The following is a 54,539-nucleotide window of genomic DNA, read 5'->3' as shown; positions in this document are numbered from 1 at the left end:
GCGAGACGAGCACGATCGCTGCGGCTATACCGAGCCTGCGGCTGATGTCGGATGTGCCTTGAAGATGCGCCTCGATATGGAAAACGCCGTTAGCGCACGCCAGGACGGCAAGCGGCAGCAGCACCTTGAGATTGCGCCAGTTCCGTCCCGCGACGATCTCGCGGGCCGCCGCAGCAGCGACAGCAAGCAGAAAGCAGCCATCGATCACGGCCGCTGCTTCCCAGCCAATATCCGCCGAGAAGAAAACAGCGGCACGGCCGGCAAGCCACAGGACCACCAGCGCCAGCAGCGGCAGGCCTTGCACGGGCAGCCGGCCGGTCCAGTTCGGGATGGCGGTCAGCAAGAACCCGGTAACGATCGCCGGCAGATAGCCGAACAACATTTCATGGATGTGCCAGTCGACGGCAACGAACGCACTGTGAGCATCGAGCTCGCCGGCATACATGGGCAGCCAAAGCAGAATGGACAGCGCGGCATACAGCGACCCGAGGAAGAAGAAGGGCCTGAATCCGTAGGAAAGAAATGCTGGCCCGGTGTAAGCCCGCAGGCGTGGAATCCCCATGATCTGCGTCTCCAAATGAACAGGGCCGGATGAACCGCCGCCCTCGGTCCGTCCGGCCCCGCCTGCCCTTCATGCGGCAGGCATGGCTGTATCGATTCCCGGTCAGTTGGCCGGGACCTGGCTGAACAGGTCGGCAAACACCGTCTTTGCCTTCCCCGCATGTTTCACCGTCTTGGCTATGTCGAGGTTGACCGCCTTGCCGACAACGATCAGGGCGACCATGCCCATGCCGTAGTGAGGCGCGCATTTGACGCCGTACACACCTTCCTGGGTCAGTGTGACGGTGATCTCCTCGTTGGGCTTCCCCTTGAAAGGTTCGGCGCCATCCGGGATCATACCCTTGATCGACTCCGCATCGTGGCCCTTATCGGTCGGCACGAACTTGACTGTGTCGCCGGGTGCCGCCTTGACGAAGGCCGGCTGGAAAACCATGGCGCCTTTTTCGCCCTTATTGAGCATTTGCACCACGTGCTCTTCCCCGCTTGCGCCGCTGGCGAGCGCGAGGATGGAGATTGCGGCAGCGAGGATGGAGAGTTTCATCGATTTGTCCTTTGTTTCGTCTTCGCGGCATTGCGCCGTTCCATGCGATTTAGCTTGATGCGGCCGGGGATAATTTGCGCTGGCGCAAACTCGGGATAAGAAAGGTCTCCCGCACGACTGATGCGGAACCGTAGGGCTGTGAGGGATCCGCTTGGCTGCGTTGGATCGATCGGTGATTTCTGGACTGCCTCTCTTCCAGGGGCTTACGCCCGACGAGCAGAGCGAGATCGTACAAAATGCGCGGTCGTCTCGGTATGCCAAGGACACGGCGATCTTTGAGCAGGAAGCCGAGGCCCATTCGTTTTTCGTGCTGGTCGCCGGGCACATACGCGTTGTCCGCACCACGCCTGACGGGCAGCAGGTCATCGCCAGATACATCAGCGAAGGCGAAATTTTTGGTGTCGCTGCAGCACTAGGGCGAACGACCTACCCTGCCAGTGCGGTCGCCGCGGTGGACTGCGTGGTTCTAGCCTGGCCCAACGCTCTCTGGCCGGACCTGGCGCGACGGTTTCCCCTGTTTGGGGCAAGCACCTACAGGACGATTGGAACCAGGCTGCAGGAGACCCAGACGCGGGTGGTGGAGATGTCCACGGAGCAGGTTGAGCAGCGGGTTGCGCATGCGCTGCTGCGCCTGGCGAACCAGACCGGCCGAAAGACAGACAGCGGCATCGAAATCGACTTCCCGATTTCGAGGCAGGACATTGCCGAGATGACGGGAACGACACTGCACACGGTGAGCCGGCTGCTCAGCAGGTGGGAGGAAAATGGAATAATCGTCAGCGGTCGCCAGAAAGTCACGGTCAAGGATGCACATCGCTTGGTGGTTCTGGCCGAGAACCGCGATAAGGGGTGACCGTCACCGTTCTTCTCGAACAGCCGATTCCAGATCCAAAATGAAGCGGGTCTCGTCGATCCCATGCTCGCGGCATGCTTCGGCCACGGTATGGAAAGCGCCGATCGGGCAACCCACGCAAAGCATCCTGTAGGCCAGCATCACGGCCACCGTTGCCGGCCATTTTCTCATGATCTCGTCAACGACCATGTCGGGGTTGATTGAACTGCGCTGCTTCACGATGAAGTCTCCGCGATATGCGAGGTCTCTTCATAAATCGCGCGCGGGCTGCCTTCGTTGCGCTTTCGCAACTTTGATGAGCGTCTGCCAGGAAAACTAGACCAACGTCATGACCACGATTGCACCGACGACGATCAGAACAAGCCCGCCGATCAGCATAGGGAGCAGTGTGTTGTTCAGGTCGACGCCGGACTCGAATTGCTTGGCCATCGGTGTGTCGTTTTTGTTTGAGTCAGTCATGCTTGTCTCCACGGGCAGGCAGATACGCATCGCGCGGCGTTGCGGCTGATTGTGGGTTTACCCACGCTAATTGGTATGGCGGAGCATCGGATGCAGGTAGCCCGCCGACAAAGTCCTGGGCGTCAACGCGACGTCGGCCAGCGTGTAACGGTCAAGGGTGTTCTGGAAGGAGGCCATCGCCTCGCCGAACATGCCTGAAAGTTGCAGCAGCCGGTAAGCACGCACTCATTTCAGGTCGCGAAGCACTCCACAAGCGCGAAATCTGGCTCCGTCAGCCGTACCACGTCGCCGATCCGGAACTTCTCGCGGCTCCGCCCCAGGGCAAGCCCACCGGAGCGACCGCGGACCGCCTTCAAGTAACGCTGCGCGTCAGGGAATTGGCGATCTTGTTGAGGTGCGTTTCGGATACGTTAAACGTCCGTGCCACCTCCTCGATCGCGATCAGGCGTTCGCCGACGGATCATGGCCTCGTCAAGCACGTATGGCAACGGAGTACCATCGATGATGATCGTTCTCTTGCTCCGACCATTCGCAGTCATGTGCATGTCCTTGGTTTTCGAGGGACCTCAAGGTGATCCCCGCACTCAAACAGGCCCGCGACGCGCCGAGTGAAGTCGCGTCTACGATGGGGCCTTCGTCGGCATGGATCGGATCGGACCTGAAAGAAATACGTAAATTTGTTTTTTATCCAATCTTACTGTGTCTGCAAATCCGCACGTATCACCCGAGCAACAACTGCCGGCGCCTCGCAGTGTCGTTAGTTAGCGGCGCGCCGTTGCGGGGCATCGCTGCAGGTTCCTGTCATGGTGGCCTTGATAACAAGCGGGCAGCCCGTGGGGCCAGTCGGCTGTTTACATGAAAGTGGAGTTGCAGGCATTCGCGGCGGCCTTGGTGACGCGAACTGCGGTATGCCTGCGTAACGCTCTATCATTGGCCAACGGCTGCGTGCCGCAGCCGTGCGATCAGGTCGCGGTTGCGGCAATAGTCTGGCGGATCATCAGCTTGCTGGTGTTCATCAAGCCAAGTCGAGCATTCATCCTGGTGCCCGCAGGAGCGACACCGGTCCACCGCCCGATTGGTTACGCCAACATCGTCCGGAACGACCTTCAATTGTTTGTCGACGCCGAGCTTCTGCATCATGCTTCCCATCAAGGCGGTCCTGGCGTCGACTGAAATCAGGTAGTCGAGAAAACTCATGTCGTTTTACTCCCGTTTCCCGGCAGATCATCGCCATGTCGGCGACCGCTGCATTGATCTCGGTCAACAGTCGACTCCTCTCGTGGCGATTGGGGCTGGCGTGAATGCCGCAAGGTGACAACTTTGAAATTCCTATGTGACCGGCGGCTATACGACATAAGGGTGCAGCCGGCAGGCCGATGGGGTGAGCTCCGAAAGGTCCAGCAGGCTCGACCGCAACTGTTTGGCTTCATGGGTTTTCCGTGTGCAGAACGAGCAATGGATGGTAACAAGACTGCGCTGCGGGTTCCCCGATCATAGGACTTGATTTGGACGACAAACAAACACGTAACTTGTCGACTGGTGTTTGCGCCGAAGGGCGGGGCACGGCCGAACACGACCGGCTCTCCCAGATGTTCGAGCAGGCCCCTGGTTTCATCGCGTTGATGCGTGAGCCGGGCCACGTCTTCGAGCTGACCAACGCCGCCTATCAACGCCTGATTGGCCAGAGGCAAGTGATAGGAAGGTCGGTACGCGAGGCCCTGCCCGAGCTTGCAGGCCAGGGTTTCTACGAGCTGCTGGACCAGGTGTACGAAACGGGCGAGCCCTACAGCGGTCAGGGCGTGAAGGTCGCTCTTCGCAACAAGGATGAGGAGCCGGTCGAAGAGCGCATCCTCGATTTCGTCTATCAGCCCATCAAAGCCGACGATGGTCGCATCACGGCCATCTTTGTCCAAGGCACCGACGTCAGCGAGCTCTCCTTTGCGAACGCCGCACTTCGTTTGCGTGAAGATCATTTGCGCTCGATCCTGGCGACGGTGCCCGACGCAATGGTCGTCATCGACGAACAGGGCAGTATTCAATCCTTCAGCGCGGCTGCCGAAACGCTGTTCGGTTACCAGTCGAGCGAAGTCATCGGTCAGAACGTCAATCTGCTGATGCCGTCACCCTACCGCGAAGAGCATGATGCTTATCTGCACCGGTATCTATCAACCGGTGAGCGCCGGATAATCGGGCTCGGCCGCACCGTCACTGGAATGCGCAAGGATGGCTCAACTTTTCCGATGGAACTTTCTGTCGGTGAAATGCATCCTGGAACCGGCCGCTTCTTTACCGGCTTCTGCCGCGACTTGACGGAGCGCCACAGAGCAGAGGCAAGGATACAGGAGCAGCAGCAGGAGCTTCTCCACATGGCGCGGTTTACCGCGCTAGGCGAAATGGCTTCGACACTTGCCCATGAAATCAACCAGCCCCTCACGGCAATCACGAACTACCTGAAAGGCAGTCGCCGGCTTCTCGAAAAAAGCACGGAAGAGAATGCGCCGATGCTGAGGGAAGCCGTCGAAAAGGCAGCGGAACAGGCATTAAGGGCCGGAGACGTCATTCGCCACCTGCGGGACTTCGTCGCAAGAGGCGAGAGTGAGCGTCAAGTCGAACGCCTGCCGGCGATTATCGAGGAAGCCTCGTCACTGGCACTGGTCGGCTCAAGAGAAATAGACGTGCGTGTCAGCTATAAGCTCGATCCCGCCGCCGAACTGGTCTTGACGGACCGCATCCAGATTCAGCAGGTCCTGCTGAACCTGATGCGCAATGCGATAGATGCCATGCAAGGCGTACCACGCCGTGAGTTGCAAATCATAACTGTGGCCCGTGATGACGGCATGGCTGAGGTAAGCGTGATCGACACGGGCACCGGTCTTGCGCCGGAAGTCTCCGCCCAGCTTTTCCAGCCATTTGTCACCACTAAAAAGCAGGGCATGGGCGTCGGCCTCTCTATTTGCCGTACGATCGTTGAGTCGCACGGCGGTCACATCTGGGCCGAGGCAATGCCGTCCGGAGGAACCGCCTTCCGGTTCACCTTGCGCATCGTGGAAAAGGAAGAGGTCGCCAGTGGCCGATAGCCATCTTGTGCATGTAGTCGATGACGACGTCGACGTTCGCAAATCGCTTGGTTTTCTGTTGGCGACGGCTGACTTCGCTGTGCGCCTGCACGAATCGGCGACAGCTTTTCTGGCCACGGCCACGATCAGTCTTGACGGCTGCATCGTGACCGATGTGCGCATGCCCGGCATTGACGGCATCGAGTTCCTGCGGCAGCTCCGGACCCGCGGGCATGCCATTCCAGTTATTGTCATGACGGGTCATGCCGACGTGGCGCTCGCTGTTCAGGCGATGAAGGAAGGTGCCGCCGATTTCATCGAAAAGCCGTTTGACGACGAGGTGCTGATCGATGCGATCCGCTCCGCGTTGGGCAATCGTAACCAGGCGGATGCGACACACCCACAAAGCGTGGAAATCCGCGGGCGTCTGGCCGCCCTGTCGGAGCGAGAACGACAGGTGCTGGACGGTCTTGTGTCCGGCCTGCCAAACAAGGCGATTGCCTACGATCTTGGCATCAGCCCGCGCACGGTCGAGATCCATCGCGCCAATGTCATGAGCAAAATGGCCGCGAGCAGCCTGTCGCATCTCGTGCGCATGGCATTGGTTGTGGAATCCGAACGTTAGGGCGAGTCCCCAAGAAACTTCCCGCTGTTTGCCGGGATGCCATCCGGAATCCAGTCGCGCCAGTGGGTCGGGTGGATGTCAACGCGCGATCGGCTGGCAGCGTTCCTCCAGCCTTCCCGCTCCTTTATGCAAGGGAAGACAAGGGTATGTTCGCCGTCCTCGTCAAAGACGGCGAGTTCGAGCTCACGACCGAACGGAGCGCTTGAGATTGGCTTCCACATCATTCCCTATGATGCGTAGAAGCGGCAGGCCCCCGCATTGATCTCGATCATATTTCCGAGATCGGCCACTCCCGCATCGCCGGTGACAGCGCGGCCTGGCCTCCATGTGAATGACGAGACCGGCCACACATGGTCGTTTGGTCGTATGTCGCATGACCGACTCCTTGATCGTGATCAATCATCGCCCTGGCAGCAGGACTATAATCGAGATTCAAACAAGATCCGCGATGCCGGATATCAAACCCAATAAAGCACGGTGACACCCGTGCAGTGACGAAAAACAGGAGATCGCGTTGATGTTGATCCGTACGCTTTCCGCCTTGGAATGTACGAAATTGCTCACGACCAATCGTGTCGGCCGCTTGGCATGCGCGAAAGACGGGCAGCCCTACGTCGTCCCGCTGCATTATGCCCATGCGGACAATCACCTTTACGCATTTTCCATGTTGGGTAAGAAGATCGACTGGATGCGGGCCAATCCGCTGGTGTCCTTCCAGGTCGACGAACGCGGCCAAGGGCGGGGATGGAGAAGCGTGGTTGTCGACGGCCGCTATGAAGAACTGACTGACCAGATCGGCTGCAAGGTTCAGCGCGACCATGCATGGTCGGTGTTGAGCAGGCACACCAACTGGTGGGAGCCAGGTGCCCTCAAGCCAGTTACGCCCGCCGTTTCGGACAGCACGCCGCACGTTTTCTTTCGCATCCTCATCGAGCAGGTGTCGGGCCGCGAAGCAAGTGAATAGCTAAACGATCGCCGAAAAAGACGTTCGGGCCAGCGCAAGCGGTGGTTATAGGTAATTCCCCGTAGGGACATAACCGAATTTCGCGACATAAGGATTCGCGCGATTGCTGTGACACGGACCAACCGGGAAAACAGCCATGCACGCCTACACAACCTCGCGAATCGAAGCGCAGTCGCGGTCGCCTCAGCCGAACCCGCCGGAGACATTCCATCCCGCGCTGCTGCAGCCGCTCAACTTCTTTCCCGCCGGTGCGGGAATCTATGCCCAGGGCGAAAAGGCCGGGGTCTTCTACCAGGTCGAGTTTGGCGCCGTGCGCATCTACCGCCTGCTTGCTGACGGGCGCCGGCAGATAAGTGCCTTTCACCTGGCTGGAGAGACATTCGGCTTCGAAGGCGGTGCAACGCATCATTTCTTCGCCGAAGCTATCAATGCCACCGGCATCCGCGTCTTCCGCATCGCTGCCGGAGCCGACATGTCGCATCAGTTGCTGCCGCTGGCGCTCAAGGGCCTGACAAGGGCGCAGGAACACCTTCTGGTCCTAGGTCGTCAGAACGCCATTGAACGCGTCGCAGCGTTCCTCGTCGACATGGCGGAGCGCCAAGGCGGTCTGCGTAAGATTGAGTTGCCGATGTCGCGCATGGATATCGGCGACTACCTAGGACTCACCATCGAGACGGTCTCGCGGGTCTTCACCAGGCTTAAGAAGAAAGGCGTCATTCGTTTGATTAGCCTGCGCAGCATCGAAATCGCCAAGCATGACGCGCTTCAGAATATGAGCGAGTGAATGGCAACATGCTACGTCCAAGCGGAATACGGCCTCCCTCTATCGGTTAGAAACCTGTATCCGCCCGAACCGCGGATTCGCCACGGCGCGGACGCATGGTGGCCTGACCTTCGTCGTCACCGGATGGCCCTTGCCGAATTCGAGGCCCAAGAAGGATATTGAAGGCAACTATCTGAAGGTGATCGAGCTTGCACCCCAGTTCGCCGGGCGATTTCGTGGAGCTAAGCGCGAAGCGCGTTTTGCGGGTGCTGCAATGCCGAACTTTGCCGCAAGCCTTACGGCCCCGGCTGCGGACACTCATCCCGCCTTGCCGCCTTGCCGCCTTGCCGCCTTGCCGCCGTGCGCCAAGTCGGTCAAGATCACTTCGGCAGCCGTCTTGCGCAAAGGCGCTACATGGATAATACCATTCCGAACTTGACTTCGATCTTGCTTCGACCAGGCCAAGAGATGCCTGGTCGCGTTGTGCCGAGCTCCTCGGTTGGCTGGGCGACTGTGGTCAGGCGCGGCACGGACCGATAATCCTCCGCAACGGCGGATAGCATGTCGCCGTGCCTTCGCTTGGAGCATCGACTCTGGATACGGCATCCTATCCGGAGCATGCCGGGCGTGTTCGGTTCGGCGCTCAGAGCTTACCATCAAGGCCAAACTCCGATCAACTCCGGCGTTAGTGCCAATAATACCAATGGCGGTGGTGCCAACCCGGACGATAGATTATCACGGGGCCCCGCACCACGGGACGGACAACAACACGTCGATTGGGCACACAGCGCCCCCAGCGATTTGGATGCCAGCCCCAGCCGCAACCGTAACGGACGTTTTCGATCGGAGACGATGTGACAGGCGGGTTTGTCGCGCTCAACGGGACGGCAGGAGATGGACCACTGAGCATTAACAGCGATCCGGCACCTATAAACGCTGTCACCAGACATTTCACCATCGTCGGAATCTCCTTCAAAAGATACTCACGCCCGTTAAACGCCGCAGAAATCTCGATCCGTCGCTGGCAGTGATCTTTTGAATCGGCGATCCTCCGGTCGCCTCTTTCGGCCATTTGAAAAATTGGCGAGGGCCTCTGGCGAGCGCTGAAATGGCTGCGAACTCGACAGGCATTCCGAACTGCGCCCGGACAACAGGTCTGCGTCAAGACCAGCGGCACTGGGCCAATCTGCTGCGTACCAGCGATCAGGTTTCAATCAGGCCGCTGAGCGCCGTTTTGAATGTTCTGTCGGGAAACAAGCGTCGCATCGTCAGCTCGGTTTCAAGCCTAGGCCCTTCGGCGGCCACAGTCGCGATAAGCGCGTCCAGATCCAGCGTCGGCGCCAGGTCCCTCCCCTCTTAAAGCGCGCTTTGGCTAAATCCGGGCCAATCCGCCAGTACGCGGCCACCAAGCACTGCGCCTCCTGGCACCATTGGCTGCGGAGGCCGTGCCGTGATCTGTGCCGCCTGTGCCGTTTACTGCAGCCGTGCGCCCGAATTCGGTGGCGACGAGTACTGCGGTCTGGCGCCAGACCTCGCCAAGCCCCGCGCGAATGAGCCGTTCAACGTGTCAAGCGCCCGCAACTGGTTGGCGAGGCGGCTGATCTGGCCGCTATGCGTGTCCCATCCACCGGTCGCGATCATCGCGACCCGCGGCCCGTCTGCATCCGCCCCACCTGGCTGGATTCTGTCGCGCGTGCGCGTCTAGTGCCAGCCCGCGGCCATCCTGTCCTGGCGCGGAACGACGGACGCGTCGTTGACGTCGCGGCGAATTAGTTGTTGCCGGAATTAAGGCGCCGCAGCATGGCGCCGCGGCCTCTCAAGCCCTCGACTAAGATCTGGCGCTCAGCCTGCGTAAGCGTTTGGGCGAAATCGATGACGGCCTTTTCAAGACGCGTGCGCAAGGCAATGTCAGCCGTCCGGACTGCCGACAGCTGCGCTTCGACGGCCGTCCGGTCCAGCGGGTCCTGCGCGATAAGTCGCGCCAGTTCGGCGCGGCCGGCGCGTGCGGCTTCGAACCGTTCGGGGCTCATTGTGTCCGCTCCAGGCTAATCGTCACGCTCGGCCTCAAGATGATTGCGCAGATTGCGGCGGGCGCGCGCGAGAAGGCTTTCCAAGGCTTCGACGCTGATGCCCATGACATCGGCGGCGTCGATATTGGAAAGTTCCTGATAGTACTGGCGCTGCCGATCGGGAAGTATCGCCAGCGCTGTTGCGATCGATTGCCTTTCGCCGCGATCGCGCAATCTCTGGTCGGGGCCAGGCCCCGGTCGGCCCGGTCGGGCGGCTCTGCGATATATATTTCACGGCGCCTGCGGAGGCGGTCATGGCAAAGATTGAGCGCCCACGCGATGCAGCCATGTGTCGAAGCGTGCGTTCCCCGCCTCCCAGTCCGGTGACTGGCGCCATATCCGGAGGAACACTTCCTGTGCGACATCCTCTGCCTCGCTACGATCACCCAGCATGCGTGCCGCAAGTCCGAGCACGCGGGGCAGCTTGCGGGAGATCATGCTGCGAACCGCCGCCTGATCGCTTCGCGCGATCCGGGCCAGAAGGTCCTCGTCTGTCTCCTGGCCACTCAAGGATAATGTGCCCGCAAATCTTTGCCTTCACTTCTTGGCCAATGCCTTTCGCGCTGAAAGCTCCTCAGCCGAAATCATGCCGTCTGCGTTTGTATCGATAAGATCGAAACGCCGTCTTGCCATCGGATCAATCTCGGCCTTTTCGAGAAAGCCGTCATTGTTCTTGTCCAGTGTTGCAAACACTTTTGAGGGGTCACGCTCGCCCTTGCCCGCGGCCGGACGCGCTTTCCATTCGTCCAGTGAGATTTTGCCGTCGGTGTTGGTGTCGGCACGCATTATCCGTATTTCGAACGCCGACTGAAATTCGGCCAAGGCCAGCTTGCCGTCGCCATTCTTGTCACCGAGCGGCGCGGCCGCGCCCGCCCCCGTGCAAAGCAGGATGATTGCGGGCATGGATATGCTGCGCTTGAGGAAGGTCTTCATTGCGTGGTCCTTTCGGTCGAGGTTCAGGCTCGATCGTTAAACGCCGGCAAAAACGATATCCGTCGCCGGTTGGACCGCTTTCTTTGGCTGGAGCACTTTGATCACCTGTGAAATTCAATAGGACGTGGAATGGCGTGGCCGCATGATGGTCGTGACGACATCACCAGCGGCCGGAGTCGCCCCCAAGCGGAAGCTCGCTCGCTCCGGGTCAATTCACGGCCGTGACCAAATGCAGCTTATCCCTGGCAGGCGGTCCGCCCCCTGCCAAGGGCAAGGTCGTCATCAAGGCAGATAGCGCTTTCCTTGTTCTTATTGTCTTCACCTCTCGCCCATCATCTCATGTCGCGCCAGATGGGGTGTGCTTCACGTGTACGACCTAAGCGAGACTCCGAGAGGCAAATTTTCCGGCCCAATAAAAGTCCCGCCGGACCCTTGATCGCCAGAAAATGAATCCCCAACTGGGCACCAACCCGCTGGTCCGGGCCCCTCTGGTGAGAGCCTCGGCACTCTTGCGATGTCGGACCGATTTTCTGACAACCCGTGCCGACAGGCGATTGCCCTTGAACCTCTCATTTTTGTTCGTCGAGTGGCTGGGAACGCCGCTCTGGATGTGGTCGAGCTTTTTTGCCCTCGTTATCGCCATTTTGTCGTTCGACCTTGGAATTCTTCACAGGCAGGACAAGGAAATCGGCGTCCGTGAAAGCGTAATGCTTTCTGCCCTCTATATCGCGCTCGGGCTCGCCTTCGGTGGCTGGGTATGGTGGTATCTCGGCTCCGACGCCGGCCTCGCCTATCTGACAGGCTTCGTCGTCGAAAAGACGCTGGCGCTCGACAACGTCTTCGTCATTGCCCTGATATTCTCATTCTTTGCCGTGCCGCGCATTTACCAACACCGGGTGCTCTTCTGGGGCATCCTCGGCGTCCTCGTGCTGCGTGCCATCATGATCGGTGTCGGCGCGACGCTGGTCGTCGAGTTCGCTTGGGTCCTTTATATCTTCGCCGCGTTCCTGATTGTCACTGGCATCAAGATGCTGATCATCAAGGAGGCAGAACCTGACGTATCGAAGAACGTCCTCGTCCGCTTCATGCGCAATCGCCTTAACGTCACCGACGAGCACCACGGCGAGCGGTTTTTCGTCAAAAAGAGAAATCTCGGGACGCGCCGGACGAGCTGGTTCATCACGCCGCTCTTCATGGCGCTGGTGATGGTCGAGGTGGCCGACGTCATCTTCGCCGTGGATTCCATCCCTGCGATTTTCGCGATCACAACCGATCCGTTCATCGTCTACACCTCGAACATCTTTGCGATCCTCGGCCTTCGCGCCCTTTATTTCGCGCTTGCGGCGATGATCCACCGCTTCCGTTACCTGAAGCCCGCGCTCGCTATCGTTCTGATCTTCATCGGCTCGAAGATCTTCGTCGCCGATCTCCTGGGCCTTGAAAAGTTCCCGGCCGCCCTCTCGCTCGGCATTACCTTTGCGATCATTGGCGCCGGCGTGGTCTGGAGTCTTCTCAAGACGCGGGATCAGCAGCGGCAGCCTGTGTGACCGGGCTCTGCAAAGACGAATACCGTTAGCTAAGGAACAGAAGGAAGAAGATATGATTGCGGAATTCATCACCTGGATTTTTGCCATGCTCGTCATCGGCCCCCTGCAAACCCAGATACAGGAACAAGCTGAGCGCGCGAGGCTTCCGGTGGAAATCGTTCGCCAGTCCCAGAACTGCCTGACGTCTCAAGGCCCGCAACTGATTGAGCGCGCCGCCGGCGACTACGGCTGGGCGGCGGTCACCGCCATCAACATAGCGATTGGCCGTACCGCGCCGGTGGAGCTTCTAGATAGCCAGGACCCGCAATGCGCAGCCCTTGTCCGGGCTCTGAACAGAGCTGGCGAGGATGCGTAAGGACCGGCTGCGTGCGCGAGACGTCCGATCAGGATGCGAACAGAAGACCGCCGCAGGGTGCGGCCTCCGCGCGGTTGAACGAGATGCTGGAACTCGCTCGCGCGAAAGGCGGCCTCTCGATTGGGGAGGCTCTGGAGGCGATGGGCCAAACTGGCATCGGCTTCTCAATCCTGTTTCTGGCCATTCCGGCGCTGACGCCGATCCCGGGGCCGTTCGGCATGGTTTTCGGCAGCGGACTCGCGCTGGTCTCGCTCCAGATCGTCGCGGGCAACCGGAGGGTCTGGTTCCCCGCCATCATCAGCGAGCGCCAGTTTTCGCCTGCGGCGCTCGATCTTGTCGTCCGTCATTCGATGCCGATGATCGGCCGGGTGGAGAAAATGGTGCGCGCCGGTCGGCTGGAGATCCTGACGGGCCCGACGGTGCAGACCCTGCTCGGCGTACCGATCTTCCTGCTCGCCGTCGTTATCGCCCTGCCAATTCCCTTCGGCAATATCCTGCCGGTGCTCTCACTGGTGGTCTTGGCCGTCGCCTTGATGGAACGCGACGGTCTCGTCACCCTGATTGGACTGCTGCTCGCCTCGGCGTCGTTTGTCGCGACCGCGGCTCTGCTTGTTGTTGTGGCCTCAGCGCTCTCGACGTCCTAAGCGCCGGATTTGCGAGATTACGGGCGCGTCGGTCTTCTATATCGTCCAGGTAGTCGAACTGGCGGCTGGCGCGAAGAACCTCGTGTTGCTGGCTATGAGCATGCGCGATGGCCTGAATGCTACACGGTGGAGGCGGACCAGTTTTCTCAAACCTGCGCGGGCTTTCTCGACAACTTCGTTGCCCGAGACGAGAACGCAAAGGGCACCGTGGCCTTGGTTTGAGTTCGCCGCCGGCCAGGCCGTCTACGTCCGGTTGCCCTCTCTCAGGGAGAGCGACGCCAAAGGGCGCGCGAGAACCTTTTCCATAGCGAGTTCGCCGCTGCAATCAAAGCTGACAATCGTCACCCGATAAAGCGACTCGAGCTTCAGCGCAGCTTGATGGACCTCTGCATCGGCGCGGTCGAGACTAATCGCAACCGCAATTTGCTGTCGATTGCAAGGTCGAACAACGCTCGATCACGCAGGCGACCTTCTCGATCGAGGAAAAACCGGACGGCCTAATCGGCCGAGGCTTCAGCGCTCGCGCCAACCTCCTTGCCTGCATTCCAAGCCCTTCGGTCCTGCTTTTCAAGATCATACCGTGAAAGTCCCATTGCATTTCTCCGTCGGCCGCATTGGCTGGAAGAGAAACGAACGATCGAGTGAACCTTTGGGCCGAAGCGGATTGGCAGCTTCGGACCCAGGACCTTCAAAAGATGGGGTATTCGGCTTGAGCCTCATCTTCGGGTGAGCGTGGATGGTGGATATGTTGAAGGTGCTGCGCTTCGAGCTGATGATAAACGTGGTCTGCATGGAGCAGCCACAAGCATCATCAGAGGGAGAAGCGCAGCATGAAATATTATGCCGGATTGGATTCGGTGAAAGAGACCGCAGTGTGCATCATCGACGAAACAGGCCAGATTTGCCGCGAGATAAAGGTGGCGAGCCATCCGGAGGATCTGGCACGGGTGCTCAAGGATCCCAACTGGCGGCTTGAGCGCGTTGGGCTTGAAGCCGGGCCCCTGTCGCAGTGGTTGTTCGAAGGCCTGGCCAGGGCCGGCCTGCCGGTGATCTGCATCGAGACCCGCCACACCAAGGCACTCCTTAAGGCGCAGGTGAACAAGACCGACCGCAATGACGCCCGCGGCATTGCGCAGATGATGCGGGTTAACCTGTTTCGCCCGGTGCATGTGAAAACCCTGACGAACCAGAAGCGCCGGGAGCTGCTGACCGCCCGCAAACTCTTGCAGGAAAAGGCCATTGCCGTTGAGAACGACCTCCGCGGCTTGCTGCGCAACTTCGGGCTCAAGGTCGGCCCTGTTGGTGCCGTCAAATTCGAGGTGCGCATCCGCGAACTCACCGCAGGCATGCCTGACTCGTTGAACCGCTGCTCGAGGCACCCAGCAAGCTGCGGCAGAACTTTGCCACGCTCCACCGCAAGCTTCTGACCCTTGTCCGCGAGGATGCGGTCTGTCGGCGGCTGATGACGATACCTAGCGTCGGTCCGGTGGTGGCGCTGGCCTAACCGCGACGATCGACATCCCGCAGCGGTTCAAGAGCGCGAAGGCGGTCGGGCCGGCTTTTGGCCTGACGCCGGTGCTCCACGAGTCGGGCGAAAGCCGGCGCATCGGCCGGATATCCTGCTGTGGCGACGGCATGCTGCGAACGCTGCTCTACGAGACCGCGCAGGTGCTGCTGACGCACGTGACGAAATGGTCGTGGCTGAAGGCCTGGGCGATGAACGTCGCCAAGCGGCGTGGCCGACAAAAGGCCATTGTCGCGCTGGCGCGCCGGCTGGCGGTGATCATGCATCGCATCTGGAGTGACGGCACGCGGTTCCGCTGGACGCGACAAGATATCCTGCCGGCGGCCGCCTGATCGCAGGCCCCGACTATTGCAGCCTGCCGCCGTGCGCTGGCCCGTCAAGGGCAAGTCGCTGGGCGATGGCCTGTCGGCCACCCCTGACCGGCCACGGCGCGCGGGCGGCAGAGCGGAACCCCGGGTCGGGACGAGAAGATGCTCACCAGACCTCGAACAAGGGGAGACGGGTATGAAACGAGCGTGACAAGGATCGCCCCCCATAAGCTTCCACTTGCCGGTGGAAAAGTGTCCTTCGCGGGACGATGGATGAGGTGAGTTCGCAATGTCCGCAGTACCGATCACATCACCGATGAGGTCCGAGCTGATCCACCGCCGTACGACGTCGGGCAATAACCTTCCGCTTTGCTGGGTCGAGTTCAACCACGTCGGGCCCACGTGTCTAAAAGGGACCGAACTCTCTCGCGAGGGGGTTTGTTCCTCATTAGCTATTCGCGGAGATCGAGCAGGACCGCGCGCCCCCGGGACGCGTCAGCGAGCCTTCGGCGAAGCCAACGTCGGTCTCGCTTACGTACGGGTGGAGGCGCGACGTGCTGCGAAGGTACCTTTAGGAGAAAGCACCTCGCCGTCTGATGCAGCGGCGGAATAGGTTCTGACGCGACTGATCGGATGGCTGGCTCGCCTGCCCCTCGTTTCAATACCTCGCGGCCGGTCGGTTCGCCACAGGCTGCCACCCGTCGCCAAAATAGGCGACCCGAGAGCGCTGCCCCTAGGTGTGCCTCTGGCGGCCATAGCTGTACGGAGCGGTGACGGAGTGCCTCGTCATGCGCTCATAGGAGTCCGGAGATAAAGCTGATGATGGTGCAAGGCGCAGATGACGGCGCCGGTGATCTTCATCTTGCCGTCGGTCAGCCGTAGTGAAGTTTCGGTTTGGGCTCGGTGCCGGTGAATTTAACGCCGATACGGTCGTTGCGGCGCCAGCAAACCTCCGATCGATAGGCAAGTCCATCAACCGAGACGTAGAGCAAGAAGCGATCGGGAACCCGGGCTTCGGGCGCGACCTTCAGCTCGGCACCCCCCTCATGTTGATTACGCAAGGTGCAGCTGATTTCGGAATTCTGGATCCCGGTGATGATCGTGCCGCCCTTTAGCACACGTTGGCGGCGCTCGCGCCGATGCTCGCCGGAATTCTCATCAAGCGGGTTCGCAGTGTTTGCCATCGATACAGTGCCAAATCAGCTGAAGTCATCCCCTTGGTATAAAATACCTAAGACAGGAGCACGGCAAGGGGTGCGTCATGTTGCGTGTTACATGACATCACAGCGCATACTCAGTGAATCTATGGGTCGCGCAGAAACACGTAGTGATCTAGCAAGCTCGCGGCGCGAAGAGACTTCCGCACGTCGTGATGTGGACTTATGCAGGCGCGGGCCCTCTGAATGGCCGAATATCTGCTGCCGAAGATCTTGAAGGCGCCGCCGATCGCGTCACTTTCTTCCCCATCAAGACCAACGAACGCATTTTGTACATGAGATTGTCGACACCGCGCGCGTCGCAGCCTGCGACCAGGAGGCTCTCTCTCGTTCGCGTTCGCCCACCCCAGATTCGGCGATGGACTGGATCTCTGAGTTCCGGCCCGCCCAGGAGGGTGCAAGTGGAGGGAATTTCTTATTCCTTCTTTCATGTATTTGCGCCTACAAACCTCAATGGAATGGGGCGCCCATATCTTCGGCTGGTCCGGCAGCAGTCTACGACGACGCCTCGGGAATAACGGCAACGTAGCCGTTGTTTTCGCCCTGTCCTTGCCAGTGATTGTCGGCGGTGCGGGCTTCGGTGTCGAAACGTCCTATTGGTACTACAGCAGCTTGAAATTGCAGGCGGTCGCAGACGCGGCAGCCTATGCTGGCGCTTTAGAAAAGGTTTCGGGATCAGACAAGTCCGCGATTGTCTCCGCCGTGGCGCTGTCAGCAGCCTCGAACGGTTTTGCAGCGTCGGCAGGCACGATCGAAGTCTTCACGCCCCCGTCCTCCGGCCCGAATGTCGCCCAAAAGGCCGTCGAGGTTATCGTTCATCAGACCCTCGATCGGTTTTTTACATCGATATTCACGCAGAACGCGGTCGGCGCACAGGCAAGAGCGGTGGCCCTTATCACTGACGCCTCAAAAGCCTGCGCTTTGTCGCTCAATCCGTCCGCCCCGAAAGCGGCGCTTTTTTCGGGCAGTTCGATCATAAAAATGACGGGCTGTTCCGTGATGTCGAATTCGATAGCTGCGGACGCCATCAAGCTTCAAGGATCAGCAAACCTTCAGGCCGACTGCCTGATATCGGCCGGCGGTGTTTCGTTGAACAACCCTGTGACGACGGTGTGCGCCAGCCCGATAACCCAGGCCCTACCCGCCGGTGATCCCTTTGCCGACCTGCCGACGCCACCAGCCACAATCCCCTGTCAAAACTCGAGGCTGTCGACCCTTAGCCCCGGGACGTACTGCAGCGGGCTGAGCCTGAGCGGCAACGTTGCCCTCTCGCCCGGCGTGTACGTCATCCAAGGCGGTGATTTCAAAGCGAACTCGAACGCCAACATCTCCGGCGACGGGGTCATCATCTATCTCGCAGGCAGCTCGGGCGTCAGCATGAACGGCAACGCCACAATCAAGCTTAGCGCACCGACGTCGGGCACGTATTCCGGCGTTCTGTTTTATGGCAACAAAGGTAACCTGACGGGGTCGAACACGTTCAATGGCACGGCGGATTCGCTTTTGACCGGCGCTCTGTATTTTCCAACCCAGGACGTCAATTATCTCGGCAATTTTTCTGGCAAGGGTGGTTGCACGCAGGTCGTCGCCAGTACCTTGCAGTGGTCCGGCAACACGAGCATCAGCCAGGATTGCACCAGCCTCGGAATGCGAGACATTCCGGCGACGCAGTCTGTTCGGCTTGTCGAGTAATCTTCGTGGAACGGCGGTACGTCCGGAATTTCCGGTGCGATTCAGGTGTTGCTGCGGTGGAGTTTGCGCTGATTGTGCCGATCCTTTGTCTGGTACTTCTTGGCGTCATTAACGGCTGGACTTTCGTATCAAGCGCGCTATCGATGCGTGCAGGCGTAAAAACGGCGGCGAACCTCGTGATGCAAGGAGCAGTCGAGGATGCGACTATCCAAGCTGTCGCTCTTTCAAGCTGGGAAAACCACCCCGCTGGCGCGCAGGTGACACTGAGCCGGAAATATATGTGCGGGAACATCGCGGTCGATCCATCGATCCTGTGCGACACTTTGAAAGCCCCCTCGGTCTTCGTCGTAATACAGGCGACAGCCATCTGGTCACCGCCCTTCATTTTTGGCGATTCCTCCTTCTCGCGCGAGCTCAATCATCAACAGGTGATTCGTGTTCGCTAAAGGTAGAGCTTTCACGGGGGATGCATCAGGCGGAGCCGGATTGGAGTTCGCACTGCTTGCGCCTTTTCTCATGATGCTTTTGTTCGGCATTTTCGCGTTCGGCTGGGCACTGAACGCCATGTCGAGCGTTCGATATACGCTGGAAACGTCCTCGCGTGCGCTGCAGATGAAGAACTCGCTGACGCAGGCTCAGATCCAAGCCATAGCCACGGAAAAATTACTGGATTTGGGATTGAAAGACGTCGAGGTTACGATTGGGATCGATCCCCCTAGCGGCGGTTTCCGCATGGCGCATCTGACCGCCACCTATGCTTTCGTCATCGAGTTCCCATATTTCGACCAGTATCCGATAAATTACGCAACGACAGTCACAGTTCCTTTGATTGGGACGTAAGGCTTGTTCACGTCGGACACCGCGGCTAACGCTCTGCCCCAGAAATACCTGCAGCGAAGCTCTTCCTCACGATTAAACTAGATGCTCCACAAGCGGACGCTACAGGCCTAGCTTCTCCCGGAGTGCATCAATGCGTTTAGAAGCTTCCGCCTTGCTGAAGCCGTCAGCATAAGCGTCAGGGTCGTCGGCCTGTTCGGCCAGAGTTTTCCAATACGAAGCTTGTGCGGGGTCATTGGATCATCTCCGCTAACCCAATCTTCTGCGTCTTTTTCGACGTTTGCTGATGCCCCGGTTTTTGGCTTATTGCGGGCCACTCACAGCTCATCTCCCTTGCTGACTAGCACAATGAGGCTGATCACGATTTGTTCCTGGCTTCGCGAAAAGGGCGATCTCGCGAAGGAAATTGCGCGAGGGGAGTGACCGGCGCCCTCCCTGAGCACGATCCTGATAGAATATCCCATGGCCGTCCCAATAGCGCTCAGCGCGCTGTCAACGGTTTCCAATCCGATCTTCATACCGGACTGTGTGGTGTCGGAAACAGGTGAGCAGGAATACTATCGGCGGCTTGGCGGTATGAAGAAATCTTAAGAAATGCATCCCGAGACAAGTTTCTGGATGCGAAGCTAACGACAATCTTCAACTTGGTGCGTATAGAATCGTGCATTGTGAACGCGCAGTTGAGGAGGTTCTAGAAATAACGTAAAGCGCAAAAGCGAAGCCAGTCGCAAGATAATTCTTGATGGATACGTTAATAACGAACCGTCGAAACATATTGCGACCACGATCGGACTAAGAATCAGTAAACACCGAAGGAGGCTGGCCAAATTTCGGCGTGAATTTCACATCCGGAACATAACCACAAGTTAATGATATATGGATATTATAAATGTCGCGATTGCACGCACACTTTTGAACTCTGAACGGTACAATCATCAGGAACGAGTAACTTATTACAACACCATCTGAACGAATCACGTTGAAGAACTTTCTGTAAATCCAGAATAACTTGCTTCATGCTGGTGAAATTGTGGGTAGGGGTAGAAAATGACTCTGATCGATAGACACACTGAAGCTGCGGCGGGCAACCGATACATTCCGATGAGGACCAAGTATGACCGTGAGGCCGATACGAAGCAGCCCTCTTATGCCTATTCAGATCGTGCATCTGATCGACTGGGCGCAGGGGTCGGGGAGCCAAGAGCACGTAGCCTGGAATCCATAACCGGCATGCTTGATCGCATCGGCTGCGGCTATCTCGTGCTGAACCGAGAGAGGAAAGTGGTCGAATGGAACGCGGCCGCTCAAACCACGCTGGAGCGCCAGGGCGAAGTAGCCGATACGGCCAGCGGCCTTTCAGTGGCCTTGAGGCGGCTGATCGCGAATGTTCCGGCCCATTTCCTGCCGGGCTCACTATCATGGGTGGTGATCCGCAGCAGCGCCGACACGCCGGTGATATTGAACGAGAACGGGTTTATCGCTCCTGACGGAACGAGCATTGTGGCGTTACTGGACCGCGAGAACAGGTCGGGGCCAAATCCTCAGACACTGCAAAAGATGTTTGGCTTGACGGGCGCGGAAACGCACCTCGCGTTGCGCTTGGCTCAGGGCGATGCGCCTTTGGAGATCGCGCGCAGTTGGCGCCTCAGCCGCACCACGATCCGCTCCCACCTTGCCTCGCTGTTCGCCAAGACTGAAACGAAACGTCAGGCGGAACTGGTGGCTCTTCTTGGACGCATCTCAGTCTTGCCATAAGGCCGTCGTTTGGATGCATCCCAGCAAACAGCCAATCCCGTAACGCTTTGACTTTCCGCTGGGCAATGGCGCAGGGCGGGTAGACGATGAAGTATTTTGACGAGGCCTCGAGGGCGAGTTCAAGGGACGTACAAGTGTGCCGGCGGCAAGGTCAGCCGGGACCAGCATGGTTCGACCCAAAACGACGCCCTCACCTCGAACGGCGGGCTCGACGGCGAAAGTTGCGGAGTCGAACGTCACGCCACAACAATGCCGGCATTCGATAGCCAAGTCGCCCAAGTGATCGGGATCTCGTCGTGATGAGCGTATCTGTCTGAGATCCTCATGGGCGTTCAAGCCTCCAAGGGCCACGCCAGCGGCGCACGTGATTTCTTCTGCGAATGCTGGTGCCAAGGTCGCGACGTGCAGGGCGCCTGATTGTGGCCCGTACGTCATGCGTCGGTCGTCGGGCTTCTCAACAAGCTTCATGCCGTGCAATCGACAGTCATCGGTTAGCGAAATATCAAAGCGCGCGATGACGCTCCTGGCGCGCCAGGCGGCTTCAGTCTAATTGACAATATGTGCAGGTTGGTGGTCCCCTTTTTTTGAAGTTGCCGCGGTTGGATCCGCGGTGGTTTTTGAAGGCAACGGGTTAAGCCGCCCTCGCCGCGATCTTCGCTGCAATCCAGTCGGAGACCTCTGAGTGAAGGACGCGGCGGTCGCCGAGTGAAACCGCAACCGGAAACCGGCTTTCGACGCGATATCTGTTGACCATCGTACGGCTCATGCCCGTCATCTTCGCGGCGTCGTCAAGGACTCAAGTGCAGGCGAATTATCGTTCTTGGTTCCTCCTCGCAGCCAACAGATTCGGACGCGGTTCAACTGCTGATTGAAAGAGATGGGAGGTTTCGTCACCGTCCACATGGGAGCGGCGGGATGCTGGCCCGGCCATCCTGCAGGCGACCAACGGGCCGCACGTGTCGTTATCTTGGCATCCAGAAACTTATCTCGGAATGCATTTCTTGCCATAATCCAGCGTGATCGCCGTTTCGGTCGGCTCGAGTTCCGCCAGTCTTGCCAGATGCCTGAAAGTACACCACATGATTGAGAGGGGCACGGGCATACCCGATTCGGATATGGCACCACGCGATGGACACTAAGAGGCAAGACGAGGCCCCTGCAAGGCAGCCGCGAGACCGTGACCGACGTCGTTGGCCGCGCGAAGGTCAACCCCACAATGGGGACGCTCCATCACTCGAGCCGGCGCTCGAACCTCTGCCCTTTTCAACGCTTGAACTGGCGCCAGAAGGTCAATTCGCCGCTTGGCAAGAGCATATGGCGCCGCTTGTCGAGGTCAGGTTGCCGGATGGCAAATCGCTGAACGATGGCTTTCCCGCCGATCACATGGCTTGGAATCTCGGTGGCATGCTGATCGTTCAACAGCGCGCGCCGGCACATAGCTACTTGCGTTCCGCCGCTAAGCTCCGATCCAGTTCGATCGATCACTGGTACATCGTCTTGCCACGAACTGGCCGGTCGTGGACGGAGGTCGATCGCCGCGTTGCGGAAAACCAGTCGGGCAAATTGGAGATCAGATCGCTTGGCTACCCGTTTCGCGGGAGGGTAACGGACTCGGAAAGTCTCTTTCTGTATATGCCGCGTGATTTGTTCTCTGATGCGGCGTCAACCCTCGACGCAAAGAACAATTCAATTCTGTCCGGCAACTTTGCCAACCTCTTGGTCGACTACGTCAACAGCATAGAAGCAAGACTGCGCAGCCTAACGGCTGACGATCTGCCCCGCATCGTGCACGCAACACGCAGCATGATTATTGCCTGCCTCGGGCCTCCGGCGGAACAAGCTGCGGCCGTCGAACAATTGACGGGTGTCGCGCTAATGGAGCGAGCGCGTCGATACGTCCACCACAATCTGGATGCGGCTCATTTGACACCGGATTCAATGTGCCGGGCGCTCGGCGTCTCGCGCTCTCGTCTGTATCAGTTGTTCGAACCAAGCGGTGGTGTTCTCCATTACGTACAAAGTCGCCGCCTTCTGGCAGCCCATGTTGCGCTAAGCGATCCGGCGGACAGCCGGCGCATTGTTGAAATTGCTGAAGCCTTCGGGTTTAGTTCAGCGGCTAATTTCAGCCGGGCATTCAGCAAGGAATTCGGTTACAGCCCTCGCGAAGGCCGCAGCACTGTGGTGTTGCAGCGCCCCGCCAACTCTGTTTCGCTTGCCGGACAGGAGAAAGCCTCTTCCTTTGAAGGTTGGCTCAAAGCGCTCGGAAGCTGAGTACAGGATCGGCGATGCTGATGGGGCGGGCTCAAAACAGGCTTGCCGGGCGGGGAAGACCAGGCCGCACAATATCTTCGTGTCGCGTCCACCGCGCCATCAATCACATAGCTGATTCCCGCCAATTCGCGATTTATTAACGAACTGTGACTGTTCGACGTTACCGATAATTTGTCACCAGTCACGGCGGAGCATGCATTGCAGCTGCGCTGCATGCGGCACTTGTTAAGACTGCGAGTTGAAAGTTTGCTAAGGTTGATAGTTATGCTATTCCTAGATTGGGGGCGCGAATTTGCACCGCCTATGGAGGTGGCTCTTGCGCCCACAGGCATCAGGCGTCGGCACGGAGAGTGAGGGGCCTTCCTCGAGCAATGCTCCATGTGCCGGCGATGGGATACTCGCTGACCTTTTGGCGAACACGACCGAACTTTTGTCAATCTATGACCGCGACTTCCGCCTGACGCACTACGCAACCAAGCTCAAGGGCGTGTACGGAGGCGCGGTGGCGCTGGGCGCCGCCGTCTGGGAGATCTACCCGAGCTTTCTCAATGCGAGGTATCGCGACGATTTCCTTCGTGTGTTCCAGGGCGGCTCTCCGGCAAGCATCGACTTGGCGTCATCATCAGGCGAAGCGCCCCGGTCCGTTTTCGTCTTCCCCACTGCAAATGGTGTGGGAATCATCGAATCAAGGGAGCACGGCGGGCGGAGCGCAGCGGAGGAGGAAGAGCATGTAATTCTGCTTCATCAGGCGACACACGACGTGCTGACCGGACTGCAGAATCGGCGGCGATTCGGCGAGCGGCTGCAGCAAGCACTGGCGGCCCTCGGCAGACCAAAGCCGGAAGCCGCCCTGTTGCAAATCGACCTTGACGGTTTCAAAGCGGTCAACGACACGCTCGGCCATGGAGCAGGCGACACGCTTCTTCAGCTCGCAGCGGGTCGTATCCGCGACGCGCTGCAGGACGGAGAATCTGCGTATCGGTATGCCGGCGATGAGTTCGCTGTCATCCAATTGGGAAGGGGGCAGCCAGCAGAGGCTGAGCGCCTCGCCGAATCGCTGGTCGACGCGTTTAAGGAGCCGTTCGTCATCAACGGCATTCCCATCTTCGTCGGCTCGAGTATCGGAATTGCCTTCAGCCCGGAGCACGGGACGGATGGCGAGCAGCTGATGAAAGCCGCTGACATTGCTCTTTACGCGGCCAAGACAGATGGACGCGGCTGCGCTCGAACATTCAACCGTTCGATGCTGCTCTTGCTCGAGCAACGCGAGAATCTGAGGCGCAGCCTTCGAACCGCGCTGGAGCGGGGCGAACTTTATCTGGAGTATCAGCCGCTCAATCGGCCTCCCTCGTCGGTGATCGGTTTCGAAGCGCTACTGCGGTGGCGGCACCCCGAGATCGGAATCATTCCTCCCAACGTTTTCATACCGATCGCCGAAGCCGACGGTCTGATGGACGAGATTGGACGATGGGTGCTCGAGGAAGCCTGTCGCCAGGCATTGACGTGGCCTTCCTCGCTGACGGTCGCAGTGAACGTGTCGCCGGCTCAGTTCCTTAGCGGTTCGCTAACGGATACGGTTGCTCAAATCATCGACTCAGTTGGAATCCGGGCCGACCGACTTGAACTCGAGATAACCGAGCAGGTTCTTCTTGAGAAGACGATCGACAATATCGACACCTTAAATACTCTGAGCGTCTTGGGGATACGAATATCGCTGGACGATTTTGGAACATACTATTCATCGTTGAGCTACCTTAAGAACTTTCCCTTCGACACCTTGAAGATCGATCAGTACTTTATCACGGACCTGGAGACCGATCTCAAAAGCCAGACCATCGTGCGATCGATCATGAGTCTGGCGCACGGCCTTGGAATAAGCGTCACCGCCGAGGGGGTCGAGACGTCGGCACAGGCACGGTGGCTGATCAAGGAGAATTGCGATTGCCTGCAAGGGAATTTCCTGGGACGCCCGCTCGGAGCCGAGGCAACCAGCGATTTCATCAGGCGGTCCCCGCTGAGGGTGGTACGAGCGATGGAGCAATCAAATCGGGCGGTCTAGCGCCTTGCACCCTTTGTCAACGGCGAAGTGGAGATTTGTAGAAACGATCGAGGCAGACACCGCGCAATTTTTGGAGTCGGTGCGAGACTGAGTCATAACGGAGCGCGGTGAAATTTTCCGCCTCGGAGGTCATCGCGCCGCCAGGGGTCAATACTGATAGAACAAGGGAGGATGCCGATGGGACCTGTTCATCATGATCTGGCTGGCGGGCCGACTTTTGAGCCCATGATCCAGATCGACATGGAAATCAAAGCTTTCGTCTCCGCTTGGAGACACTGCGATTATCTCTCGACATACATGGCCCGGATGATCAGTCAAAACAGGTCAGACTCGGTCCGGCATTCAAATCTCTTTTCCTCTGCCTTCAACGAATTGCTGGAAGTCGCCTTTCGTACGCGCCATGGCGACGGCGAACTGGCATGCAGGGTGTCTCGCCACGGCGCCACGGACAGGATCGAGTTGACGTTTCCTTGCCTGCCAGAAGAGCGCCAGTTCTACGAAGAAGCCGTGTCGCAAGTCGCAGGGTTCGAGGCCAGGGAGCGATATCTTAATTCTGTGTCTGGGGATCTCGCGCCCAGCCGGGAAATCGTACTCTTGGAACTGGCTGTCGACTACAACGCGACACTCAGGGTCGAGGAAGCCGATGGTGATGCAATCAAGCTTGTCGTGGATCTTCCGCTTGAAGGCCTGCAAAATTGAGCCCTTACGACCTTCTCCCCCGCTTCAAGGCGCAATACGACGCGAACAATCAGGAGTTCTCCATATCGGGGGTGGTCCGGCCTCAGGCGATCGATGAGCTTGGGTCCAGCATAGCATTGCTTCGCGATGCGATCGACCGTGTGCGGGGCGTTCTCTACGTCAATGTCCGACGCCTGACGCAGATGAATAACGCTGCATTTCACACCTTTTCGAGGATCATTATTGACGCCTGTCGCGCTCGACCAGATCTCAAATTCGTCGTCATCACGTCAAGCGTCGTCGGATGGACCTCGCGAAAATTCGGTCGCCTGAGCGGAATTGAACCGAACATCACGGTCGAGGAGTATGACACCGAATTCTATCCGGGGCAGGGCTTCCTTGAGGAAGGCGGGTTCGTACCGATCCTGCGTACTCAGACAAAGATGACATGGCGCCACGAGCGCGCAATCTTGCCGCGACACGGTATGAGGCCCGGGATCGTCATGGCCGACATCTGTTGCGGGATCGGCGATTTCGCTGTGCTCGCGCAGAAGGAGTTCCAGCCATCGCGGATCGTCGCCCTCGACCACTCCAGGTCGAGCCTCGCCTATGCGCGAAACGTGGCTGCGGAGTTCGATATCAAGGGCATCGAGTACACTTATGGCGATGCATCAGAAATGCTGCTCGAGGAAAATCAGTTCGACCTCGTCACGTGCCGCCATTCGCTGCAGGTGTTCCACAAGCCCGAACTGATCCTCAGGGAACTGTTTCGCATCTGCAAGCCGGGCGGACGTGTCTACATCACCAACGAAAAAAATTCGCACTGCCTGGGCGAACCACGCGCCGACAGCATCCAGTGGACCTATAACGAGGTCGCCAAGCTGTGGGCCCACTTCCAGATGGATATTGAGCTCGGCCCGAAGAGCAAACGCTACCTGACCGAAGCGGGGCTCGAAGACATTCGGGTCGAGTCCTTCATGGTCACCAACCACGACGGCGATCCACAGGACTTCGCGGACGTCATAGCGGCATGGGAGGATGTTTATGCAGGCGAGATGGCTACCAAGCGAGGTGACACACCGGCATTTATCAGGCGGTTCCGACAGGGCTTCCAGGACCACATCTTCGCTGCGCTCCACTCCAAGGGCTATGCCGGCTGGCCGATCTGGGTTGCATCGGGACGCAAGCCGCTATGACCGATTTGGATGCAACACCGCCCAGACCCTGGCCTGTTCTCCGGCTTAACAGCTTCCGCGCTAAATTCTTGATCGTTGTGGGTGGGGCGGTGCTGTTCGACCTCCTCGTCGGCGGCGGCGTCGCGCTGTGGAATGTGAACCGGCTTTCCCGGGACGCGACGCACCAGATCGAGAGCGGCCTCACCAAGGCAAGCCAGGAATACCTCCAGAACTATATCGAGACGACGGCGCTGCGCGCCGATCTCCTGTTCGGCCGCATGCACTCCGAGGTGACCGCACTTGCAGCCTCCATGCAGAGATTAATAGATTACCCGGAAGCAAAAGATGCGATCGGCAAGGCGTTGGCGAAGAACCCCTATTTTAATGCGCCGCTTGCATATGACGCCACGGGAAACTGGGTACAGACCCGGCAAGGGTCACCTTCGGTCATGAGTGTCTGGGGATATCTCCTCTCCGCTGATCACCAGCCGAAGCCCGAAATTCTCCGCGACATTCAGGAGAGTGCGATCTTCGATATTTTTGGCACAAGCCAGATGGCAACTGGAGCCAAGAAGCTGCAGGTCTACTACGTAGGGCCGAAGGCAGGGCCGATCATGCGCACGATTCCTTATTCCGATCAGGCGCAGACCTTCGACAAGCTTTATCCAGGCCACGACAAAGCGAATTTCTGGGATTTCTTCTTTCCTGGCGTCTATGAAGGCTGGGAAGGCTGGATCAGGGAGCCCGATTCGCGCCCCGTAAAGGGCGATGACATCACTGCGACTGCTCCTTATATCGACGCGATTACCGGCAAGCTCATAGTGAGCTTCTTCCACCCACTCTGGACGAAAGACCGCAGTAATGTCGCCGGCATGGTCGCTGCCGACGTTACGCTCGATCAACTCGCTGACATCGTCGAAAGCGTGAAGGTCGCCGATACGGGCTTCGGTTTTCTCACCATGTCGAACGGCAATGTGCTCGCGATCAAGCCTGAAGGCGAGAAAATGCTCGGGCTCAAGATCGCAAGTGGTGCGGCAGGTCAAGGCGTTACCGGCCTCGATCGCTCGCTCAAAAAGAGTACGCACGCGACCGTCGCAGCGCTCGAACTTCCCGCCGACGACAAGACAGTCATTAAGCATATTTCGATTGAGGAAAACGGCAAAGCCCATCCGTACATCGTCGCACTTCGCCGACTAAACCCAGTCAATCTCTGGAATAGTACGGGGTCCATCACGGCCGAAACCCTGATGCTTGGCTTCGTCGTCCCCGAACGGGAAATTTATGCTTCCCTCCTTGCAGCGCAGCAGAGCATTTCAAGCGCAACCAACCGGATCCTGATCACCCAGGTCATCGCAGTTATCGTTTCGCTCCTGATCGTCTTTGCGGCTGTCTTCGGAATTTCAAAGCGGATCACTGCAGGCCTCAGTGCGCTTGCCGGGGCCGCCAAGCGATTGCAGGCGAAAGACTATTCAGTCCGGGTAAGCATTCCGACGCGCGACGAGGTTGGAGCGGTGGGGGTTGCTTTCAACCGGATGGCCGAGCAGATCAGCTTTCACACAGAAAACCTCGAGCAACTCGTCGACGAACGAACCAGGGAACTCGGGGACGCCAATCAGGAGATTTCCGCACTCAACGAAAAGTTGCAGGACGAGAACATCCGCCTTGGCGCCGAACTCGCGGTCGCCAGGCAGATACAGATGATGGTCCTGCCGAAACAATTCGAACTCGAAGCGATTCCGGGGCTGGAGATCGCGGCCTACATGCGGCCGGCCGACGAGGTCGGCGGTGACTATTATGACGTCCTGCAGAACGGGTCACGGGTCAAGATCGGCATCGGCGACGTGACTGGTCATGGTCTCGAGAGCGGCGTGCTGATGCTGATGGTCCAATCCGTTGCACGTGCGCTGCAGGAGACCAACGAGGCGGATCCGCACCAGTTTCTGGATCGGCTGAACAGAGCGATCTACAAGAACATCGAGCGGACGAACACCGGCAAGCATCTCTCGCTGGCCTTCCTTGACTTCGAGGATGAGCGGGTAACGCTATCCGGCCAGCATGAGGACGTTCTCGTCGTGCGTGCGGACGGGGACGTCGAACGCATCGACACGATGGATCTGGGTCTGCCGGTTGGCCTGGAGAATGACATCTCGCAGTTCATTGCCACGCGCGACATCCTGTTCGGCAGTGGCGACGTGATCGTGCTGCACACCGACGGTGTGACCGAGGCGGAAGACCAAGACAGAAGGCTGTTCGGGTTCGAGCGCCTCTGCCAGAGCGCACGAAAACGTCAAGGCGGGAGCGCCGAGGAAATCAAAACCGGGATCATCGAGGATCTCATGGCCCATATCGGGATCCAGAAGATCCACGACGACATCACCCTCGTGATCATAAGGCACACATAGCCATGACAACGCTGTTCGGGACCCCTGACGTTGCAATCGGGATGAAGGAGAGCGTCAGTCGCGTGCGGCTGTTCGACGGACCTCTCGACTTGAGTTGGCGTCATTGTGCCACGACCTCGGACTTCATCGCAGATCTTTTCGCATTGCGCTTCCGGTCGTCCCGCAATGACTACATGGAAGTGCGGCACAGCATTGGATATCTGGTCAACGAACTCATCGAAAATGCCGTCAAGTTTCGCGCACCGGGTGAGATCTTGATCGAGGCGTCGATGGATTCGGAATGCTTCAAGCTCAAGGTGTCGAATGACCTCGATGGTGAAGATGCGTCCGAGTTCCAAAGTCTCCTGGAGGACATCACGGTTGGCGACCCCATGGACCTGCTGATACAGCGAATTGAAGCCAATGCCGCGAACCCCGACGTAGGAGGCTCCGGACTTGGATTGCTGACGTTGATGAGCGACTACGGCGCGCGCCTGGCTTGGATATTCAGCGCCGCCAACGAAAGCGATCGGATTTGCGTGGAGACATATGCCTCCATTCCGATCTCGCAAATTCACAATTAGAGGAAACGAAGCCAGGCTATGGAAATCAAGACAGACGACTACCGCGTATGGACTGAAGGAAGCGAAATTTTCTTCGACGGTGCAATGCGGCTTGCCAGTTCCGACGCCGGTGCGCCTATCACGGCGTTGGCGACCAGTGTGCTTGCCTCGAATCCCGCTTCCATTACGCTCAATCTGAAGGACCTTCACTTTCTCAACTCTTCCGGCATCAACCTGCTGGCGAAATTTACTATCGAGGTGCGCAAGCATCCCGATGTTCGACTCGTCGTGCGTGGAACGCCCGACATACCCTGGCAATCGAAATCATTGCCGAATCTGAAGAAGCTGCATCCCGCTCTGGTGCTTTTGATGGACTAACCAGGTCCCGAAATTTGCCAGGGGACTGCGTGGGCTTGCGGCAACCCGAGATAGTATAGGTCAGCCGGGGACGATGCGTGAGCCCGGCACCGATAGTGAGAAGGTGCAGGAGCGCGGCGCCTACAGCGAATATGTACACCAGGACAAGTATTTGGACGCCAAGCTAAAGACAATCCGGCCTCGTGCGCAGATGCTCGCAATGGCTCGGCGGGGGCTCGGCACAGGCGGCAGGCGTCCAAGTTGGGGGGATGTCGGGCCTGTGCCGATCAGCCGCCGCGCGATCAAAGGTGGCGTCATTGAGTAAGCGTGCCAAGGTGAACGGCGGCCAGCTGGAGTTCATTCCGCCGCAGATCCCGACTCGGGTCACGGAGCCGCCCGAAGATGACGGATGGGTTCACGAGGTCAACCTTGACGGCTACCGAACGCAGATCATCATCGATAAAGGCGGCGTGCGTCTGTACAGCAAGAACGGCCGTGACTGGACCACGAAATACTGGCCCATCGCGCTGGCTGCCGAGCTGCCATGCCGGGCTGCCATTATCGACGGCGAGGTCATTGTTCCAGGCGAGCAGGGCGCTCCCCATTGCCCTGCGCTGGAAGCCGCGATCTGGCACGAACCGAGCCGGCTGGTGTTCGTCGCGTTCGATATCCTCCATCTCGACGGTCGCAATCTAGCCTCCTTGCCCCTGCTGCAGCGCAAGCAGGCGCTGTGGCAACTCATTGAGCACGGCCTCGGCAAGATCCAGTACAGAGAGCATTTCGAGAGCAGTGCGCTAGCGATCTTTCGGGCCATCGAGAAAGTGGGGCTCGAGAGCATCATCTCGAAGCGCGCCGACAGCGGCTACAGGAGCGGATCGTCGAACACATGGCTGAAGGCCAAATACTTCGAGGAAGCCCATTTCTGAGCATCGACGACGCTTCTGCCACAACCGCGACCTCAGCTCGGCACCAGCAACTCTGCTTTTGATAGAGCGGTGCCAGGTCAGTTCTAAATTTTAGAGTAGTGAAGATGCTCTGGTGCGCGCACGCAACGGGTCCGCTTCGTCCCTCGTCCCATCGTCGAAAACTAGGAAGACTTCCGCAGCCAGGTATTCCCGCTGTTCCCTGTCTTTCTTGGCTAGGCGGCCCTCCTTGCAGAGCCGGTCAAACGCCCGCCGAAGCAGTCCAGATCAACTGGCCAGTAAACACCACTGCAACGCGACAATGACCGCGATGGCTCATATCATATGGTACGTGCAAAGTGGGCGCGCGACCTAACTCCCGGGCTTCCCAAAAAATCCTGTGTCACCTTGGTTGAGGCCAGAGTCGAGCCATTCAGCCTCAACCGCCCGCGCACTCACTACCCGCCGAGCGTCGAGTCGCGGGAGCCACCCGGGATAGGGCAGCTAATCAGGGCCGATTGCCTCTAGGAGCGTTATCACGCTCGATCTCGTCGGAGACATAGTCGACAGCGTCCAGATCAAAGCCGGTCCAGCCGCCTGCCTCATATGTCCTGCGGCGTTAGGCTAGGTCGACAGACCTGGCTTGCCCCAGAATCTGCTCGGCGGCGGGTGGATGAATGATCAATAGGAAATTGCGCTGGCAGCGTTGCAAACAAGGGACGTGCGCAGTGCGACCGGGGAACCTTTCTCAAGCGAGAGGGTTCCGAATGCACTGCCGAAAAGGATAACGCTCCTGTTATCCAGATGTCGCCAAGGAGGTCCGCCATGAAGCTTCGCGAGTTGTTGGACCGAGTGAAGGACCTGCCACCGGATACCTTGGTCTGTGTCGCCGAAATCGATGAGGCCTTCGGGGTCAACGTTGCCGTCGTTGAATCCATCGACGATGCCAAGATCCAAGGCCGCAAGCCAGAGGGCACCGAAGCTGTCGAACTCGGCAACGGGACCGAGAAGGTCGTCGTGATCCGTTGGTAAAAGCCGGAGATTGCCGCTGCCCGTCGGGTCATACGAGATCGGCGGTCTTGGTGGGTTCTCTTAGCTCACGACCAGTCTCGCAAAGGAAGGAGTTTCGGCACGAAAGCAGATTTTCCGGATCCGTTCGCGGAACATGGGCTTTGTGATGCTTCTGCGGCGCTACCCCGAACGAGCAGAAGGCATCTGATCTGATCGGAACGGAGATGGAAGACGACGAGGACGCTTGCCGTGCCGCCCATCCGGCCATCTACTCACGATTTGGACGCATGTTCGGCTTTGCCCTTGCGCTTGGTCGACGCCATTTTGTGAAGTTCCTTCTCGCTCATCGGCCTGACCATCGACTTGGACGCGCCCTTCAACTCGCTCTTCTTCTTTTCACCGCGTTTGGCCGCAAGGGCGGCGCCTGCCGCCATCTGCTCGGCCTTGGATTTGGCTGGCATTTAATACCTCCAATATCACCGCCTTGTCGTGAAACGCGGTTGACCTGCTCCGCGTTCCGTTGCTGGGCAACGGCCGCAAAGAACTTGGCTTGTCGCGTTGATCGCCCGAGCGGCGGAATGACCCTTCAAGTCAGGAAAGCAACGTAGGCGAAGCTATCGTCGCAACGGCTGCGCGAGCGACCAGAGCGCGATCCCGATAAGCGACCTTCCGCTCTCCCCCGGGACAAATTCATTAAAGCATCGGCCTTCCGCCAGTGACCTCGTAGAGGGCGCCGGTCGTATAGCTGGCGCCGTCCGAGGCCAGAAGCACATAGGTGGCCGCGAGCTCGGCAGGCTGGCCAGGGCGCTTCAGCGGTGTGTTCTTGCCGAACTCCTTCACCTTTTCGGTCGGCATCGTCGAAGGGATCAACGGCGTCCAGATCGGCCCCGGCGCGACGGCATTGACCCGGATGCCGCGCTCCGCGACCAGTCCGGCCAGCCCGGCGGTAAAATTTGCTATCGCCCCCTTGGTGGTGGCGTAGGCGAGCAACGTAGGTGAGGGGCTGGTGGCGTTGATCGACGACGTGTTGATAATGGCGGAGCCGGGTCTCATCACCTTCACCGCCTCCTGTGAGAGATAGAACATCGCATAGATGTTCGTCCTGAAGGTGAGATCCCACTCTTCGGTCGTGATATCCTCCAGTTTTTCGAATGTCGCCTGATGCGCGGCGTTGTTGACCAGGATGTCCAGCCGGCCGCATTCATCCATGGCTCGTTTGATGAGCGAGCGTGCAAAACCTTCGTCGCTGATGTCCCCGCGCGCGATCACAGGCTTGCGACCAGCATCCTCGACCCAGCGGGCCGTTTCCTTCGCGTCCTCGTCCTCCTCGAGATAGGAGATGATCACATCCGCGCCCTCGCGCGCGAAGGCGATTGCGACCGCGCGTCCGATGCCTGAGTCCGCGCCAGTGATCAGCGCAACGCGGTCCATCAGTTTGCCGCTACCGCGACAGCTCTGCTCGCCATGGTCAGGGCGGGGATTCATCTCGTCGGTGTAGCCGGGCATATCCTGCTGCTGTTCAGGCATGGGCGGCTGAGGATATTTCTGCGTGGGATTATTCTGCATGCTCAGCTCCGCTGGCTCGAGTTTGGGTTTCGATGATTGGAATCCGTGATAGGTCCCTTGGCGGCCTTCGAACCGCCGCCCCATTCCTGAGCCTTTCGCGCCTGATCGCCGCCTTTTTGCTCGGGCGAACTGCGCTTTGCGGTACCACTTTCGGCTTTGTTCAGGTCTTTCTCGTTCTTCGTGTCCATCGACCAATTTCCTCCGGCAGTTGCACATTGGCGACCGTAGCCATCCCCACACGTTAGTGATTTGCCCTAACCGGTTTGAAAGCGGAGTGTTCCACTCCCGGTGGTTCAGCCTTCAGAACTCATGTGACGGGCTCGAAGTCACCAGGTGATTGCGCCGAGAGGACCGTCGTTTCGGCCGATGGCACGCCCGAGAGCCGCCAGGCCCAATATTGCGGCAGGCCCAGATACCAACGGGCCTGGGCAACGCGCTCCGGTTCAGCCTGCTGCATCCAGTACAGCTGGCGAGCCTGATGCGCAGCCTTCAGCATAATTGTACTGCCGCGATCCAAGAAATCGCCCGAAAGCGGGGCGTAGCCCTTGCGAATTGCAGGCCGCAGATCCTGCTCGTAGTCGATCATCGGCAAGGCGGAGGTGTCGTCGGGATCTGCGTTCACCAGAACTCCGGCAGAGCCGTGTCCGGTGGCGACCACCTTTTCCAACCGATGGTGTCAGCACAAGCTGGCAAGCGAGCCGAACAGCCAGTCGCTAATGCCCTTGAGGTCGTGGTGCCGCCAAGGTGGACCGGGCCGCACCTCGTTGCGGACAGAAAGACTCTCGGCGAGCACGCCGTCGAACGTCATCGCCGAGAGCTTTATGTTGGTCTTGCCAACATCGAAGACGGCGATCCTCGCGCCGTCCGTCTTCTGCCCGTCATCCATTGGATCAGATCAGACCGTACTGGCGAGCCTTGTTGCGCAGGAATGGCAAGCCATTGCCCATCACTTCGGTCTCGTCCTTCGCGACCGGCCGCCAGACGGAGAGGCCGTAGGAGACTTCCGGCGGCATGTTGATGAAGCTTTCCATGGCAAGTCCGCCCTTGAAGCCGATCGCCGCGAGCGTTGCGTAGATCTCGTCCCAGGGGCAGTTGCCGGTGCCCGGGGTGCCGCGATCGCTCTCTGACAAGTGAATATATTTCAGGTGCTCGCGAGCGGCCAGAATACCATTGGCGGCCCCCTTCTCCTCGATGTTCATGTGATAGGTGTCGAGATGGACAAAGATGTTGTCGGCGCCGACTTTCTCGAGCATCCAGACGGCCTGCGCGCCGGTATTTATCAAATGGTTCTCGTAGCGGTTCACCGCCTCGATTCCGAGCTCTATGCCGCGCTTCTTGGCGTGCTTGGCGGCGACGGTCAGCACATGCGCGATGTTGTCGTATTCCTTTTCGGTGGGTGGCACGCCGGTGCGTTCGCCGATACCGCCGAAAATCACGCCGGAAAGCGCCAGCGCGCCCATCTCCGCAGTCTTGTCGATGGCCACTTCGAGATGTTCGATGGCGGCATCCGGCCGCACCGAGGCCCAGGCCCGCTCCGGCAGGCCAAGGGAGCAAACGGCAGGAAGATTGTGCTGTTCGAGCAAGGCGCGTGTATGTGCGGCATCGACCGCCGGCGCGTTCAGAAGCGCGATCTCGACAAAATCCATCCCGTATTTGACGGAAGCCGCGATCGCCTTCTCCGCGCCGGCCCGGTCCCAGTTCATCGTCCACATCGAGGTGTGGACCCCAAAACCATGCATCTAATTCACCCTTTGTTTGTGTTTAGGAATTTCAGGCGCCCGGTAAGCCAGCGCAGGATCATCACCGTGATCAGCAAAATGCCCCAGACCGCCGTCGCAAGGTGCTGGTTTGCGCCCATCAAATTGAGTCCCGAGGACAGAATCTGGAGCACCACCAGCGCGACGAAGACAGGGATCACCCGACCGAAGCCGCCGAACGGATTGACCCCGCCAAGAAAGCAGGCAAGCACGGTGATCAGCAGGTAAGACTCGCCGTGGCCAACACGCACCGAATTGAAGCGCGCCAGCATGATGATGCCGGCGACCGCGCACATTGCGCCGGACAATGTGTAGACCAGAACCTGCACCCTGCGCGTATTGATGCCGGAGTAGCGCGTGGCCTCGATGTTGGAGCCGATCATGTAGGTGTTGAAGCCCAGCTTCATGCGTGTCAGCAGGACGTGCCAGATCAGCACGCAAGCGATGAAAATGAGCAACGGCAGCGGGACGCCAAACATCGAACCGTAGCCGATCGGCGCCAGGAAGCCGGGAAAGCCGGACACGTCGCCGCCGCGCGTCAGGAATTCACCGAGACCGCGCAGGAAAATCATCATCGAGAGCGAGACCAGGATCGGGTGAGCCTTGGTGTAGGCGATGACCAGCCCCATGATCAGCCCACTTAGTACTCCGACCGCAATGGCAAGGATCGAGCCAAGGACAAAGGCGCCGATGCCGGCGTCGACACCTCCCTGGCTTTGCAGGACCCACGCTAGCGTCAGCCCGGCGATGTTGGCTGTGAAGGTGATAGCCAGGTTCAGGCCGCCAGTCAGGATCGGCAGCAGCATGGCGAGTGTGAGGAGACCGAGCTCCGGCAGCTGGTAGGCGACGGAGCCAAAAGTGGCCCGGGAAAGGAAGTTCGGTGCGGCAATGCCGAACACGATCATGACTACCACGAACGCAGCAAGCGGACCTGCCAGTTCAGGGCCGAGCGATTTGCGGGCGCGTTCAATCATAACGGTCATGAAGGCACCCGCCGGCTTTTCAGGAACGGCAGCAGGCGTTCGATGCTGGTGTTCGACAGGGTGATGGCAGTCAGGATGATGGTGCCGACGATCATCTTGAACGCGAAAGGCGACACGCCCATCAAATTAAGTCCGTTCTGGGTGATCGAGACCAACAGAACGCCAAGAATGCAGCCGAGCACGCTGCCTTTGCCTCCGCCAAGCCGCGCACCGCCAAGGACTACGGCTGCCAGGACGTCGAGTTCGCGCCCATACAGGGCGTTAGGCACGATTCCTGCGCGCAGTGCGCTTGGACGAGACCGGCGATGCCTGCCATCAGGCCAAGCCAGCCGAAGGCGATAAACTGCATGGCACCAACATTGATGCCGAAGCGGCGCGCGCCTTCCGGATTGTCGCCAAAAGCGTAGAGTTGGCGACCAGTGGTCGTGCGCGTGATCAACGCCCAGGTAGCGAATACGCATATGGCCATAATGAGCACGGGTAGGGTTATCTCCGCCCAGGTGCCGTCAGCCATCTCGCGCTCGAACAGCACCACGCGGTTGGTGAGCCAGTCCGGCAGATTGTAGATCGAAACGCCGCCTGTGAAGAACATCAGCAAGCCGAAGAAAATGTTGAAGGTCGAAATCGTGGCGACGATCGAGATGATCCTGAACCTGTGGATCAGGAAAGCATTGATACAGCCCAACGCGACGCCCAATGCGCCAGCGATGGTGAGGCCGACAATCCAATTCCCGCCGCCGATCCAGCCAAGGACGATTGCCGTCAGATATTGTACGACGGAGGCAGCAACCGCGAAGGAGATGTCAATGCCGCCGGCAATCAGCACGACGAGCAGACCGACGGCGAAGGTGATGTTGACCGAACTTGTGTTCAGGAGGTCAAACGCATTGCCGAGGGTGAAGAACCGGTCTGTCGCAAGCGACAGGAAGGCGCAGATGACCGCGATCACGGCGAGCAAAGCCAGCTCCGTTGCATGAGAGCGGACAAACCTACGCATAGACCGCCTCTTCGATCGCCTGGAGGGACGTGGCGCCGGGGACATATTCGCCGACAACGCGCCCCAGAGCCATGTGCAGCACACGGTCCGCGTTGAAATAGACTTCCGGTACCTCGTCCGAGATTAGGATAATCGACAGGCCGCTGTCGGCCAGCTTGGAAACGATATCGAATATGCCGGCACGCGCGCCAACATCAACACCGACCGTCGGTCCGTCGAGGATCAGCAGTTTCGGTTGAGTCGCCAGCCATTTTGCAATGGCGACACGTTGCTGATTTCCCCCCGACAGGGTCGAGACCGCGTCTTCCTGCATTCCGATCCTAACGCCGAGATCCCTTATCCAGCTACTGACCAGGGACCATTTGCGATCGCTCGAAATGAAGCCGCCCGAAAGAACCTTGTCCAGCGAGGCAATGACCATATTGTCGGCAATTGATTGGGGCTGAATGAGGCCGAGCGACAGCCGGTCTTCCGAAAGATAGGCGACGCCGGCGGCGATCGCGTCACGGTTGGAACCGAAGCGAACGGGCCTGCCATCCAGCACAACAGAGCCGGACCTCGGCTTGCGCATGCCGAACAAGGTCAACGCCAGCTCGGTGCGCCCTGCCCCAAGCAGCCCGGTGACGCCGAGCGTCTCGCCGCGCCGGACCGTCAATGACACATCCTCGAATTCACCGGGCCGCGACAGCCCTTTAACCTCAAGCATTACCGGGCTCGTGCTCAAATCGCGATGCAGGACGGAATAGTCGAAGGTCTTGCCGGTCATCAGCTCTGTAATGCGCGATTGGGTCAGACCTTTGGTCGGATAGACGCCAACCAAGGCGCCGTCGCGCAGCACCGTCACACGGCTGGAGACTTCGAGAACCTCCGCCAAGCGATGACTGAGGAACACAACGGCAACGCCCGACGCCGACAGATTGCGCACAATGTCCAGCAGATAGTCGGTTTCAGATTGGGTGAGCGAGGCCGTCGGCTCGTCCATGAAGACAAGCTTCGCTTCGCCGACGAGCGCGCGCGCTATAGCTACGATCTGCCGCTGTGCGATTGGAAAATTGTGGAGTGCGAGATCGACATCGAGGGTAACACCAAGACGTTGCAAGGCGTTGGTCGCGACACGCCGCATTTCGGCATAGTTCACCAGTCGCGGCCAGCGGCCGATGACAGTCTGGAACGCGATGTTCTCGGCGACGGTCATCTCGGGGAAAAGGGCGAGGTCCTGCCAGATGACCTGAATTCCGCCGGCCTGCGCCGTCACCGGTGACATATGGGCGTAGCTCTGGCCGTCATAGTTGATCTCGGCGCCGGCCTCGGGCCTGTACACGCCAGTGATGACCTTGATCAGCGTGCTCTTGCCTGAACCGTTCTCGCCGGCGAGGCAATGCACCTCGCCCGGCAGAACCTCGAAGCTGACATTCTTCAGCGCCTTGACGCCGCCAAACGTCATGTTGACATTTCGGAGCGATAGCAGCGGCCGTGACGCGGAGCCATCGGGTGCCTGATCAGCCATCGAGTTGAACCTGGATCTAATCGCGTTGACACATCCTCAGCCGGGCCGGCTCGAGGCCAGCCCGGCTGCCACAGCCTTGCGAGGCTTTACAGGCCCATCGCCGCGAGGCCGTCGACAGTGTCCTTGTTGATCGGGACCAGCTGATCGACGATGATGTTATGGTTTTCGAAGTCGGGCTTGACTGTCCCTAGCCCTTCGATCGTATCGCCATCCTTGACTTCTTTGCCCTTCATGAGCTGGTCGGCCAGCGTGACGAAAACCTCACCCGCCTGCTTCGGATTCCACATGAAGCCGCCGGAGATCGCGTCGCTCTTGATGGGCTTCTGGCCCTGCCCCGGCGAGAATGGCCCGAGCACGAATATCTGGCCCACCTTCCGGCGCTCTTCGATTGCACGGCCAGCGCCAATCGGGCCTTGGCTGCCGAAGGCAAGAAAGCCTTTCAAGCCGGGATTGGCGGAAATCAGGTCAAGTGCAGTGCTGCGGCTCTTGTCGACATCCTCGGCGACGCCATAACGATCGCCGACAAGCTTCATGTCCGGATGGTTCTTCTTCAGATACGCGATTGCCGCATCGGCCCAGGCATTGTGCAGCGGCACTGTCAGCGAACCAACGAAGACTGCATATTCACCTTTGCCGCCCATCTTGTCCGCCAAGAGCTTGGCGTGAGCCTCACCGAAGCCGGTCGCGGACGCGAGTTCGAAATCCCAGTCCGCGCCCTTCTGGCCGGGCGATTCATGCGTAATGACGATGATGCCGGCGTCCTTCGCCTTCTGCAGGACAGGTTCAAGCACCTTGGCGTCATTCGGCACGACACCTATGACCTTGATGCCCTGTGCGATCAGATCCTCGATGGCGCGAACTTGCAGTGCCGGATCGGCACTGGTCGGGCCAACCATGAATGCGTCGACGCCGAGCTTCTGGCCACGCTCCTTGATGCCCGCCTCCATTGCGTTGAACCAGGGAATGCCGCCGATCTTGACGACGACGCCGACTTTGCCGGCCTGCTGAGCCATGGCAGCGATTGATCCGCCAAGCATAAGGGTCGCGGCGAGCGCCGCGATCATGAACTTTTCATCTGTACTCCTCCCATAACGTTCCCAACGGGAACATACGTTCGCCACCAATTTGTGCTTGCACAATCGATGGTGCAAAGACTATCTTGCATCAAGATGCGCTCGTCAAGGGAGATATTGCTCCAGCGGGATATTGCTCTAAAGAGACCCTCCGGAGGGCCAGATGGATCAGCAGGTCAAGAAGAAGGCGACGATCTATGATCTGTCTGTGCTATCGGGCAGTTCCCCGTCGACCGTGAGCGCGGTGCTGAATGGCACTTGGCGCAAGCGCCGCATCAAGGAAAGTACGGCGGAAACAATTTTCAGCCTCGCCGAACGCCACCAGTACACCACCAATCTGCAGGCGCGAGGCTTGCGACGGTCGCGATCGGGCCTGGTCGGCCTGATGCTGCCCATCCACGACAATCGCTACTTCTCCTCCATGGCGCAGACATTTGAGGGACATGTGCGCAGCCGCGGTCAATGCCCGGTCGTGGTCAGTGCCAGCCGCGACCCGGAAGAGGAACGCCGGACCGCGGAGACGCTGATTTCCTACTCAATCGACCAGCTCTTCATTGTCGGCGCCACCGATCCGGACGGCGTGCACGAGGTCTGCGAGGCGGCGGGACTGAGGCATGTCAACATCGACCTACCAGGAGGAAAGGCGCATTCGGTGATCAGCGACAATTATGAGGGCGCGCGGATGCTGACGGAGGCAATCATCCGCCAGTTCGGCAATGATGACCCCCTGCGGCCGGACGAGCTGTTTCTGTTTGGCGGCCGCAACGACCACGCAAGCCGCGAACGCATCGCCGCTTTCCATGCGACCAAAAAGGCACTGTTGGGCGCCGACCCTGATGACGGAGTACAGTCCTCCGGCTATTCGCCCGACATAACATTGCGTGCCTTCGAGGCATTTTGCCAACGCCATGGCAAGCTGCCGCGCGCATTGTTTATCAATTCGTCGATCAATATGGAGGGTCTGCTGCGTTTCATGGCGGGCCGGCCGGCGGAGATGTTTAGCGAGCTTGTCGTCGGTTGCTACGACTATGACCCATTCGCCTCTTTCCTGCCCTTCCCCGTAATTATGGTGCGGCAGAATTTTGAGGCGATGATTGCGAAGGCGTTCGAACTGATCGATCAACCGCCCACGGCCCCGCAGATTTTCCTGATTGCGCCGGAGTTGATCCAACCCAGGTCGGCTCTGAAAGGGCCGCTGGACGCGTTGAAGGATATGGCGTGAAGCGCCCCGAGAACCCGTCTTTGCACAGCTCTCTTCATCCAGGTATCAACGCCTGACACGTGTAGCGTCTTTATGGAAGTTAGCGGCGGTTCGTACCTCACAGATCGGAGCGTAAAACGTGAAGTTCTTACGTTCGATCACGATGTCACCGTGCAATCTGCCCAGACCGACCCGGGACAACCAGGGCCACAAAAGGGCCTTAGGGCAACTATGATCAAACCAATGACAATCAGCGTTTGGGACATGGCGGGACCCACCCTGAATATCTGGATTGTATTAGGTGCTCGTGACGGGACGAGGCAACCTGGTCCCATAAGAATGGGACTCAGCAATGTCGACGAGACGTCGCACTCAGAGTCGTGCGGCGGAATCGCGTATGGGGAATATCGCTTGTGAGGCGGGCGCGTTCCGGTCACGAGTTTTGCGACTCTCCTGCCGCCCCGCCCGCAAGGGAAGCCAGACCGGCTGCCAGCCGCGTTCGGCAAAGAGCAGCGCGCTGAAGGCGACGTCGTGGTCGGGCCGACGGGTGCGGTCAAGGTCATAGTGGCGACGAAGCCGGTCGACTTCCGCAAGGGTGCGGAGGGGCTAGCGGCACTGGTGCGAGAGACGATGGGGCGAATCCATTCCGCGGCGCGGTTTGCGTCTTCCGGGCGAAGCGCACCGACCGGATCAAGCTGATCTTCCGGGATGGCACCGGCGCCTGCCTCTATGCCAAGCGTCTGGGATAGCGAGTTCCGCTGGCCGAAAGTGCAGAACGGGATGATGCGGCTGCGCGGCCAGCAACTGCAGAGCCAGTGTCGCCCCGGGCGCGAATGCCGCGGCCAGTATCCGGCACTGATCCTTTTCACGCCAACGCCGACGCCGCTCCGGCCCGGTCAACAACGTCACATGGCTCATGCTGTGCTGCTAACTACGCTCGTAAAGGACGCCTTAAGAGCGCAGCCTCGCTGCCGTGCCATGCTCGCGCAAGGCGGCCCTCGCCGGAGGCGTACTCAAAATCTGCCGCTTGGTAGCAGAGTCGTATGCCCGCTCAGGGTGGTAAGCGGTCTTTCGCCTCCCTTAACCGAGGTAGCAGGTGCCTCAAAGCCTCAAAGAGCGGACATTCTCAGTCGGAGATCGCAAGTCACTGCGGTAGAGACCAGGCGATCGTCCGGTCAGCCGTTTGAATGCTTGGGAGAACGAGGGCATCGATTCATATCAAACGGCGCGCCCGATCTCGTGAATGGTCTGGTTCGTTTCCTGCAGAGCCTTGGCTGCAAGGTCCATCCGCCATCGAGTGACGTAGGACAGCGGCGGCTCTCCGATGAGTTGAGTGAAGCGACGCGCGAAGGTGGCCCGACACTGTGCCGCACCGTCGGCGAGGGAGGCGACTGTCCACGGATCACCCGGCCGCTCATGGATGAGACGCAAAGCCCGCGAAATACCTTTATCGCGTAAGGCGCCAAACCATCCTCCCGTTCCTAGAGGCTGATGTTCTATCCAGGCGCGCAGCAACAGGACTAACATCCCGTCGAGAAGGCGTGGCGCTACAATATCGTGGCCCGCGAGATAGCCCCTCGCTTCGACTCGCAGAAGTTCTGTGGCGAGCCGCAGCGGCTCGCTAGCGTTGATCTGACTGCGGGTCAAATGGATCAGCGGAGGAAATTGGGAAATCATCGGATGCGGGCCGGCACCGTCAAGTGAATATTTCGCACAAAGAAGAGTTGTCGCTCCGCTCCCGCTTTGCGGCTCTGATCCGCTCTGATTTGCCGAAAGTACCGCAGACAATAACGCGGGCGGTGCATCCGCTGGATCACAGAGAGTATGTCCGACACCGCTCGCAACAAGGATGATGTCTCCCTCGCCTAAGCCAATGGGCTCCTTTTCGCCAGCCAGACGCAGCCAGCATTCACCGTGCTGTATGACATGGATGGCGCCATTCTTGATCGGATCGACAGAAATACCCATGGCCGATGTAGGGTTGCGCTCCCGATTAGGGAGCCGCCAAATCTCAGTGAGCGAGAACTTCGGATAAGACGTCCATAGACCCACCCTCTGACAATGAACGCGACGATATTAGACGATTGGATAAGAATCTGGGAAAATAGCATATCGACTATCCCACAGGCGAGACAGATTATGTTGGCATGCCTACTCTCCTGTCCACAACAGGCAGAGGAGGACAACCAACGGAGCAAAACATGCGTGACGAACCATCAACTCCATTTCTAGCCAAGATTCATAACTCAAACCTCGAGACAAACAAGATGATCGTCCTGGACTTCATCGACAAGGCAGTAAACCAAGGGAACATCGAAGCTGCTTCGATGCATTTTGGCGAACACTATATTCAACACAATCCGAATATCGCGGATGGCGCGGAGGGTTTCAAAACCTATGTGAAGCAGCTCAGGCAGTCATTTCCCCAAGTGAGAGGAGAAGTGAAGCGGATTTTTGCTGAAGGGGATTTCGTCGTCGTGCACATGCATGCAAAACGTGAACCCGAAGAGGAAGGCTTGGCCATCGTCGACTTCTTCAGGCTGGCGGACGGTAAGCTCGTCGAGCATTGGGAGGTTCGGCAGCCCATAGCGGATAGTAAGCTGCATGCCAACAGCATGATCTGAATGCAGATGAACGGCAGCTAGCCCGGCTCGGGCACCGCCGCCCGGCTCGACGCCCACATCATACTTGATGAAGAGTAGCCTCAGATCGCTCGCGCTCGCTTCAGCGTCCCCTGACGAGCAAGATTCCGAGAACCGAGTCAAATCAGCAACATCCCAACAGAGGTGCGGGCTGAACCGGACAGTGGTGATGGCAGATTGGGGATTGGCGCCCAGGTTGGTCGGAAACGCCTTAGCGAGTGATGTTCTCTCGTAGTCTCGTTCTTTCCTCCTCGAACTGCGGTGCCGAATTCGCCGGTGGGTGCATGCACGAACTCCATTCGCTCGCAAACTTGTCCTGATCCAGCGCCAATTTTTCTGCCCGACGCGCATCCACGATAGCATGTGAATCGTCTTCCATAGAAGACGTCCGCTTGAGCCCGCATTCGAGGGTGTCGATGCCTCTAGTGGACCTCGAACTGTCGATGCGCAGCGGTTCAAACACGGCGTGCTCACATTCACTTCTATGGCGAAGTGAAAAGCGGAGATTCAGCATGTATTATGCTTTGCTCAGTTACGGCGCCGAAGATGAGGCCGCCCACGGAGAGGCCTGTGGCGGTTTGCCGTTCGAAGGCGTGGAGTTAAGCTTAACACTGCTGCCTTCGACTGCCGCTTTGACCGTGCTGTCGAAAGACCGCGTTTTCGATGGCCCGTTTGTTAATCAAAAAACCCAACTCCTGGGGCTGCATGTTATCGAGGCGAAAAGCCTTGAAGAAGCAATCGATAGAGCGCGGTCAGTTTTGGAAAACGAAGGGGACACGATGGCGGTGGAAATACGCCCCATGGAAAAATGGCGTGTCAGACAAGGGTCGTAAGTCTATTACATGTCACGGGCCGACTGGGTTCAGTTCATCTCTAGCTCAGCTTTGCAGATCACCTTCGTTTGTGCGCAGCGCTGCGAGGATCAGGTATTCTAGAAAACCGATGCGGCCGCAGTTTCCCGTCGGAACCCGGTCTGGGATCTGGCAAGGCTATTTCGATGTCGATACAGGATGTCGATGCTGCCTGCGCGACGCTTGGCGCCGCTGGCACGGCGCTGCTGAACCGTCCGGTCGACAGGCCCGGGGACGCCGCACGGCGAGCTTCGTCGATCCGGCCGGGCATGTCTGGAAAATTGCCCAGGAACTTCCCGGGACGAGATAATCACCAGCGCGCTCGCAAGACGGTCGCGGGTGCAGTCGACCCTCCCTTCCCCCCGACGACGAGCTCCGGCGACCTGCAAGTTCACCTGGAGCACGCGCTCGCATCATTCCAGGGCGGAACTCCCAAGCACGGCGGGCATGCGAATCCTTTGGCCGCACCGGATCGTCATTCGATACGGGGGCCGAAACGTCGCATTTCCAGCGGCAATGACCGGCCGCCGACGTGCGGCGACGATCCGCAGGGTCCGCCATGGCCCCTCGGGCCACATTTTGGGGCGCTCCGCGCCAGAAAGGCAAAGAAGATGAAATCGGTCACTGATCGCGAGAAATGGCTGGGGAAGTTCCTGCTGGTCTATGGATGTCTTTCACTCGTGCTGTTCGGCACCCTCAGCATCGGCTTGTTCTTTCACCTGCCCGCTTTCGGCAAGGGCGGCGCGCTCAACTGGACCGTCTGGGACGATATGTCGGACCATGTCCCGCTGATGATTACCGTCATCTATTTCGTGTGGTCGATCTTCCTAATCCGGTCCTCGCGCGCGCCCTCAGCGCACGCCTCCTTCCTCGATTTCACGATGTGGGCCAACCTCGCTCACGGGTTGATCATGATACCCCAGGCCCTGGACATGAACATGTACCATTCGAAGTTCATGACTGACATTCCCTGGGTGTTGCTCCTCGCTGGTGCGATCGGGTTTCTGCGCACATGGCCGGCCACCGGCGACGTCAAGGCTGCGGCGCCCTGACCAGGGCGAAGCTATTCTCGTCAGCCTCGTCGGCACCTGGGTCTGGCGCTCCAGAATACGCTCAGCGACCTGTTCACAGGCGTCGCGCTAACCCTTGGCCGCCCCTAATGTGCTCGGCGATTGGGTCGTGCTCAGCGACGGCACCGAAGGCCGTGTCGTCGAGACGAATTGGCGATCGACCCACCGGCTCGCGTTGAGGAAATCGGCCGTTTGGCGCCCGGCGATTTCTTCGGGGAGACCGGCTTGCTCGCCGGCATCGGCGAGATGTCGAGATTGCGGGCAATGGCGGCGGCGGCTGAAAGCCGCGAAAGCGATATCGAGCGTCTCCGCGCCATCATCGAGAAGCTGCAGCGCACAATTCGGGCGTCGCTCCGAGCGCCTCGATCCCGACCAGTTCGAGCTGGCCCTGGAGGATATCGACAGCGATATCGAGCTGGTCCGCGACCGCCATCCGGCAACGCGCCTTTTGTAGCGCCCATGGTATCCGTTTCTCCCACGACTGCCTTTGACGTCTTTCGCAGTCGCAAATTGCCCGGCATGTATGTCCATACGGAAGCGTGAGGCACCGGGCTCGGGCGACAGAAGCAGCGATCCGACGACCACAGTCAAACCTCGATGGCTACCGCGATAACTCACTGTCCTTCGGCGTATCGTTCATCATCGCCATGACCTGGGGACCGGCGGCGTTCAGGTCCGCGAGGGCGAATGTCTCGGGGGGCGAGTGGATGCTGATCCTCGGTACCTTCCTGATCTGGTCCGTCGTGCTGATCCAGCGCATCTACGTGATCCTGTACAACTGGGCAGGTCAGCCCGAATCCTGGCAGACATCGGCCGTGCCGGGCTTCTGGCCACATTGCTACGCTCTGGCAGGTCTGCTGTTCATCGCGGCACCTGGCGTAAGGAGTGAGGGCATCAGGAAAAAGACCGTCTGGGCCTTGGTGGCGGCCGTCGCCACTGCATCGCTCGTCGCCGGCTTTGTGATCGGCGCCTCGGTCAGCAGCTACTAGATCGGCTATGCGTCCGGACCTACCCACCGAGGGTGTATCACAATTTTTTCAAATTGATTCAGAATATTTTGCTCCTCGTAAGTCACGATCGCAACATACCTTGAGTTAAGTAAGTCAATATCTCTCTCTGCGCGTTGTCAGTGCAGTAGCAGTCATCGTTTCTGCTGCTGAGACGCAACAGATAAAGGAGAGTGTCATGGCAAATGTCCTTAGGAGTTTCTCCACAGCTTTAGCCAGTGGTGCACTGGTTTTATCTTTATCTTTCCCCTCCAGCGCAGCCGGCGTCGGCGTCGGTGCAGGCGTATCAATTGGTGGTACCGGCGGCATCAAGGCTGGTCTCGGCGCTTCAATCGGCGGCAGTGGCGGCATCAACGCGGGGGCCGGCGCCTCGATTGGCGGTCGCAGTGGAGTCAATGCCGGTGCTGGCGCTAACATAGGCGGCAGCCGGGGCGTTACCGCCAGAGCCGGGCCCAACATTGGTGGCAGGAGTGGTGTCACCGCCGGTGCTGGCGCAAACCTGGGCGGGACGAACGGCGTCACTGCTGGCGCGGGCGCTAACGTAGGCGGCGCGAGTGTTGTCACGGCGGGCGCCGGTGCGAATTTCGGTGGCACAGGCGGCGTTACGGCGGACGTAGGCGTCAATGTTGGCGGCACGGGTGGTGTTGGCGCGGGCGTCGGTGTCGGCGTTGGTGGTGGCACCGTTCCCGGCACCCCTGGCACTCCCGGAACGCCTGGGACACCTGGAACACCGGGGACCCCCGGCCTGCCGACCGTGGTCGCCCAGATGTCCAGCAGCCAACTGATGCGCATGAAGAAGCGGTGTGTCGACGTGCTCAGCAGCGAAGGGACGTATGACAGTGATCTGCGTCAGCTTTGCATGCTGATCGCGCGCCGCTGAGGAGAGTGCTGCATTAACGGGAGCGTCGAATCGGCTGTGAGGCTTTGACAACACTCTCCTGGCCTCGCGGCCGGGCCCGTCACTCGCAAGGTGGCGGGCTTCTCTGCGTCAGGGTCGCTGCACTGCCGCCCGCCGCGCCGAAAGGTGCGGCGGGCTTTGTCTTTGCTGAGGTTCCTGAATAGGATTACCTGCGCAAGGAAGGGGACCGTGTCATGCCGATTCGTCGAAAGGCAGAGCAAGCTGGTGTTTTCACCCCGTCCGAAATTGCCCTACTGGGCCGCGTGTTCGATCGGCTGAAGGTCAACGCTCAATCTGATCACCAACGTGAGGCTCTCGCATCTCGGATAATCGCAAACTACATGGCCGGCATGGAGGATGAGGACAACCTTGTTTTGGCCTCCAAGCTACCGCTGGGGCGGTAGGCACGGCGCCGCCATTGAGTGTCGGCCAGAGCCCGCCCGAAAAGCGCGGCCGGCTCCGGCATGCCGGCCGACGACGAGGTCGACAGCTTCATCATCCTGCCGCCGTCCGAGGGCCGGTCCGACGCGGCCTTGCGCGAGGTCGAGGCCTTCCTGAAGAGGTGTTTTCCGGAATTCGAGTTTTTCGCCAATGGCGAGGCGCTGCCGTTCGAAGGCGAAATGAGGTGCTGCCGATCTGCGGCGTCGGCGGCGACCGCCGATGGAGCCCAAGCTGGTTTCAAAGCCGCCCGAGGGTGAACACTGGATTCACGAGATCAACCTCGACGGCCACCGCACCCACATCTTTCAACGAGGCCGGTATATTTGCCCGTCCAGTTCGCACCGCTCTTGTTAAAGGCGCGGATATGGTCGGGACTGTTGATGACAGCCGCGCGCGAGCTCGACGTCGAAAACGCGATCTTCGAGGGCGAGGCGGTGATCACCAACAAGGCCGGGCTGGCAGACTTCGACGCGCTGCAGAAGGCCGTGCACAGCGATCCCTACGCGATGATCCTCGGCGCGTTCGACATTCTGCATCTGAACGGCCACGATCTGCGCGACATCGGCTGCAAGGCGCGCCGCGAGATCCTATTCGGGATCATAAAGCCGAATAGCAGGATCCAGTTCAGCGAGGCGCTTCCAGGCGACCCGAAGGCGATCTTCTATCTCGCCGACCAAGCGGGCCTCGAGGGGATCGTCTCAAAGCGCGCCGACAGCCCGTATCGTAGCGGCCCAACGACGAATTGGCTGAAGACGAAGAGCTTCACGGTCCAGGAATACGAACTGCTCGGTGTCGAGCGCGAACCCGGCAAGGCCGCCTTTGCTCTGCTGGCAGGGCCGGGCACAGGGAAACATGTCGGGTCGGCCTTCATTAACCTTGGCCGAGATATGAAGGAACGGCTGTGGAAGCGGGTGAAAGAACATGCCGGTCCACCTCCGGAGAGCGTTAGGAAGCGACCGGAAACGCAGTGGGTTGGGCCAGGTATGAAGCTGCGGATCAAGCACCTTCGTGGCGAGCACAAGTATATACGCCACGCTTCGTTGCAGGGTTTCGGCGATGAACCACACGGGTAATCCGCCAGGACAAGGACTACATCCAATGGATCCTACCGACCCTAAACCGGACCGCCGCCTTCACAACAGAAAGCCTGTGCTGAAGGAAGCGACCATAATCACCGGGCGCGACCTGGACATAAGCTGCTCGATCCGCAACCAGCATGAGCGAGGCGCCGAACTGCGGGTCGCTGCCGATGCCTCAGTCCCGGATCGTTTTGTGCTGTTCATCCCTGAGGACGGAGCCGCCTATCGGGCGGTGGTCCGGTGGCGGAAGAACGATCGGCTTGGTGTGCAACTGTACGGTACCGGGTTGGTAAATTGGCCTTGATCAAGGCAACTTTTTAGCGCGCCTCGCTCTGACGAGTTCGAGAAGCTTGGCTTCGTTCGCTTGAGCTTCCGGAAAGGCGGCCATAATTTGAGAAGCCAAGCGCTCGGCGTCACGAGACGAACGTGCAATATACTCGTCGCCGCAAATGCGGTCAAAAACGCGGCAGCAAGATCAATATCGGAAGGATGTAGGGCGGCTTTTTGGAATGGCATTTTGAAACCCCAAACTGTTCAAAAGGCATCCGAGGCTCTTAAAAGCAAACACCCGCCGGGCCGAAATAGTCAACAGTATGTAAGGAGCGTACATACGATCAGGGCCCGCCTGCCAAATCCAGCAAGGCCGGCGGCCCTATCAACGCAATGAAGGGAGTGTTCTTGCGCCGATACCAACTTGGGGTTTTTTAGCTGGCGACCACTCCTATCACCAGGACGGTAATGGAGACGGCGAAAACCGATCCAAGCGACCAGCGGGCTTGGTGGACACTAACTTCCATGAGCCGTCTCTCCTTCGATGAGTTCACATGACTACGGGACGACGAAGTCGCGGTTCCGCGCGACACCTGCACTTCAGACTTTAGGTCCGGCGGTATAAGACCTAGCCCCGGCGGAGGAACGTTCGTTGGTTGGCTCCCGTTGTGGTGAGCTTGGCGCAATGAAGATGCGTCCCGGCACCAGCCTAACAAGGAGACAGTTATGAGAGTGCATCTTTCCTCCGCAGCCGCGGGATTTCTGCTGCTGGCCGGCATCGGTGCCGCTGCCGCGCAGGACGTGATCATCGAACCGCAGCAGGAATCGGTCATAAAGGAATACGTGAAGAAGCAGCCGCTCGCTTCGGTGAAGATTCCTGGAGTGGAGCTCAACATCGGCTCGGCCCTTCCGGATACAGTCGAGCTTCATGAAGTCCCCAACGTCAAATACCGCTATGTGGTCGTCGACGGCGAACCGTCCTGGTCGATCCGGGTACGCGCAAGATCGTCAAGGTCTACGACTGACTCGAAGTCTGCACGCGAAGCCCGCCGTGCCGAAAGGTGCGGCGGGCTTTTTTTGCGTTTACGGGTCGCTCATCGCCCGGCAAATGAGCGAAACCAAGCGATCGAGCGCATCCTTGTGGAGCGCGTCAGACGGCCGTCGAGCAAGGAAGTCATCAACGCTCATCCAATCAGATGGATCGGGATCTGCGCCTGGCTGGCTGAACTCCACATAGAGATGCAGTTCGTCAGGGACGAAGACGATCCTCCATGATCCTTTGATATCGCTGGCGAGGCTGTAGGCGATGGCGGTCATGGCGGTCACTCCTTCGCCGCGGAGCGTGCCTATCTCACGGGAAAATTCCATCGCCAGAAGTTGGTATTGACGTTCGCGCTTTCTCAGAAATCCAACGTCCGCGTGATGCCGAAAGGTGCAGCTAGCTTTTGGTGTATCTCGGTTGGGAACACGGGACCGCCGCGAAAGTTCGGTGCAGGCAGCGAATTCTCGCCCTCCAGGATTTGCTGCGGATCGTATCCCGATCGGCCCGCGCTCCCGGCAAGGGCGCGGGCCTCGGCGCGTTGCTGTGGTGCTCATGCGATCTACTTCGATCCGAAAAACGGTATACGACCCGGACAGCAAAACTCTCTCGGTGTGGTTCGTCGCCAGCGGCAAATGGTACGAATTCGAGGACGTTCCACCGGACACTTACGCCGCGTTCCGAGCTGCCTTCGCCAAAGGTCGCTACTTCAACGACCACATCCGCAATCACTTCCGGCGAGCTTCTTCTCATCGTTGAAAACCGAGCGGACAGCCCGCAAGGTCTACAGGACGAGAGATGCCCCGCTAGGGCCGATGTGTTCGACCTACATCGAGCGCTTCTACATTCCTCGGCGGAGACACTCGACGCTGGGCTATCTGAGCCCCGTGGAGTTCGAGGAACTTAGCTTAACCTCGTGTCCAATAAACCGGCAGCGGGCCACACGTTGGCCTCCTTGGCAGCCGCCTCAAAGGCTTCACGGACCTCTTGGGGTGAGGCTCTGCCCTCGAACGCATCCACGCAGGATTGGACCGCCGTGGTCCACTTCGGGCCCTTTGTGTCCCACCCCATGAGTTCCTCGGCGGCTCCCTCGACGTGGCTGACCCCATTGCGAATGCCCGGACGTTTCGTTTTCACGTAGACCGGAGGGTTGAACCAGAGGGGAGCCATGAGGGGGAACTTAGAGCGGCAAGAGCCCGCTGACCAACCCAGTTGTAGCCGCAGCCAAGGGAACGATGTAGGCCCTCGCGGGTTTAGAGGTTGCAGTGGTCCTTCTCGGATGTGCAGTTGCTGTGCGGGGTCCGTCGCCTCTCCTTGCTGGCGGCGGGCTCCTTTCGCGAAGGCGGTTTTTGCATAGACACATAGACCTTATATCGTTCCAATTTAGCTAGTTATCGTTGGGGGAGTAATGTCCCTTCGTCTTTTGCAGCAGCCAGGAATGCCTTACGGGCCTCCTCAGGCTCCATCTCGTCGAAGATCACTGCCATGCAAACGCGCACCGCGAGGTCCCACCAAGGGCCACGCTTGGTCCACTTCATCAGCTCCTCGCCGGCTGCCTCGGCGTTGTTGACATTGCGGATGATCCCGGGACGCTCGGTCTTGACGGGGACCGGAGGGTTGAACCAGTGGAGAGCCATGCGGTCCGTACGCCTCCGGCGAGGGCCGCCTTGCGGGAGCATGGCCGGGTAGCGAGGCTGCGCTCTTAAGGTCGTCCTTTCGAGCGTAGTTAGCAGCACAGCATGAGCCATGTGACGTTATTGACCGGACCGGAGCGTCGTCGTCGTTGGAGTGAAGAGGATCAGTGCCGGATACTGGCCGCGGCATTCGCGCCGGGGGCCACGGTGGCGGCGGTAGCGCGTCAGTACGATGTCGCGACCAGCCTGATCTATAAGTGGCGGCGCACGATGAGAACCCGCGAGACGGGCTTTGCCGAAGTTGTCGTGGTTCCCGATAAGCCTTTCGCCGCTTCGGTGCCGGCGGCGCCACCAGCGGTGATCGAGCTGGAGGTCGCCGGCAAGGTGCGGCTGCGGATTCCGCTGACCACGCCGCCGACACTGGCGGCGGCGATGGTGAAGGCGCTGGGTGTTTCATGATCCCGGTCCCGAGCCAGGTGCGGATCTGGTTGGCGGTCGGCCGGACCGATATGCGTCGCGGAATGCAAGGCCTCGCCCTGCAGGTTCAGGATACGTTGGGCCGGGATCCGCATGCCGGCGATCTTTATGTCTTCCGCGGCCGCAGCGGCAATCTGGTCAAGATTACCTGGCATGATGGGCTCGGCATATCGCTATATGCAAAACGGCTCGAGAAGGGCCGGTTTCTATGGCCGTCGCCGGCGGACGGCACGGTTTCCATATCACCGGCGCAGCTCGCCTACATGCTCGACGGGATCGATTGGCGCAACCCGCGTCACACGTTCCGCCCTGAGCTCGCGGAGTGAGTTTTTGTTTGAGTTTGCGCCATTTTCCGCGAGTCAGCGGACGCGTTTTATGATTCACTCCAGGGCATGGTTGCCACCGCCCAAGATGCCGTTCCGGACGATATTGGCGCGCTGAGAGCAGCGCTGACCGCGGCGCTGGCCAGAGCCGAAGACCAGGCCGCGCGCGCTGCGCTGGTCGAGGCCGAACTGGCGGTCGCCAGGGCCAAGGCATCGGATGATGCGGCGCTGATCGCACATCAGGATCTGACGATCCGGAAGCTGCAGCGGGCGCTGCATGGTCAAAGTTCTGAACGCTCAGCCCGCCTGCACGACCAGATGGAACTCACCTTCGAGGAACTCGAGAGCACGGCAACGGAAGACGAGATCGCCGCCGAACAGGCAGCGGCCTGGACCACCGAGGTGGCGCCTTATGTGCGCAAGCGACCGGCGCGCCAGCCATTTCCCGAGCACCTGCCGCGCGAACGCGTGATCGAGCCGGCGCCGACCGCTTGCCACTGCTGCGGCGGTCATCGGCTGCGCAGGCTGGGTGAGGATATCACCGAGACGCTGGAGGTGGTGCCGCGGCAATGGAAGGTGATCCAACACGTGCGGGAGAAGTTCACCTGCCGCGACTGCGAGGCGATCAGCCAGGCTCCGGCGCCGTTCCACGCCACCCCGCGCGGCTGGGCCGGTCCCGGCTTGCTGGCGATGATCCTGTTCGAGAAGTTCGGCCAGCATCAGCCCCTCAACCGCCAGGCTGAACGCTATGCCCGCGAAGGCGTGCCGCTCAGCCTGTCGACGCTCGCCGACCAGGTCGGCGCCGGCGCCCCGGCGCTGATGCCGCTGTTCAAGCGGCTCGAAGCCCACGTGCTGTCCGCTTCACGTCTGCATGGCGACGACACGACGGTGCCGGTCCTGGCCAAGGGCAAGACCGATACCGGCCGATTATGGACCTATGTGCGCGATGACCGACCATTCGGCGGTGTCGATCCGCCGGCGGCGGTGTTCTAGTATTCGCGCGATCGCCGAGGCGAACATCCCGCGGCGCATCTCGCCGGCTGGAGCGGCATTCTGCAGGCCGACGCCTATGGCGGTTATGGCGATCTCTATGCGGCGGCCCGTCAGCCAGCACCTATTCTGGAAGCCAGCTGCTGGGCCCACAGCCGGCGCAAAGTGTTCGAGCTGGCCGATATCGAAGCGACGGCGCGCAAGAAGGCGCACGGCGAGAAGCCCAACCTGGTCTATCCGCTCGCGGTTGAAGCCGTGAAGCGCATCGATGCCCTGTTCGATATCGAGCGCGAGATCAACGGCCTGTCGCCAGGCCAACGCCACGCCGTGCGCCAGGAGCGGAGCGCGCCGCTGGTCACCGAGCTCGAGCGCTGGATGATCGAGACGCGCGACAAGCTCTCGCGCGGACACGATCTGACCAAGGCCTTCAACTACATGCTGCGCCGCTGGTCATCCTTCACCCGGTTCCTCGACAATGGGCGGATCTGCCTATCCAACAATGCAGCCGAGCGAGCCCTGCGCGGCATCGCAACGACCGATTCATACTGCACCTCTTCTTCAAACGTCCGGAAACAGGGACTTTTGGTTTTCCATTTTGATGCGACACGGGCCTCTGTGACGCGGAAACTGGGT

The 54,539-nt window shown here is 59.4% G+C and carries 60 protein-coding genes and 11 pseudogenes (1 of these 71 running past the window's edge); 41 read left to right on the top strand and 30 right to left on the bottom strand.

Features of this window, described 5'->3' with window-relative positions:
- Together NKH37_RS28115 and NKH37_RS28110 are read right to left on the bottom strand one after the other, a co-directional pair.
- A pseudogene (locus tag NKH37_RS28115) lies at positions 1-562 on the bottom strand (NnrS family protein) (it extends 615 nt beyond the left edge of the window).
- Between the two features lie 102 nt (positions 563-664).
- Positions 665-1,102, bottom strand: coding sequence for a pseudoazurin (locus NKH37_RS28110; RefSeq protein WP_023720404.1), 438 nt, complete (start codon positions 1,100-1,102; stop codon positions 665-667).
- A 151-nt stretch (positions 1,103-1,253) separates the two neighbouring features.
- Between NKH37_RS28110 and NKH37_RS28105 the strand changes: the two genes are divergently transcribed.
- Positions 1,254-1,955 carry a Crp/Fnr family transcriptional regulator gene (locus tag NKH37_RS28105; RefSeq protein ID WP_031194417.1) on the top strand — a complete coding sequence of 234 codons (702 nt, stop codon included), beginning with the start codon at positions 1,254-1,256 and terminating at the stop codon, positions 1,953-1,955.
- Between the two features lie 3 nt (positions 1,956-1,958).
- Here NKH37_RS28105 and NKH37_RS28100 read toward each other — a convergent pair whose 3' ends face one another.
- The 5 genes from NKH37_RS28100 to NKH37_RS28080 all read right to left on the bottom strand — a co-directional run bounded on the left by NKH37_RS28100 (position 1,959) and on the right by NKH37_RS28080 (position 3,611).
- Positions 1,959-2,174 carry a DUF1858 domain-containing protein gene (locus tag NKH37_RS28100; RefSeq protein WP_031194416.1) on the bottom strand — a complete coding sequence of 72 codons (216 nt, stop codon included), beginning with the start codon at positions 2,172-2,174 and terminating at the stop codon, positions 1,959-1,961.
- A 96-nt stretch (positions 2,175-2,270) separates the two neighbouring features.
- Positions 2,271-2,414, bottom strand: coding sequence for a hypothetical protein (locus NKH37_RS28095; RefSeq protein WP_352641937.1), 144 nt, complete (start codon positions 2,412-2,414; stop codon positions 2,271-2,273).
- A gap of 66 nt (positions 2,415-2,480) precedes the next feature.
- On the bottom strand, positions 2,481-2,639 hold the full coding sequence (locus NKH37_RS28090) for a hypothetical protein (RefSeq protein WP_353011609.1): 159 nt from the start codon (positions 2,637-2,639) through the stop codon (positions 2,481-2,483).
- A gap of 5 nt (positions 2,640-2,644) precedes the next feature.
- Positions 2,645-2,770 (bottom strand): helix-turn-helix domain-containing protein, encoded by a 126-nt coding sequence (locus tag NKH37_RS28085; RefSeq protein WP_023720399.1) that lies wholly within the window; start codon positions 2,768-2,770, stop codon positions 2,645-2,647.
- Between the two features lie 571 nt (positions 2,771-3,341).
- The gene (locus NKH37_RS28080) at positions 3,342-3,611 is read right to left on the bottom strand and encodes a DUF6455 family protein (protein WP_353041928.1); all 270 of its coding nucleotides are present in this window, start codon (positions 3,609-3,611) and stop codon (positions 3,342-3,344) included.
- A gap of 392 nt (positions 3,612-4,003) precedes the next feature.
- Here NKH37_RS28080 and NKH37_RS28075 point away from each other — a divergent pair, with 392 nt between their 5' ends.
- From NKH37_RS28075 to NKH37_RS28060, 4 genes are all read left to right on the top strand, one after another.
- On the top strand, positions 4,004-5,491 hold the full coding sequence (locus NKH37_RS28075; RefSeq protein ID WP_245278640.1) for a PAS domain S-box protein: 1,488 nt from the start codon (positions 4,004-4,006) through the stop codon (positions 5,489-5,491).
- Positions 5,481-6,095, top strand: coding sequence for a response regulator FixJ (fixJ, locus tag NKH37_RS28070; protein ID WP_353041926.1), 615 nt, complete (start codon positions 5,481-5,483; stop codon positions 6,093-6,095). The genes NKH37_RS28075 and fixJ overlap by 11 nt, the downstream gene beginning before the upstream one ends.
- Before the next feature lie 517 nt (positions 6,096-6,612).
- The gene (locus NKH37_RS28065) at positions 6,613-7,059 is read left to right on the top strand and encodes a pyridoxamine 5'-phosphate oxidase family protein (RefSeq protein WP_023720394.1); all 447 of its coding nucleotides are present in this window, start codon (positions 6,613-6,615) and stop codon (positions 7,057-7,059) included.
- Positions 7,060-7,195: 136 nt separating this feature from the next.
- The gene (locus NKH37_RS28060; protein ID WP_023720393.1) at positions 7,196-7,843 is read left to right on the top strand and encodes a helix-turn-helix domain-containing protein; all 648 of its coding nucleotides are present in this window, start codon (positions 7,196-7,198) and stop codon (positions 7,841-7,843) included.
- 664 nt (positions 7,844-8,507) lie between these two features.
- Here NKH37_RS28060 and NKH37_RS34120 read toward each other — a convergent pair.
- From NKH37_RS34120 to NKH37_RS28035, 5 genes and pseudogenes are all read right to left on the bottom strand, one after another.
- A complete protein-coding gene (locus tag NKH37_RS34120; RefSeq protein ID WP_502897852.1) occupies positions 8,508-8,732 on the bottom strand; it encodes a GCG_CRPN prefix-to-repeats domain-containing protein in 225 nt (74 codons plus the stop codon).
- A gap of 462 nt (positions 8,733-9,194) precedes the next feature.
- Positions 9,195-9,374 carry a DUF1501 domain-containing protein gene (locus NKH37_RS28055; RefSeq protein ID WP_352641977.1) on the bottom strand — a complete coding sequence of 60 codons (180 nt, stop codon included), beginning with the start codon at positions 9,372-9,374 and terminating at the stop codon, positions 9,195-9,197.
- Between the two features lie 217 nt (positions 9,375-9,591).
- A complete protein-coding gene (locus NKH37_RS28050) occupies positions 9,592-9,852 on the bottom strand; it encodes a periplasmic heavy metal sensor (protein WP_023720391.1) in 261 nt (86 codons plus the stop codon).
- A gap of 15 nt (positions 9,853-9,867) precedes the next feature.
- Positions 9,868-10,401: pseudogene (locus NKH37_RS34115) on the bottom strand (RNA polymerase sigma factor).
- A 27-nt stretch (positions 10,402-10,428) separates the two neighbouring features.
- A complete protein-coding gene (locus NKH37_RS28035) occupies positions 10,429-10,824 on the bottom strand; it encodes an EF-hand domain-containing protein (RefSeq protein WP_352641942.1) in 396 nt (131 codons plus the stop codon).
- Positions 10,825-11,384: 560 nt separating this feature from the next.
- On the opposite strand from NKH37_RS28035, the gene NKH37_RS28030 reads away from it, so the two are divergent.
- From NKH37_RS28030 to NKH37_RS28020, 3 genes are read left to right on the top strand one after another with little or no spacing between them, the layout of a single operon-like run.
- Entirely contained in the window at positions 11,385-12,371 is a 987-nt protein-coding gene (locus NKH37_RS28030) for a TerC family protein (RefSeq protein WP_353041924.1), read from the top strand.
- Between the two features lie 52 nt (positions 12,372-12,423).
- On the top strand, positions 12,424-12,726 hold the full coding sequence (locus NKH37_RS28025) for a hypothetical protein (RefSeq protein WP_352641946.1): 303 nt from the start codon (positions 12,424-12,426) through the stop codon (positions 12,724-12,726).
- Between the two features lie 11 nt (positions 12,727-12,737).
- Entirely contained in the window at positions 12,738-13,370 is a 633-nt protein-coding gene (locus NKH37_RS28020; RefSeq protein WP_352641948.1) for an exopolysaccharide biosynthesis protein, read from the top strand.
- A gap of 416 nt (positions 13,371-13,786) precedes the next feature.
- Here the strand turns inward: NKH37_RS28020 and NKH37_RS34110 are convergent.
- Positions 13,787-13,963 (bottom strand): annotated as a pseudogene (locus NKH37_RS34110) (integrase); the annotation flags it as partial.
- A 237-nt stretch (positions 13,964-14,200) separates the two neighbouring features.
- Here NKH37_RS34110 and NKH37_RS28015 point away from each other — a divergent pair.
- Positions 14,201-15,227 (top strand): annotated as a pseudogene (locus NKH37_RS28015) (IS110 family RNA-guided transposase).
- Between the two features lie 848 nt (positions 15,228-16,075).
- Here the strand turns inward: NKH37_RS28015 and NKH37_RS28010 are convergent.
- Positions 16,076-16,387, bottom strand: coding sequence for a PilZ domain-containing protein (locus tag NKH37_RS28010; protein ID WP_023720380.1), 312 nt, complete (start codon positions 16,385-16,387; stop codon positions 16,076-16,078).
- 486 nt (positions 16,388-16,873) lie between these two features.
- Between NKH37_RS28010 and NKH37_RS28005 the strand changes: the two genes are divergently transcribed.
- From NKH37_RS28005 to NKH37_RS27995, 3 genes are read left to right on the top strand one after another with little or no spacing between them, the layout of a single operon-like run.
- On the top strand, positions 16,874-18,112 hold the full coding sequence (locus tag NKH37_RS28005; RefSeq protein ID WP_352483397.1) for a pilus assembly protein TadG-related protein: 1,239 nt from the start codon (positions 16,874-16,876) through the stop codon (positions 18,110-18,112).
- Between the two features lie 56 nt (positions 18,113-18,168).
- Positions 18,169-18,558 (top strand): TadE/TadG family type IV pilus assembly protein, encoded by a 390-nt coding sequence (locus NKH37_RS28000; protein ID WP_023720378.1) that lies wholly within the window; start codon positions 18,169-18,171, stop codon positions 18,556-18,558.
- 40 nt (positions 18,559-18,598) lie between these two features.
- The gene (locus NKH37_RS27995) at positions 18,599-18,952 is read left to right on the top strand and encodes a TadE/TadG family type IV pilus assembly protein (RefSeq protein ID WP_023720377.1); all 354 of its coding nucleotides are present in this window, start codon (positions 18,599-18,601) and stop codon (positions 18,950-18,952) included.
- Positions 18,953-19,051: 99 nt separating this feature from the next.
- Here the strand turns inward: NKH37_RS27995 and NKH37_RS27990 are convergent, their stop codons facing one another.
- A complete protein-coding gene (locus tag NKH37_RS27990; protein ID WP_348633238.1) occupies positions 19,052-19,153 on the bottom strand; it encodes a DUF3072 domain-containing protein in 102 nt (33 codons plus the stop codon).
- Positions 19,154-19,996: 843 nt separating this feature from the next.
- On the opposite strand from NKH37_RS27990, the gene NKH37_RS27985 reads away from it, so the two are divergent.
- A complete protein-coding gene (locus NKH37_RS27985) occupies positions 19,997-20,704 on the top strand; it encodes a helix-turn-helix transcriptional regulator (protein ID WP_352641953.1) in 708 nt (235 codons plus the stop codon).
- Positions 20,705-21,335: 631 nt separating this feature from the next.
- On the opposite strand, the gene NKH37_RS27980 is transcribed toward NKH37_RS27985, so the two are convergent.
- Positions 21,336-21,470, bottom strand: coding sequence for an AlpA family phage regulatory protein (locus NKH37_RS27980; RefSeq protein WP_352859488.1), 135 nt, complete (start codon positions 21,468-21,470; stop codon positions 21,336-21,338).
- A 362-nt stretch (positions 21,471-21,832) separates the two neighbouring features.
- Here NKH37_RS27980 and NKH37_RS27975 point away from each other — a divergent pair, with 362 nt between their 5' ends.
- The 9 genes from NKH37_RS27975 (at position 21,833) to NKH37_RS27935 (ending at position 32,122) form a co-directional block, all read left to right on the top strand.
- Positions 21,833-22,975, top strand: a complete 1,143-nt coding sequence (locus NKH37_RS27975) for a helix-turn-helix domain-containing protein (protein ID WP_352641955.1) — start codon at positions 21,833-21,835, stop codon at positions 22,973-22,975.
- A 409-nt stretch (positions 22,976-23,384) separates the two neighbouring features.
- Positions 23,385-25,034 carry a putative bifunctional diguanylate cyclase/phosphodiesterase gene (locus tag NKH37_RS27970; RefSeq protein ID WP_353012895.1) on the top strand — a complete coding sequence of 550 codons (1,650 nt, stop codon included), beginning with the start codon at positions 23,385-23,387 and terminating at the stop codon, positions 25,032-25,034.
- A gap of 177 nt (positions 25,035-25,211) precedes the next feature.
- On the top strand, positions 25,212-25,733 hold the full coding sequence (locus NKH37_RS27965; RefSeq protein WP_352483393.1) for a ubiquinone biosynthesis methyltransferase UbiE: 522 nt from the start codon (positions 25,212-25,214) through the stop codon (positions 25,731-25,733).
- A complete protein-coding gene (locus tag NKH37_RS27960; RefSeq protein ID WP_023720367.1) occupies positions 25,730-26,908 on the top strand; it encodes a class I SAM-dependent methyltransferase in 1,179 nt (392 codons plus the stop codon). The genes NKH37_RS27965 and NKH37_RS27960 overlap by 4 nt, the downstream gene beginning before the upstream one ends.
- Entirely contained in the window at positions 26,905-29,289 is a 2,385-nt protein-coding gene (locus NKH37_RS27955; protein WP_353041922.1) for a SpoIIE family protein phosphatase, read from the top strand. The genes NKH37_RS27960 and NKH37_RS27955 overlap by 4 nt, the downstream gene beginning before the upstream one ends.
- Positions 29,290-29,291: 2 nt before the next feature.
- Positions 29,292-29,852, top strand: a complete 561-nt coding sequence (locus NKH37_RS27950; protein WP_031194400.1) for a slr1658 superfamily regulator — start codon at positions 29,292-29,294, stop codon at positions 29,850-29,852.
- An 18-nt stretch (positions 29,853-29,870) separates the two neighbouring features.
- Positions 29,871-30,209, top strand: a complete 339-nt coding sequence (locus tag NKH37_RS27945) for a slr1659 superfamily regulator (RefSeq protein WP_023720364.1) — start codon at positions 29,871-29,873, stop codon at positions 30,207-30,209.
- Positions 30,210-30,457: 248 nt separating this feature from the next.
- Positions 30,458-31,114 (top strand): ATP-dependent DNA ligase, encoded by a 657-nt coding sequence (locus NKH37_RS27940; RefSeq protein ID WP_353041920.1) that lies wholly within the window; start codon positions 30,458-30,460, stop codon positions 31,112-31,114.
- Positions 31,115-31,915: 801 nt separating this feature from the next.
- Complete coding sequence (locus tag NKH37_RS27935) at positions 31,916-32,122, top strand: hypothetical protein (RefSeq protein ID WP_023720360.1); 207 nt, start codon at positions 31,916-31,918, stop codon at positions 32,120-32,122.
- 251 nt (positions 32,123-32,373) lie between these two features.
- Here the strand turns inward: NKH37_RS27935 and NKH37_RS27930 are convergent, their stop codons facing one another.
- The 9 genes and pseudogenes from NKH37_RS27930 to NKH37_RS27890 all read right to left on the bottom strand — a co-directional run bounded on the left by NKH37_RS27930 (position 32,374) and on the right by NKH37_RS27890 (position 39,975).
- Entirely contained in the window at positions 32,374-32,562 is a 189-nt protein-coding gene (locus NKH37_RS27930) for a DUF3008 family protein (RefSeq protein ID WP_353041919.1), read from the bottom strand.
- A 232-nt stretch (positions 32,563-32,794) separates the two neighbouring features.
- Complete coding sequence (locus NKH37_RS27925) at positions 32,795-33,667, bottom strand: SDR family oxidoreductase (RefSeq protein WP_353011046.1); 873 nt, start codon at positions 33,665-33,667, stop codon at positions 32,795-32,797.
- Between the two features lie 2 nt (positions 33,668-33,669).
- Positions 33,670-33,855, bottom strand: a complete 186-nt coding sequence (locus tag NKH37_RS27920; RefSeq protein ID WP_353011048.1) for a hypothetical protein — start codon at positions 33,853-33,855, stop codon at positions 33,670-33,672.
- 146 nt (positions 33,856-34,001) lie between these two features.
- A pseudogene (locus tag NKH37_RS27915) lies at positions 34,002-34,553 on the bottom strand (FGGY family carbohydrate kinase); the annotation flags it as partial.
- A gap of 4 nt (positions 34,554-34,557) precedes the next feature.
- A complete protein-coding gene (locus tag NKH37_RS27910; RefSeq protein ID WP_352643955.1) occupies positions 34,558-35,406 on the bottom strand; it encodes a sugar phosphate isomerase/epimerase family protein in 849 nt (282 codons plus the stop codon).
- 5 nt (positions 35,407-35,411) lie between these two features.
- Positions 35,412-36,407, bottom strand: coding sequence for an ABC transporter permease (locus NKH37_RS27905; RefSeq protein WP_353011050.1), 996 nt, complete (start codon positions 36,405-36,407; stop codon positions 35,412-35,414).
- Positions 36,404-37,404, bottom strand: a pseudogene (locus NKH37_RS27900) (ABC transporter permease). Before NKH37_RS27900 ends, NKH37_RS27905 begins: the two are co-directional and overlap by 4 nt.
- On the bottom strand, positions 37,397-38,911 hold the full coding sequence (locus NKH37_RS27895) for a sugar ABC transporter ATP-binding protein (RefSeq protein ID WP_353011052.1): 1,515 nt from the start codon (positions 38,909-38,911) through the stop codon (positions 37,397-37,399). The pseudogene NKH37_RS27900 and the gene NKH37_RS27895 overlap by 8 nt, the downstream one beginning before the upstream one ends.
- A gap of 86 nt (positions 38,912-38,997) precedes the next feature.
- Positions 38,998-39,975 carry an autoinducer 2 ABC transporter substrate-binding protein gene (locus tag NKH37_RS27890; protein ID WP_353041917.1) on the bottom strand — a complete coding sequence of 326 codons (978 nt, stop codon included), beginning with the start codon at positions 39,973-39,975 and terminating at the stop codon, positions 38,998-39,000.
- A 172-nt stretch (positions 39,976-40,147) separates the two neighbouring features.
- Here NKH37_RS27890 and NKH37_RS27885 point away from each other — a divergent pair, with 172 nt between their 5' ends.
- The gene (locus tag NKH37_RS27885; protein ID WP_353011056.1) at positions 40,148-41,206 is read left to right on the top strand and encodes a LacI family DNA-binding transcriptional regulator; all 1,059 of its coding nucleotides are present in this window, start codon (positions 40,148-40,150) and stop codon (positions 41,204-41,206) included.
- 45 nt (positions 41,207-41,251) lie between these two features.
- Here the strand turns inward: NKH37_RS27885 and NKH37_RS27880 are convergent, their stop codons facing one another.
- Positions 41,252-41,362 (bottom strand): hypothetical protein, encoded by a 111-nt coding sequence (locus tag NKH37_RS27880; protein ID WP_353041915.1) that lies wholly within the window; start codon positions 41,360-41,362, stop codon positions 41,252-41,254.
- Positions 41,363-41,829: 467 nt separating this feature from the next.
- On the opposite strand from NKH37_RS27880, the pseudogene tnpB (NKH37_RS27875) reads away from it, so the two are divergent.
- Positions 41,830-41,934, top strand: a pseudogene (gene tnpB / locus NKH37_RS27875) (IS66 family insertion sequence element accessory protein TnpB); the annotation flags it as partial.
- Between the two features lie 469 nt (positions 41,935-42,403).
- Here tnpB (NKH37_RS27875) and NKH37_RS27870 read toward each other — a convergent pair.
- Entirely contained in the window at positions 42,404-43,153 is a 750-nt protein-coding gene (locus NKH37_RS27870) for an AraC family transcriptional regulator (RefSeq protein ID WP_353011060.1), read from the bottom strand.
- Between the two features lie 233 nt (positions 43,154-43,386).
- Here NKH37_RS27870 and NKH37_RS27865 point away from each other — a divergent pair, with 233 nt between their 5' ends.
- The 12 genes and pseudogenes from NKH37_RS27865 to NKH37_RS27810 all read left to right on the top strand — a co-directional run bounded on the left by NKH37_RS27865 (position 43,387) and on the right by NKH37_RS27810 (position 50,468).
- Positions 43,387-43,809 carry a nuclear transport factor 2 family protein gene (locus NKH37_RS27865; protein ID WP_353011062.1) on the top strand — a complete coding sequence of 141 codons (423 nt, stop codon included), beginning with the start codon at positions 43,387-43,389 and terminating at the stop codon, positions 43,807-43,809.
- Positions 43,810-44,339: 530 nt separating this feature from the next.
- Entirely contained in the window at positions 44,340-44,660 is a 321-nt protein-coding gene (locus NKH37_RS27860; RefSeq protein ID WP_353041913.1) for a YciI family protein, read from the top strand.
- 164 nt (positions 44,661-44,824) lie between these two features.
- A complete protein-coding gene (locus tag NKH37_RS27855) occupies positions 44,825-45,730 on the top strand; it encodes a DUF6632 domain-containing protein (RefSeq protein WP_353041911.1) in 906 nt (301 codons plus the stop codon).
- 36 nt (positions 45,731-45,766) lie between these two features.
- A pseudogene (locus tag NKH37_RS27850) lies at positions 45,767-45,950 on the top strand (mechanosensitive ion channel domain-containing protein); the annotation flags it as partial.
- Complete coding sequence (locus NKH37_RS27845) at positions 45,924-46,202, top strand: IS66 family transposase (RefSeq protein ID WP_353041992.1); 279 nt, start codon at positions 45,924-45,926, stop codon at positions 46,200-46,202. The pseudogene NKH37_RS27850 and the gene NKH37_RS27845, both read left to right, overlap by 27 nt.
- Positions 46,203-46,455: 253 nt before the next feature.
- Positions 46,456-46,737: a hypothetical protein gene (locus NKH37_RS27840; protein WP_352643858.1), complete on the top strand. Its 282-nt coding sequence runs from the start codon at positions 46,456-46,458 to the stop codon at positions 46,735-46,737.
- Between the two features lie 196 nt (positions 46,738-46,933).
- Positions 46,934-47,635, top strand: a complete 702-nt coding sequence (locus NKH37_RS27835; protein WP_353041909.1) for a hypothetical protein — start codon at positions 46,934-46,936, stop codon at positions 47,633-47,635.
- Positions 47,636-47,847: 212 nt separating this feature from the next.
- Positions 47,848-48,057, top strand: a complete 210-nt coding sequence (locus NKH37_RS27830) for a hypothetical protein (RefSeq protein ID WP_352643856.1) — start codon at positions 47,848-47,850, stop codon at positions 48,055-48,057.
- Positions 48,058-48,075: 18 nt separating this feature from the next.
- Positions 48,076-48,351, top strand: a complete 276-nt coding sequence (locus NKH37_RS27825; RefSeq protein WP_353041907.1) for a hypothetical protein — start codon at positions 48,076-48,078, stop codon at positions 48,349-48,351.
- 123 nt (positions 48,352-48,474) lie between these two features.
- A complete protein-coding gene (locus NKH37_RS27820; RefSeq protein WP_353041905.1) occupies positions 48,475-49,167 on the top strand; it encodes an ATP-dependent DNA ligase in 693 nt (230 codons plus the stop codon).
- A gap of 25 nt (positions 49,168-49,192) precedes the next feature.
- Positions 49,193-49,477 carry a PilZ domain-containing protein gene (locus NKH37_RS27815; RefSeq protein WP_352643854.1) on the top strand — a complete coding sequence of 95 codons (285 nt, stop codon included), beginning with the start codon at positions 49,193-49,195 and terminating at the stop codon, positions 49,475-49,477.
- Positions 49,478-50,169: 692 nt separating this feature from the next.
- Positions 50,170-50,468 (top strand): annotated as a pseudogene (locus NKH37_RS27810) (DUF1236 domain-containing protein).
- Positions 50,469-50,526: 58 nt separating this feature from the next.
- Here the strand turns inward: NKH37_RS27810 and NKH37_RS27805 are convergent.
- Positions 50,527-50,760: a hypothetical protein gene (locus NKH37_RS27805; RefSeq protein WP_353041903.1), complete on the bottom strand. Its 234-nt coding sequence runs from the start codon at positions 50,758-50,760 to the stop codon at positions 50,527-50,529.
- Positions 50,761-51,037: 277 nt separating this feature from the next.
- Between NKH37_RS27805 and NKH37_RS27800 the strand changes: the two genes are divergently transcribed.
- On the top strand, positions 51,038-51,241 hold the full coding sequence (locus NKH37_RS27800) for a KTSC domain-containing protein (protein ID WP_353041901.1): 204 nt from the start codon (positions 51,038-51,040) through the stop codon (positions 51,239-51,241).
- Positions 51,223-51,384 (top strand): annotated as a pseudogene (locus NKH37_RS27795) (IS3 family transposase); the annotation flags it as partial. The gene NKH37_RS27800 and the pseudogene NKH37_RS27795, both read left to right, overlap by 19 nt.
- Position 51,385: 1 nt before the next feature.
- On the opposite strand, the gene NKH37_RS27790 reads toward NKH37_RS27795, so the two are convergent.
- Both NKH37_RS27790 and NKH37_RS27785 read right to left on the bottom strand, forming a co-directional pair.
- Complete coding sequence (locus tag NKH37_RS27790; RefSeq protein ID WP_353041899.1) at positions 51,386-51,652, bottom strand: DUF982 domain-containing protein; 267 nt, start codon at positions 51,650-51,652, stop codon at positions 51,386-51,388.
- Positions 51,653-51,873: 221 nt separating this feature from the next.
- Positions 51,874-52,119 carry a DUF982 domain-containing protein gene (locus tag NKH37_RS27785; RefSeq protein ID WP_353041897.1) on the bottom strand — a complete coding sequence of 82 codons (246 nt, stop codon included), beginning with the start codon at positions 52,117-52,119 and terminating at the stop codon, positions 51,874-51,876.
- A gap of 102 nt (positions 52,120-52,221) precedes the next feature.
- Here NKH37_RS27785 and tnpA point away from each other — a divergent pair, with 102 nt between their 5' ends.
- The 3 genes and pseudogenes from tnpA to tnpC all read left to right on the top strand — a co-directional run.
- Entirely contained in the window at positions 52,222-52,575 is a 354-nt protein-coding gene (gene tnpA, locus NKH37_RS27780; protein WP_352531379.1) for an IS66-like element accessory protein TnpA, read from the top strand.
- Positions 52,572-52,919: an IS66 family insertion sequence element accessory protein TnpB gene (tnpB, locus tag NKH37_RS27775; RefSeq protein WP_353041894.1), complete on the top strand. Its 348-nt coding sequence runs from the start codon at positions 52,572-52,574 to the stop codon at positions 52,917-52,919. Before tnpA ends, tnpB (NKH37_RS27775) begins: the two co-directional genes overlap by 4 nt.
- A 66-nt stretch (positions 52,920-52,985) precedes the next feature.
- Positions 52,986-54,437 (top strand): annotated as a pseudogene (gene tnpC / locus NKH37_RS27770) (IS66 family transposase); the annotation flags it as partial.
- Between the last annotated feature and the right edge of the window lie 102 nt (positions 54,438-54,539).

It is taken from the genome of Mesorhizobium sp. M1217 (assembly GCF_040318275.1).
Taxonomy (GTDB): Bacteria; Pseudomonadota; Alphaproteobacteria; order Rhizobiales; family Rhizobiaceae; genus Mesorhizobium.
Note: the sequence above shows the minus strand (reverse complement) of the source record. Positions and strands in the feature narration are given on the sequence as shown.

Excerpts from the sequence above, each read along its gene's own strand:
- NKH37_RS28110 (WP_023720404.1), bottom strand. The coding sequence starts at position 1,102 with ATGAAACTCTCCATCCTCGCTGCCGCAATCTCCATCCTCGCGCTCGCC.
- NKH37_RS28095 (WP_352641937.1), bottom strand. The coding sequence starts at position 2,414 with ATGACTGACTCAAACAAAAACGACACACCGATGGCCAAGCAATTCGAG.
- NKH37_RS28080 (WP_353041928.1), bottom strand. The coding sequence starts at position 3,611 with ATGAGTTTTCTCGACTACCTGATTTCAGTCGACGCCAGGACCGCCTTG.
- NKH37_RS28075 (WP_245278640.1), top strand. The coding sequence starts at position 4,004 with ATGTTCGAGCAGGCCCCTGGTTTCATCGCGTTGATGCGTGAGCCGGGC.
- NKH37_RS28065 (WP_023720394.1), top strand. The coding sequence starts at position 6,613 with ATGTTGATCCGTACGCTTTCCGCCTTGGAATGTACGAAATTGCTCACG.
- NKH37_RS28060 (WP_023720393.1), top strand. The coding sequence starts at position 7,196 with ATGCACGCCTACACAACCTCGCGAATCGAAGCGCAGTCGCGGTCGCCT.
- NKH37_RS34120 (WP_502897852.1), bottom strand. The coding sequence starts at position 8,732 with ATGCTCAGTGGTCCATCTCCTGCCGTCCCGTTGAGCGCGACAAACCCG.
- NKH37_RS28050 (WP_023720391.1), bottom strand. The coding sequence starts at position 9,852 with ATGAGCCCCGAACGGTTCGAAGCCGCACGCGCCGGCCGCGCCGAACTG.
- NKH37_RS28035 (WP_352641942.1), bottom strand. The coding sequence starts at position 10,824 with ATGAAGACCTTCCTCAAGCGCAGCATATCCATGCCCGCAATCATCCTG.
- NKH37_RS28025 (WP_352641946.1), top strand. The coding sequence starts at position 12,424 with ATGATTGCGGAATTCATCACCTGGATTTTTGCCATGCTCGTCATCGGC.
- NKH37_RS28010 (WP_023720380.1), bottom strand. The coding sequence starts at position 16,387 with ATGGCAAACACTGCGAACCCGCTTGATGAGAATTCCGGCGAGCATCGG.
- NKH37_RS28005 (WP_352483397.1), top strand. The coding sequence starts at position 16,874 with ATGGAATGGGGCGCCCATATCTTCGGCTGGTCCGGCAGCAGTCTACGA.
- NKH37_RS27985 (WP_352641953.1), top strand. The coding sequence starts at position 19,997 with ATGACTCTGATCGATAGACACACTGAAGCTGCGGCGGGCAACCGATAC.
- NKH37_RS27980 (WP_352859488.1), bottom strand. The coding sequence starts at position 21,470 with ATGAGCCGTACGATGGTCAACAGATATCGCGTCGAAAGCCGGTTTCCG.
- NKH37_RS27975 (WP_352641955.1), top strand. The coding sequence starts at position 21,833 with ATGGACACTAAGAGGCAAGACGAGGCCCCTGCAAGGCAGCCGCGAGAC.
- NKH37_RS27965 (WP_352483393.1), top strand. The coding sequence starts at position 25,212 with ATGGGACCTGTTCATCATGATCTGGCTGGCGGGCCGACTTTTGAGCCC.
- NKH37_RS27955 (WP_353041922.1), top strand. The coding sequence starts at position 26,905 with ATGACCGATTTGGATGCAACACCGCCCAGACCCTGGCCTGTTCTCCGG.
- NKH37_RS27950 (WP_031194400.1), top strand. The coding sequence starts at position 29,292 with ATGACAACGCTGTTCGGGACCCCTGACGTTGCAATCGGGATGAAGGAG.
- NKH37_RS27945 (WP_023720364.1), top strand. The coding sequence starts at position 29,871 with ATGGAAATCAAGACAGACGACTACCGCGTATGGACTGAAGGAAGCGAA.
- NKH37_RS27940 (WP_353041920.1), top strand. The coding sequence starts at position 30,458 with ATGTCGGGCCTGTGCCGATCAGCCGCCGCGCGATCAAAGGTGGCGTCA.
- NKH37_RS27935 (WP_023720360.1), top strand. The coding sequence starts at position 31,916 with ATGAAGCTTCGCGAGTTGTTGGACCGAGTGAAGGACCTGCCACCGGAT.
- NKH37_RS27930 (WP_353041919.1), bottom strand. The coding sequence starts at position 32,562 with ATGCCAGCCAAATCCAAGGCCGAGCAGATGGCGGCAGGCGCCGCCCTT.
- NKH37_RS27925 (WP_353011046.1), bottom strand. The coding sequence starts at position 33,667 with ATGCAGAATAATCCCACGCAGAAATATCCTCAGCCGCCCATGCCTGAA.
- NKH37_RS27920 (WP_353011048.1), bottom strand. The coding sequence starts at position 33,855 with ATGGACACGAAGAACGAGAAAGACCTGAACAAAGCCGAAAGTGGTACC.
- NKH37_RS27910 (WP_352643955.1), bottom strand. The coding sequence starts at position 35,406 with ATGCATGGTTTTGGGGTCCACACCTCGATGTGGACGATGAACTGGGAC.
- NKH37_RS27905 (WP_353011050.1), bottom strand. The coding sequence starts at position 36,407 with ATGACCGTTATGATTGAACGCGCCCGCAAATCGCTCGGCCCTGAACTG.
- NKH37_RS27895 (WP_353011052.1), bottom strand. The coding sequence starts at position 38,911 with ATGGCTGATCAGGCACCCGATGGCTCCGCGTCACGGCCGCTGCTATCG.
- NKH37_RS27890 (WP_353041917.1), bottom strand. The coding sequence starts at position 39,975 with ATGATCGCGGCGCTCGCCGCGACCCTTATGCTTGGCGGATCAATCGCT.
- NKH37_RS27885 (WP_353011056.1), top strand. The coding sequence starts at position 40,148 with ATGGATCAGCAGGTCAAGAAGAAGGCGACGATCTATGATCTGTCTGTG.
- NKH37_RS27870 (WP_353011060.1), bottom strand. The coding sequence starts at position 43,153 with ATGGGTATTTCTGTCGATCCGATCAAGAATGGCGCCATCCATGTCATA.
- NKH37_RS27865 (WP_353011062.1), top strand. The coding sequence starts at position 43,387 with ATGCGTGACGAACCATCAACTCCATTTCTAGCCAAGATTCATAACTCA.
- NKH37_RS27860 (WP_353041913.1), top strand. The coding sequence starts at position 44,340 with ATGTATTATGCTTTGCTCAGTTACGGCGCCGAAGATGAGGCCGCCCAC.
- NKH37_RS27855 (WP_353041911.1), top strand. The coding sequence starts at position 44,825 with ATGTCGATACAGGATGTCGATGCTGCCTGCGCGACGCTTGGCGCCGCT.
- NKH37_RS27840 (WP_352643858.1), top strand. The coding sequence starts at position 46,456 with ATGCTGATCCTCGGTACCTTCCTGATCTGGTCCGTCGTGCTGATCCAG.
- NKH37_RS27835 (WP_353041909.1), top strand. The coding sequence starts at position 46,934 with ATGGCAAATGTCCTTAGGAGTTTCTCCACAGCTTTAGCCAGTGGTGCA.
- NKH37_RS27830 (WP_352643856.1), top strand. The coding sequence starts at position 47,848 with ATGCCGATTCGTCGAAAGGCAGAGCAAGCTGGTGTTTTCACCCCGTCC.
- NKH37_RS27820 (WP_353041905.1), top strand. The coding sequence starts at position 48,475 with ATGACAGCCGCGCGCGAGCTCGACGTCGAAAACGCGATCTTCGAGGGC.
- NKH37_RS27815 (WP_352643854.1), top strand. The coding sequence starts at position 49,193 with ATGGATCCTACCGACCCTAAACCGGACCGCCGCCTTCACAACAGAAAG.
- NKH37_RS27805 (WP_353041903.1), bottom strand. The coding sequence starts at position 50,760 with ATGACCGCCATCGCCTACAGCCTCGCCAGCGATATCAAAGGATCATGG.
- NKH37_RS27800 (WP_353041901.1), top strand. The coding sequence starts at position 51,038 with ATGCGATCTACTTCGATCCGAAAAACGGTATACGACCCGGACAGCAAA.
- NKH37_RS27790 (WP_353041899.1), bottom strand. The coding sequence starts at position 51,652 with ATGGCTCCCCTCTGGTTCAACCCTCCGGTCTACGTGAAAACGAAACGT.
- NKH37_RS27785 (WP_353041897.1), bottom strand. The coding sequence starts at position 52,119 with ATGGCTCTCCACTGGTTCAACCCTCCGGTCCCCGTCAAGACCGAGCGT.
- tnpA (WP_352531379.1), top strand. The coding sequence starts at position 52,222 with ATGAGCCATGTGACGTTATTGACCGGACCGGAGCGTCGTCGTCGTTGG.
- tnpB (WP_353041894.1), top strand. The coding sequence starts at position 52,572 with ATGATCCCGGTCCCGAGCCAGGTGCGGATCTGGTTGGCGGTCGGCCGG.